Raw genomic sequence first — 57,671 nt, forward strand, 5'->3', positions numbered from 1 at the left:
GGAAATTATTGCATCTATTTCGGCGAAAAACACCTGAACATGCCCTCCAATCGATGATTTCCCTCGAAATAAGCTCAATTTTTTCCGCTATGTTACCCGGATCCCCTTTCTCCGAGGAAATAAGTGCATTTTTTTCGCTATTCCCACCGCCAATCCGAACAGAACTACAGCCGTAGCGGCCCCTTCTCCGGATTAAGCCGGTAAGAGCGGATTCGCGCCGCTCCGGAAGCGGGCAGCAAATACCCTGCCTGCACGAGCCGATGCAGAATCGTTCTCGCCGACCGTTCGGATATGCCGAGCTCCGTGGGCGCATGCGTATCCCCGTACCATCTGCCCAATAGCTGCTGCACCGTTTGCTGGCAGCGCCGAGGTTTGTCGGTCAGCTCGTCGTATGCAAAGCGCAGCACTTTCCATCCGTCCAGGACGAGGTGGTTTTGCCTCAGCAAGTTGTCGGCAAACTGCCAACGGCTCAAGTCGCGGCCGTGCGGACCGTACCCGTCTATTTCGATGCACACCTGATAGGGCGCACGGATGTAGGCGAAGTCCAAGTAACGGACACCGTCTTTGAAATCCATCACTTCGTATTCAGGGTGCAAATAGTCGAAATGACCGACGGCCGGCCACCAAACCTGCTGCAGAAACAGCTTCTCCGCATGGCCGAGTCCATCCTTTAACCGCCGACATCGCATTTCTCCGGCTTCTTCCATATGTCGCAGCATGAACCGCTCGTAGTAAGCTTCATAGGACATTAGCCCTCCCTCCCTAGACGCCGAACGCAAAAACACCGCATCGTCCGGTTCTCCGGATCGAGCGGTGTGTGCTTCACAACGTTATTTTCTTCATCATAGTCGAGTGCCACGGAAATTACAAGCTACTTGCGGAGCAGCACTTTGCGGATTTCGTGGTTCGAGCCTTTTTGCAGCAGCAGCCGGGCGCGGCCTTTGGACGGCAAAATATTCTCGCGCAAATTAACGGCGTTAATTTCGTTCCATATTTGCGTCGCCGTCTGGACCGATTCCTCCTCCGTCAACGTGGCGTAACGATGAAAGTACGACTTCGGGTCGCGAAACGCCGAATCCCGCAGCATGCGGAACCGTTCGATATACCACTGCTCAATGTCCTTCTCGTCGGCATCTAGATAGATCGAGAAATCGAAGAAGTCGCTGACGAACACTCGTGCCTCCTTGCTCACTTGAAGCACGTTGATGCCTTCCACGATCAGAATGTCCGGATTGCGGACGACCTGCTGCCGATCGGGAATAACGTCATATACCAAATGGGAGTATACCGGAGCCGATACTTCCGGCTTGCCCGCCTTCACTTCCGTTAGAAACTGCAGCAGCCGCTTAATATCGTAGCTCTCGGGGAAGCCTTTGCGCTTCATGAGTCCCCGCTCCTGCAAAATCCGGTTCGGATGCAAAAATCCGTCGGTCGTCACCAGGTCGACGTTGCGGTGGTTCGTCCACCGCGAGAGCAGCAGCTGCAGCAGCCGGGCCGCCGTGCTTTTGCCGACCGCCACGCTTCCCGCTATGCCGATGATGAACGGCGTCTTCGCCTCGCGGCTGCCGGTAAAGGAAACAGCCGATCGGTACAACTGCTGGGAAGCGGCTACATACAAGTTAATAAGCCGGGTAATCGGATGATAAATGCGCTCCGCCTCTTCGAACGGAATTTGATCGTTTAACCCCTTTAATCGTTCGAATTCTTCCTTCGTCAGCGGGAGGGGCGTATGATCTCTAAGCGCCGCCCACTCCTCGCGGCCGAACTCCATATATAAGGTATGCCGATTCATGTCAGTCTCCACCGTTCTTGTTGTAAGGAACTTAACGGAATTGCCGCCCTGGCTGACGACAGAGGCTTTGTGGACCGGCAAGTCCCGGTCGTCAGAGTACAGGTATGTTATTCCGTTAAAGTTCCTAGCTGAAAGACAGTATGAACGAGGGCGGCCTGTACGTCAAGCAAAACATTGCGGATGCGCAGACGGAAGCTGCGCTAGAAGGAGTTCCATACCGTAACGGCATCGGTCGGGAAGCGGGAGCTCGGATAAGCGGGCTTGGCCGCCCGTCCGACGGCAATGAGCATAACCGGGATGTACCGGTCCGGAACCCGGAAAACATCCGCCAGCTTCTCCGCGTCGAAGCCCCCCATCGGGCACGTATCATAGCCCATCTCCTTAGCGACCAGCATAAGCTGCATGGCGGCAAGCGAAGCGTTCAAGAACGCCTGATCGCGGGCGGTTTGCCGGTTGGCGTAAGCCGCTTCGATTTGCCCGACGAGACGCGATTTGATTTCCGCGTTCATGAAGCCTTTATCCACCGCCTCCTGGTAAATCAGCTCCGCATTCTTATCCGCTTCCAAATCGCCGAGCATCGCTACCGTAAAGGCGGCATCCACGACCTGCTGCTGTCCGTACGCGATCGGCAGCAGCTTTTCTTTGGCCCCCCGCTCGTCGAACACGAGAAACTTCCACGGCTGCAGATTCCAAGCCGATGGAGCCTTCTGGGCCATTTCCAGCAGCTCCGTAATTTGCTGTCTGGTCAATGTCGCCTGCGGGTCGTACGATTTGACCGCATGCCGTTCGACAAACGGAGATTTCACTAGCTGTTCCACAACCATGATGTTCACCCTCCGGGTTCAGTTTGGATTTTTGCTTATGCGCACCTACTTCAAGCTTTCGCAGTTATATGCCCGTCTATGCGCTTTACCGGAATCGCCGCCACGCCCGCTGATGACAAAACCCCCGGAACATTCCGAACCGGGGGATGTATCTTTAAGCTCGAGCTTCCACAATCATTCTCAACCCATTCTTCGGCCGAAGCGTAACAAGCGGCTCCAGCTCGACCGGTGGATGATCGTCCGCTAGCCGAAGCTTGAATCGCTGACCTACCGCCGCTATGATGAGCGCCGCCTCCATCAAGGCGAAATTGTTGCCGATGCAAACGCGCGGCCCGCCGCCGAACGGAAAGTAAGCGAACTGCGGGATCGTCTTCAGAAAATCCCCTTCGAATCGTTCCGGCCGGAACTGCTCGGGATTGTCGTAGTAGTTCGGATTGCGGTGCATGACGTATTGGCTCATCATAATCGTATCTCCGGGCCGGAACGTATGTCCGCCGATCTCGACCTCTTCGACGACTTCCCGGTTGATGGCCCACACCGCGGGGTAAAGGCGCATCGACTCCCACAGAAGCAGCTGCAAGTACTCCAGCTTGTCCAGGTCTTCCGGAGCCGGTCTGCGTCCTTGGAGCACCGAATCCAGCTCGGCGTGAAGCTTCCGCTCCGCGTCCGGATTCAAGGAGAGCAAATACCATGTCCACGACAGCGTATTGGCCGTCGTCTCGTGACCGGCGAGGAAAATCGTCATCACCTCGTCGCGCACCTGCTCGTCGGTCATGCTGCTCCCGTCTTCGTCTCTCGCGGCAAGCAGCATGGACAGCAAATCTTTCCGCCCCGTTGCCGCCTCCTCCGTCTGTTTGCGGCGCTTCTCGATAATGCCGTAGATGACTCCGTCCAGCAGCTTCGACGCCTCTTGAAATTCCCGGTTGCTCTTCGTCGGAATACTCGCGGGCAAATCGATGAACGAGGACGCTCGCGCGCTCACGTACTTCATGCCTACGTCGATCGCCCGGCTGATCTCCCCTACGACGTCAGGCTCCAGCTGCGAGCCGAACATCGTCTCCATAATAATGTCCAGCGTCAGCTGCATCATGTCGTCGGTAATGACGCGCGTCCGCCCTCCGCTCCAGTTCGCCATCATCCGTTCGGCATGGCGAACCATCGCTTCTCCGTAGGCCGATATCCGGTCTTTCCGGAACGACGGCTGCATCAGCCTGCGCTGGCGGAGATGCTTCTCCTTCTCGCTCGTCAGAATGCCTTCGCCTACGACCGCTTTGGCCGTCTGCAGCCCTTTCGCTTTGCGAAAATGCTGCTGCTTCGTAAGCAGCACCTCCTTGATCAGCTCAGGTTCGGTAAGCAAATACAAATGGCGGCTCGGCCCGAAGCGCAGATGGACGAGCTGTCCGTATTCGCGAAACGACTGTTCCAAATAATGAAGAGGATCTTTGCGGAACGCCAGCAAATGGCCTGTAATCGGCAGCCCTCTCGGGCCTGGTATGGTTTTGGTGCTCATCGGGTACCTCCTATGTACGATAGCATAGTGGAAACATTGGACGAAAAACGCTTGGCAAAGGCTTCGAGTCCCCGTCCCAATTTTCAGGGGGTGCCGCGTGACCTGCAGAGACGCGGATCTGCTTCTATCCAAGTTGATAGTATCCGGCGGCGCCCTCCTTTTTATGCCATTGGCAAGCCGATAAAAATATCGCAAAAAGAAAACCGCGCTTACCCGGATATTCCCGGTAAACGCGGTTCTTTGTAAACGCGGTTCAAACGCCGGCCGCCTTCTCCCGTGCATCCGCCGGATACACAAGCCCCATCTGCCGCCTCGCTTCGTCCATAATCTCCATCGTCCATAGCGAATGCTCGAGCGAATTGACGCTCGACTCCGGCTGGCCGCTCTTAATCAGGTTAATAAACTCCTTAATCTCGTAAACCATCGTGTTGTCAGCCTGATCCCGTGTCAAATTCTCCACCGTACCGTCCCTGTACCGGATTTCCACCTTCTCCGGCTGGCTGATCTTCTCGATCACCAAGTTTCCGTTCTCCCCTTGGATTTCGGAAGGCAAGGAGGAATGCGTAATTTTGGAGTACATAATAACCGCATCCATCTCCGGATAACGGAGCAGCAGGCTCCCTTCACCGTCAATCCCGGACTCGAGCAGCACCCCGTTCGCCCGAACGGCGTCCGGCTTCCCGAACAGAACGACCGCCGGATACAGGCAATAAATGCCGAGGTCCATCAGCGCCCCGTTCGAAAATACCGGATTGAACGCGTTCATCACATTCCCCTGCTTGTAAGCATCGTAACGGGACGAGTATTGGCAGTAGCTGGCGAAATAACGCCGCACTTTCCCGATGCCGTGCAGGTTGTCCCGAATCGCTTGGAAATTCGGCATCAGCGTCGATTTCATGGCCTCCATCAATACAACGTTATGGCTTCGGGCGGCCGCGATCATGTTCCGCAGCTCGGAGGCATTGGACGCGATAGGCTTCTCGCACAGCACATGCACGCCGCGCTTCATGCAAGCTATCGCATGCTCGGCGTGAAACGAGTTAGGGCTGGCGATATAGACGGCGTCGATCTCGCCGCTGTCGGCCATTGCCTCCACATCGGTATAAATGTGCGCCGCACCGTGCTTGCCGGCGTATTGCCGGGCCCGCTCCTCCGTCCGGGAATATATGGCGGTCAGCGCGAAATCGTCGCATTCGCGCGCCGCTTGCAGGAAAGCATCCGTAATCCAGTTCGTGCCGATAATGCCGAATCGTATCATAGCAGCTCCTTATGTTTGATGTAATCGTCGAATTGCATGAACCTAACAATCCCTTCTCTATTGTCGCAGAAATGCTCGTCTATCGAAAGTGCGGACAACCCTCTTTCCTAAGCGATCGGTCCGGGGTACACTATACATACCGGTTTTTTCCACGACAAACCTTACTAACGGCAAGTTATGCAGCAGATCCTAAGGCGTAATCGTTTAAGCGAGGGCGGATGACGGTGTCGATCATAAAATACGGTTTTGGTGCGCTGCTGCTTCTTACATTGCTTCTATTGCCGCTTCCCCGCCATGTCTCGGCAGACAGTCAGACAGGCGCCGTTCAAGGCAAGCTTGATTTGTCGCAAATCGATCTCGCCCGGGATACCGTGAAATTGACCGGGGAATGGGAGCTGTATTGGAGCGCGCTGCTGGAGCCCGCCGATATAGACGCATACGGAAATTCCCGAATTCCTATGCAATATGTGAAAGTTCCGCACGTCTGGGGAGCACGCGGCGCTTACCCCGCCTTGAACGAAGGAGCGGCAACGTATCGTCTTCGCATTCATCTGGGAGATGAAGTGTCTCATGCGGTCCATGCGCTCTATATTCCGGCGGTGGCTACCTCCTACAAGCTGTGGATCAACGGCGAATTGAAAGCCTCGAACGGTACGGTCGGATTGACGCGCGAGACGATGAAGCCGAAAAATTACGCCAAAGTCGTCTACTTCCACCCCGACGCAACGGACTTGGAATTGGTCGTCCAAGTATCGAATTTCGTGCAGCGCAAAGGCGGAATGTGGGCACCGCTGTCTATTGGCGAAGCTTCTTCGATCACACGGCATCGTGAGAATCGGATGGCGTCCGATATGTTCATCTCGAGCGCTCTGATTATACTCGGCTTGTACCATGTCGGCTTATGGTTTTTCCGCAAGAAGGATAAGCTCGTCGTGCTGATCGGCTGCGCCTCGTTGTTCTTCGCGCTCCGTTCCTTGCTTCTCGGCGAAACGCTGCTGGTGCGCTTTGTTCCGCAGCTGGATTGGTCCGCAGCCGTCAAGCTGGAATATTTGTCGCCGAACGCGGGCATTTTGCTGTTTGCGCTATTCGTAAGGCATCTGTATCCCCGGGAAACGAGCCGGATAGCGATTGCCGCCATTTTCGCCTGCTGCTCCGTCTTCTGCCTGCTTGCCCTGCTCTTCGAGCCGCGTATTTTTACTTATTCGATGGTACCGTTCCAGATCGTCATCATTACCGCATTCGTCTATATTTTGTTTATTTACGCGCTGGCTATCAAGCGCCGAAGAGAAGGCGCGCTCCTCAGCGGTATATCCGCATGCCTCATGTTCGCCGCCGCGATGAACGACATTTTGTTCTACAACCAGCTCGTGTCGAGCATCAATCTCGCTCCGTTCGGCGTCTTTCTGTTTCTGTTCAGCCAGACGATGATTGTCGCCAAACGATTTACCGGAGCCCATGCCAAGGTAGAGGAAATTGGAGCCGAGCTGCTTCAAGTGAACATGCAGCTGGAGAATACGATATCCGAGCGGACCGCCGAGCTGCGGCTCACCAATGAGCATCTGCTGAAGAAGAACGAGGAGCTCCGCCAGGCGGAGGAATCGCGCCGTCAGCTCGTATCGAACATTTCGCACGAGCTCGGCACGCCGATGACCGCGATTCAAGGCTACGTCAAAGCGATTATGGACGGCATCATCGAGCCGACGGAGAACAAGTACTGGAATACGATTTACGATAAAGTGCTGTATGTCAACAGGCTCGTCAAAGACTTGTTCCAGCTGTCCCGCCTGGAAGCGAAGCAGTTTAAATTCGACTTCGAAGCGATGTCCGCCGACGATCTGATCGAGCTGCATTTGCGCAAATGGGAATGGGATGTCCGGGCGCGAAACGTCCGGTTTACCGTCAAGCGTACTCCTCCGGAAGGCGGATGGGACGATGCCTATGTAATGATCGATTCGGTGCGGATCGATCAAGTCATCACCAATATCGTCTACAATGCACTTAAGTTCACGCCGGCCGGTGGCGCTATTGAGGTCGAGTGCGGGCAGACGGGAAATGAACTGCTTATTCGCGTTTCGGATACGGGGACGGGCATAGACGAGAAATCGCTGCCTTACGTGTTTGACCGGTTTTATAAAGGCAACTCCGACGGCGGCTTGCAGGAAGGAACCGGCCTCGGACTTGCCATCGCCAAAGAAATCGTGCTTGCTCACGGCGGCCGGATCTGGGCGGAGAGCAAGCGGAACGAAGGCAGCTCGTTTTATTTTACGCTCCCGCTTGTAGTCTTGCAGGAAGCTTTTCCATAGAACCGGTTACGAATGCTCGCTCCCCCATAGGCCCAACACGATAATTCCTGCCGTAATGATCAGGGACGCCATCAAGCGCCGGCCGCCTTGCGCTTCCCGCAGTATGAATATGCCGAGTATCGTACCGAATACGGTCCCGATCTCCCTCATCGGGGCCAGCTGGGCGACGGGCGCGAGAGACAAGGCGAACAAGAACAGAAGGTAACCGCCGGGGGCCAATATCCCTCCAAGCAGGATGATTTTCCAGTTAAGCCGGATTTCCTTCCCGATCGCTCCCGACCGGAGAGCCGCCCAAGACAAAGCCAGCACGTTCCCGATATTCGAAGCTTCGTTCAATACGACCGCCGGGACAACCTGCAGCGCAAGCTTATCAACGACGATATAGCCGGCGATGCATAAGCCGACCGATAGTGCCAGCAGCGGTGCCTTGAGAGAAGCTCCTTGTCCACGTTGGAGGTTGACGCCGCTGGATAGCACAATGCCGGTTACTATCAAGACAACCCCCGCCCATCCGTATTGGGAAAGCTTTTCGCCCAGAAGGAGCACGCCGGCCAGCGGAACCAGGAGCGGACTCGTCCCTCTCATAATCGGGTAAACTTGCGACAAATCGCCTACGGAATACACAGCCGCGAGCAGTACGACATACAGCCCGTGCAGGAGCATGGAGGCCGCCACGAGAGAAATTGAAGCGGAGGTGTACTCGACCGAATCCAGCTCCATGATCGTCCACGGGAGAAATACGGCTATGGCGATAAGCTGGCAGCACCAAAGGAAAACGTTTTTGTTCATGCTCCGCTTCGTATACAAATTCCAGACCGCATGTATGAAGCCCGATCCGAGTACGAGCAGCACCGCCAATCCAAGCATACGTTCCCCCCTAATGCATCCCCCGGAAGTGAAGATTCACTTCGCAGCTTATTCCTATTACTTCCGGGGGAGCCCCCAAATTTATTCCCCATCATCTAAAACAACATAAGAGCCATGCGCTTGCAATCCAAAGATTACAACCAAATGGCTCTCGTGTAAATCATATCGCGTTCCGCTCAAGTACCGAATCGCTGCCTATATCCGCACTTCCTGCACAGCTCCTCGACGGCTTCTCTTCTCGAAAACCCGTCGAACAAGTTGTTCGCTCTCTCGCCTTCGACGATATCGGAGAACGAGGCGTTGTTCACGTTGCCCAAGTTGATGACGCCTTCGCCGTCCAGACAGCACGGCACGACCGTTCCGTCCACGAGAATCGCCGCTTGGCTCCGGAGCGCGTGACAAAATCCTTTCCCCTCGTCCTCGGGCGCCTGAAGGCTCGGCCACTGGAATTCATGGTCCTGATTCAAGTAGATGCCTTCGGCGATTTTGACTCCGCTGCCCGGCACGACCTTCTCCTCGATCTTATAGTCCAGGCCGAACTCTTTCTCCAAAATCTCCAGCGTTTGCCGGTTGCGGCTTCTCTCCATATTCGTGATGTTGTCCTTCTGCAAATTCCACAGCCGAAACGAGATAAGCACCCGGTGCCGGACCGCTTCCCGGACGAAGGAAATAATATCGGCCAAATATTTCTCCCGGTTCGTCGAGCCCTCGTGCCCGTCGAAGCTGTGGAGCGAGAAGTTCATTTGGCGCACCGCCGGTTTGCCCAATATTTTCGGCCCGGCTTTCGTGATGAGCGTCCCGTTCGTCGTAATGTTGACCTTGAATCCTTTGGCGTGGCTTGCGTCCAGCAGCTCGTCGAGCTTCGGATGGAGGAGCGGCTCGCCTTTCACATGCAAGTAAATATGCTTCGTATGGGGCTTGATCTGGTCCAATATGCGGTGAAACGCCTCAAGCTTGATGAAATTGGCCTTCCGTTCCGTTTGCGGACAAAAGCTGCAAGCCAAGTTGCACACGCTCGTAATCTCGATATATATTTTCTTGAATGTTTTCAACGGCCGATCCCCCTTCCGCTTCCATATGCGCCGTTCAACCGCCGCAGCATTTCTTGAACTTCTTGCCGCTGCCGCAAGGACAAGGGTCGTTCCGCCCCACTTTCCTCCGCGTGGCGAAGTCGATAATGTCGGCGGAAGCTGCAGGCCCGGGACGGGACGGTCCGCTTCGCGCGGACGACAGCTCGTCCGGAGAATATCCTTTGAGATACCATTGTTTCGTATGATTGCTTAACGTGACGAGATGGCTCATGAATCGTTGGACCAATTCCAGGTTGTCGATCTGGAAGACGAGCTGCAAATCTTTTAGGATGGAGCCGGGAGTTTTGCCGTTCTGAACCGAATATACGCACTCTTCCACATAAGGGTCCGCCTCATCCCGCGGGAGCGAATAAGTGCTCGTTATAAAATTGACCAAAGCCAAATAGCCCGGATGCCGGTCGATAAAACCGGGTTCCCCGGCGCGCAGCAGCTGTTCTTTCGTGAAGGGGTAGAACGGCAAATCCGGTCTCGATAGGTGCTCCTGCTTCACGATGTTCGCATCCATAACCCGATGGTGGGTCAGCCCGTCTTGATCGATCCTCATTTCACGGTAGAACGATTCCGCCTCACTCAGCGCCATCAGATACCGGGTCGGCTTCTCGATCACTCCCGCATACTGCTCCAGCAGACGTTTAAGCTCGTCGAAGCTTAAAGCGCCATAGTAATGAAGCAACCCTTGCGTAAGCTTGACCCACTCCGTATTTTTCTTGACCGCTTCGCGTAACGGCTTGCTGTCATACGCCCGGAATACATCGAGAACCTCCTGCGGGATGACGAGAATCCGTTTCCCTTCGTACGTCCCCGGGAAAAGCATACCCCTGTCCTTGAAAAAGTCAATCTGATGATTGTCCAACGGCAGGAAGCCATGACCGCCCCGATCGGCGATTTTCTTCATGATTCCGTACCCGGTCTCATCCAATTGGAAGAACAGATTAGACAAAGCTGCGGACACATGCTGCTCCATGACGGCTATCAACTCTTGCTTCTTAAGCGAACTGGCTCCCCGTATATTCCAATTCGACCGGATCGTCGAAAGGTCGTATTTCGTCAGCCTTGCCAAACCATTCGCGAGAGTTAACGGCGCCTCGATATCTTCCCAGCGCTTCGCTTCCTCCTTGAGCCTCATCTGCGCTGCCTCAGCCTTAGCCTTATCCAAAGCGTTCAACAGCATCTTCTGATCCTTGCTGCTCAGGCGCTTATCCATGTGTCTCACCCTTTCCGATAGATAGGACATCCTGATCCCATTCTGCATTATAGCACAAATCGCCATGCCCGGAAGAGCGCCGCCAGAACGCATCAACAGCCCGATCCGCATCGGACCCGGCAAAAGGATTGGGCTTATTCGTTTTTTTCGCATATTCCGGCTAATAAACTAGTATGACGGGCCTTTAACGATCATAAGCTTCTCATGCGATTGTTTTTTTGATGATGCTCTACCTCCGTCAGTCCCAACTTTTCCAGCAAAGGAGGCACATACATTCCGAATCTCCATTACGCGGCGAATTTTTTGACGTCCACTGCGATTGTACAAGAAACCGGAACTGCAATACGTTCTCAACTTGAACGCGAATTAATATAGTTTAACTATAAACAAATATTTATTTCTTGTTGATAATAATTATCATCTAGTTTATAGTGAATCTATACTAAATTTGTTATGAGGTGATCGACGATGAGTACGAATCCGAACAAGCTAACGACCAGTTGGGGCGCCCCGGTCGGGGATAACCAAAACTCGATGACCGCCGGTTCCCGCGGGCCGACCTTAATCCAGGACGTCCATCTTCTCGAGAAATTGGCGCATTTCAACCGAGAGCGCGTCCCCGAGCGCGTCGTTCATGCCAAAGGCGCAGGAGCCCACGGCTATTTCGAAGTGACGAACGATTTATCGAAGTATACGAAAGCCGCCTTCTTGTCGGAGGTAGGCAAACGCACTCCCATGTTCATCCGCTTCTCGACGGTTGCCGGCGAGCTCGGCTCGGCCGATACGGTGCGCGACCCGCGCGGGTTCGCCGTCAAGTTCTATACCGAGGAAGGCAACTATGATCTGGTCGGCAACAACACCCCCGTCTTCTTTATTCGCGATGCGATCAAATTCCCGGACTTCATCCATACGCAGAAGCGCCATCCGCAAACGCATTTGAAAAATCCGAATGCCGTATGGGATTTCTGGTCGCTGTCTCCCGAATCGCTGCACCAGGTAACGATTCTCATGTCCGACCGCGGCATTCCCGCAACGCTCCGACATATGCACGGATTCGGCAGCCATACGTTCAAATGGGTGAATGCCGCTGGCGAGGGCGTATGGGTCAAATACCATTTCAAAACGGAGCAAGGCGTACAAAATCTCGACGCCGGCCTGGCTGCCAAACTCGCTGGCGAAAATCCCGATTACCATACCGAAGACTTGTTCAACGCCATTGCGAACGGCGACTTCCCCGCCTGGAAGCTGCACGTTCAAATTATGCCGCTGGCCGACGCCGATACGTATCGTTTCGATCCGTTCGACGTGACGAAAGTATGGTCTCAGAAAGATTACCCGCTGATCGAGGTAGGCCGCATGGTATTGGACCGGAACCCGGACAATTATTTCGCCGAGGTCGAACAGGCGACGTTCTCCCCGGGATCGTTCGTACCCGGCATCGAGGCCTCGCCGGACAAAATGCTGCAAGGCCGCCTGTTCGCCTACTCGGACGCCCACCGCTACCGGGTCGGCGCCAACCATAACGCGCTGCCGATCAACCGGCCCCGTGCGGAAGTGCACAACTATCAGCGCGACGGGCAGATGCGGTTCGATCAGAATGGCGGAGGCTCCGTCTATTACGAGCCGAACAGCTACGGCGGACCGGCGCAATCCGCCGAGAACAAGCCGGCCCCTTATCCGGTAACCGGTCAAGCGGACAGCACCGCTTATGACCATCACGACCACTACACGCAAGCCGGCGATTTATATCGTCTCATGAGCGAAGACGAGCGGGAGCGGCTCGTCCAGACGATCGTCGCCGCCATGAAGCCCGTGGAGAAGGACGAGATCAAGCTGCGTCAGATCGGCCATTTCTATAAAGCCGATCCGGATTACGGGCAACGCGTCGCGGCGGGACTCGGCTTGTCTATCCCGCAGGCGGATTCTGGAACAGAAAAATAACGGAACTGCATTCCGTTATCGAACGCTAAAAAAAGGATTTGGCCAAAATAGCGGAACTACATTCCGGTATTCATCGTTTTTTCCGTGAGCAAAGCAATTTATCAATGATTTAACGCACCTCAGTTCCGCTATTTACAAAAAATGCTGCGAAATGTCCTATTTAGCAGAATATAGTTCCGCTATTAAAACAAAGCCTCGACCATTACGGTCGAGGCTTCCTCTTTTACACGCCTGCTCTAATCCAGCCGCTCGCCTTCATACAAATTAACGATTGCCGCCGCTTGACCGAGCACTCGCTCCCGCAGCTCGGCGGGCGCCAACACGATCAGCTCGGGCCCGAACGCCAGGCATATTTCGCATGCGGATTCCAGCGTGTTGAACTCCGCTTCGGCTTCCGTCCACCCTTCCCGCTTCCATGGGGCCGTCGCGATAATTTTCACGTACCGTTCTTGCCTAATCCGCTGCAGCGCGGTCTGCTTCAGACCGATAGTCGCGGGATATTTCGGCAAGTCTGCCGTAAAGCGCTCCATCGATTGCTTCCAATAGGAAGCGAGATCGAACGGCTCCGGCCGCCGGAAAGCTTCATCCGTCATCGCGGCGGAATGGATCCGGGATACGCGATATGTCCGCAGGTCCCCTTCCGTCTCCGCCACGACATACCAAGTGCTTCGTTTCGCCACCAGCCCGAGAGGTTGTATGACTCTTTCTACAAGCTCCACTCCCCGCTCATACGTGATCGCAAGCTTCCGTTCCGCCCATACCGCCTCTTGAATCGTCGGCAGGCAGGTCGATGTTTCAAGAGTCTCGTGCCAGCCGGCGCCGTCGATATGAATGCGCTGCCGCGTGAATTCGGCATCATGCTTGAGGGTGTCCGGCATGGCGGCCCATATTTTCTGATAAGCCGCTTCGTAATCCGCCTGCTTGCCGAGATCTCGGAGCAGATGGATCGAGCCGGCCAGCAGCAAGGAGCTCAGCTCCTCGGACTTGAGGCCGGTCAAGTTCGTCCGGTAGCCTTCCGTAAGCCGCCACCCTCCCTGCGACCCTCTCTCCGAGTAGACCGGAATCCCGGCAGCGCTCAACGCCTCCATATCGCGATGGACCGTTCTTTCCGACACTTCCAGCTTGTCGGCGAGCTGCTTGGATGTCATTTGTTTCTGATTTTGCAGAAGCAGCAGGATGGAGATGAGGCGGTCCGCTCTCAATCGATCGACCTCCTTGATTGAAACTTCGTCTATGCTCTATTGTACCCGTTATATACGACACAAGCTGTCATATTTCAGTCGTACACTATCCATAACTACTATTCCGGGAGTGGAGCGACAATGTCCAAGCCGCACGAACCGATTCAATTCGAAGGCGTCCGGGAGCATAACCTCGCCGGCATCGATGTTTATTTCCCGAAACGCAACCTAACCGTCGTAGTCGGCGTATCCGGCTCCGGTAAGTCGTCCTTGATCTTCGACGTCCTATGCAAGGAAGCCGATCGTCAATACTTGATGACAACCGGCAAAATCGCCGACCATCTGCAGCGCCCCCACTATGAGCGCGTCCATAACCTTTCTCCCGTCGTCTCCGTCTCCCAGCAAAGCACGAATCATAATCCGAGGTCTACGGTAGGAACGTTCAGCGAGCTGTACACTTATTTGCGACTGCTGTACGTCACCGCGGGTGATCGTCCTTGTCCGAACTGCCGCGCGGTCGTAGCGGTCACGGACTACGAGCATAAGAGCCAGTGTCCGGCTTGCCGTTCCGCCATGCCTCCCTTGACGCTGGCCCATCTCTCGTACAATACGCCCCTAGGCGCCTGCGACACGTGCAAAGGTCTAGGAGACGTGCTCGTACCCGACCCGGCCAAGCTGCTGGACCCAGCCCTCTCGATCATGGAAGGCGGAATGCTCGCGTGGAAAAAAGGGGTAGGCCGCTTCTTCCAGATCGCCTTGACGCAAGCGGCCAACCATTACAAGCTGCCGTTCACGGAGGCAGACATGTCGAAGCCGATCGGGGAGCTGCCCCCGATCATCCTCGATCTGCTGCTGTACGGTACCGATGATGCCAGGCTGCTGAGGCTGCAGCCGCAGCTCGCTCCGCCCAAGACGGCGGAGGATGGCCGTTTCGAAGGGGCCGTACCGGCTGTGGCGAGACGCTTCTTCGACAATCCGGATCACATGACCAAGGAAGACTCCGAGCTGCGGTCTCTGATGAAGAAGTCGTCCTGTCCCGCCTGTAATGGCACACGTCTATCCGCACAGGCGATGTCCGTCACCGTTCACGGCTCCCGAATATCCGATATAACGCCATTATCCATGTCCGCCTTCGTGAACAAGCTGGAGGAATGGCGCGATCTGTTCGGCGGTACGGCCCGCTTCCGTTCCATTGAACCGATTATGCACGAATTGGAAGCGCGTGCCCGGAGTCTCGTCGATGTCGGCCTATCCTATTTGGGCATGGACCGGCCTTTCTATACGTTATCCGGCGGCGAAGCGCAGCGCGTCCGGCTGGCCTCCTCGCTTCATTCCGAGCTGACCGACCTTGTGTTCGTGTATGACGAGCCGTCCTCCGGGCTTCATCCCAAAGACACGAGCAGCATTTTCCAATCGTTGCGGCAGTTGAAGGACAAAGGGAATACGGTCATCGTCGTAGAGCACAATTTGTCCATATTGGACATGGCGGATCACATTATCGAGATCGGACCCGAATCGGGGGTGAACGGCGGGCGCATTGTCGTGCAAGGAACGCTGGAGCAATTGTCGAAGGCGGAACAGTCGGTTACGAGGCTCTTCTTGAATCAGCGGCAGCAGCAGCATTCCGCGGCTGCTTCGGAGCGGAAGCGGACGCGATCGATCGACAGCCCCAGTCTGCAGCTCGTACGCGCCTCCGAACGGAATTTGAAACGGTTCGACGCCGCATTCCCTCTCGGCGCCATCACGGCCATTGCCGGCGTGTCCGGCTCCGGCAAGACGACACTGCTATTCGATGTGCTGCTCCGCCGCCTCCGGGACAATCCCGACAAGGTGGAAGGGGCCCGGCATATAGAACGAATCGTCGTAATCGAGCAGGATGAGATGGGCAGAAGCTCCAGATCGAACGCGGCGACGTATACGGGCGTCTTCGACCCGATCCGCGGCCTATTCGGCGAGCAGGCGAAGCGGCTCCGTCTCCCCTTCAAAGCTTCCCACTTCTCGTTCAATGTCAAAGGGGGCCGCTGCGAGAAATGCCTCGGACACGGTAAAATCAAGCTGGATATGCACTTTATGCCGGATGCTTTCCTGGAGTGCGACCGCTGCGAGGGGAAACGTTATGACGAAGAAATATTAGCCGTGAACTATGAGGGCTTGAGCATCGCCGATGTTCTCGACCTTAGCATTCATGAAGCAGCGAAGCTGTTCGAGCCGGAGCGCGCGATAAAAGAAAAGCTCGACCTGTTGGTCAAGCTCGGTCTCGGCTACATCAAGCTCGGGCAACCCGCCAGCACTTTGTCCGGAGGCGAGGCTCATCGGGTAAAGCTGGCGGCCGAGCTCGGATTGGCGTCGAAGAAGCATACGCTCTATCTCCTTGACGAGCCCTCGAGCGGACTTCATCCGCGGGATGCGGAGCTGCTCGGCGGCGTCCTCGGGGAATTGGCCGACCGCGGCGGTACAGTCATCTTCATCGATCATAAGCCGATGCTGCTGCGCCGCGCGGATTGGATCATCGAGCTCGGTCCGTGCGGCGGCGAGCAGGGCGGATATCTACTATGCCAAGGAATGCCCGCGCAGCTAAGTACACATCCGGCATCCCAGATCGGCCCCTTTTTGCAGCAATAAGCCGCACAGCGCATTACCCCGGCTGCCGGATCGCCTCCACCGAACGCCGGAATACAAGCGCCTTATCCCGGTCCTGAAACAGCGGGGCTCCGGCGAACATCTGTATCCCCCATGATTGAACGCCCGGCGTCGCGGTTTCGAGCAAATTATCGGGGTAGTCGGCGGCATCGAGAATGAGCTGCACTTTGCGGTCCGCCGGGACGAATCCGGGCGACAGGTCAAGCCATTCCCGCCCCCATTCCGGCCCCCGGCCGCTTTTTTTGCAATAGATCAAAGGCGTAAATACGTCGATGGCGTCCGCCAGCAGCTTGTAGTCCTGGGCGAATATGCGGGTCAACGCCCCGTCGAATTGACCGGGAGTCCACGGGCACATATACGCTCCGACGATGCAATCCGGCAGGGCGTCCTTGATCAGCGCCGAATAACGAAGCGCGAATCGGGCGATTTTACCGCATTTGTACGCTTTCCACTCTTCCGCATAGCTGCCGAGGATTCGTTCGGGCGTCGTCGCGTCGACGCCTGCCGTTTGGCAGAAATCGGCGATGCAATCGGGACAGAAGCAGCTTTCCTGGAGATCGGGCTCCGGCGTCTCGAACCAGCCGGCGAAGGTCAAGTAATCGAGCCAAACGCCTCTCGGCTTGAACTTCTGCAGACCGCTTCGCAGCTGTGCCTCAATCTCCGCCAAATAATCCTTCTTCGACAAGCAAATCCCCTGCACCAGCCGTCCGTACCGGATCGGGCTGCCGTCCGCTCCGATCGGGATCAGCTCCGGGTGCTTCTGAAAATCGGCGCGAAACGTTTTGAACTCCACGCAAGCTTCCAATCCCCGTTCCGAGCAATCCGCGAACGACTGCTCGTTAAACCCGTGAAACCATACCGCATTGACTCCGTACTCCTTCACATCCCGGGGCAGCTGCGCGCTCCCGTAAGGCCCGAACAATAAAGGTATAGACATCCCGATACTCCTCGCCTGAGCTTATCGTTACGTTATCGTTGCGCTCTCTCTCAGCATAATACAACTATTTCCATTGTTCCATAGCCGATACGAACAAAATAAGCAAGCTGGAAAATCGAACAAATGTTTGGTATAGTGAATTCAAATGAACGCTATTCCGCCTTCCACAAAACGTCTTTTAGCGCTTGTCATATCGATCAGGCCAACATGTCGGGCGCCAAGCTGGAAGGGATCGATCTCAGCGACTGCGAATTCGGCGGACTGATCGTGGAGCCGGAAGATTTGAGAGGCTGTATCATTTCGGCGAGGCATGCTTCTTCGTTCGTCGGTCTACTGGGCTTGATACTGAAATAAACGATCCGGGGGTGTATTCATGTTCCAGCATATTGATCAACATTTTGAAGCAGTCGTTTTCAGCGGACGCGACTTAAAGGAAGGCGAGCTCGTACGCTGCACGTTTGCAAAGTGCCAATTCGCCTACGCTTCCATGGAGGAAATGACTACAATCGGCTGCCGGTTCGTGGAATGCGATTTCAGAGGCGCGACGATGAATGCTTCCATTCATACCGGTTCGGCTTTCGAGAACTGCAATTTTACGGAAGCCAACCTCTTCGTAGCCAAATTCGACGATTGCAAAATGATGGGCTCCGACTTTTCCAAAGCGAAGCTGGACGGCATCACGCTGGCCAAGGGCGATTGGTCCTATACGAATCTACGGCAAACGAGGCTGGCGAAGCAAGATTTAAGGGACATCCGTTTCTTCGAGGCCGATCTATACGATGTCTCTTTGGAGAAATCCGATCTGAGAGGCTGCGACCTGACGAGAGCCAATATGGCCAAAACAAAGCTGCAAGGAGCCGATCTGCGCGGCGCCATCATGGACGGCGTCGACTTCAAAGCGCTTGAAGTCAAAGGAGCCCGGATGGATACCGCTCAAGCGATCCTGTTCTTGCGCTCCTATGGAGCGAAGGTCGACTGATCGCTTCGGAACCGGTTAGCTTCGGAGCGGGTATACGACCCGGATATCGTTCTCCTTGCCGAGGGCATCATGCAGAGCGTGGTTATGGTCGGCGCCTACGATGCACAATAAGCGTTTCCCCGGGTGCTCCTTGACCGTATTCTTGATCCGCTGAATCATGATCATATGCCTGCACACCCAGCGGAATATGTGGGCTCGCGGGTTTAGCCGCTCCGACCATTCGTACTTCGCTCTTGTTATCGCGTCGTATTCCGGCGAATTGAACGGTATCGCGCCCGCATTCCAAGTCGCCAGCTGCTTCTCGAACCACCGATCCATTTCGTCTCGCAGCTCCTTTCTATGCGGCTCTTCATAAAGCAGGAATGGGTCGAAATCGTTCCACACGTCCAGTTCTCCCCAGTCGATCGGTGAGAAGTCGATGCCCTTCGCTTCACAAAGGGGAAAGATCAAATCCCAATACTCGCTGGCGGGCTCCCCCCAATATCCCCGGTCATTGCGGTCCCGCCTGTACCGCTCCCAGCTGCCGGGAAGCACTTCGCCGCAGATCACGTCCGGTTGAAAATCCAGGATCAGCTCCCCGATTACGTCCAAGCCCAAGTTGTACTTACGCCTCGTCTCATCGTCATGCATGACTCCGAGTATGCCGACAGTCGTCATTTCAGCGCCTCCATAGATTCGATAATTATCTAATTTGAACATCGTCTAAATAGATAATAATAAAGCGGTCATTCCTTGTCAATTTTTTTCTGTTGTATTCGGACTTGGCTGCTTGCCGTAACCATTTTCGCGTTGCATACCGGGCCGATTTCCTGCTTGCAGCGCCGTATCGTCCGCAATTTCGCGCCCCTCAATTTTTACTCTTCCTTTATTGATGCTGGAAACTATTGGCCCTATAATTAACTTATAATGTTAGGTTCGCGCTTCTATGCAGCCGTCATTCGCCTCCGCTCGGCCTTGAAGCAAGCAATGCCGTAACGATCAACGAATTATGGATAGGAGGCAGTTATGGCAAAAACACGGTTCGACACTTCCACTTTCGGCAGTTCTCCGAAAAGCGACAGAGCGGCGATCGAACGCGAATGGGAAAAGTTTATGTCCGGAAGCTCCTCTCCGCTTCTTATCAGATCCTTCATGCACCATTCATGGAAGCGCTGCATGGAGCAAGGGGTCAATCCGCTCCTCGTGAAAGCCTCCTATAACTTGGGATTGGATCAAATTGAACAGTACGTGACGTCCGATCCGTTGTTCCGGATGGTCGAACCGTTTCTGAAGCAGCTGAAGCAGCTTGCGTCCAATACCGGCTATCTCATCTCGTATTGCAATTCGGCCGGCGAAATGATCTATTATGACGGCGACAGGCCGCTTATGCTGAAGGCGGAAGACATCCATTTCACACCCGGCTCGGATTGGAGCGAAGGCAGCGCCGGGACGAACGCGATCGGAACGGCTCTGGTCACCGGGATGCCCCTGCAAGTATACGCAAGCGAGCACTTTTGCCAAGAAATCCACAGCTGGACATGCTCCGCCGCACCGATCCGCGACCCCAGCACGGGCAACGTGCTCGGCATTATCGACTTGACCGGCTTCTGGACGGTTAACGATCCGAAATCGCTGGATGTCGTCGTCGGCGCGGCTCACAGCATCGAGAAAATCCTTTACGGCCAATTGAAGATGGAGCGGTACCGGCTTGCTCAACATTTTGCCCAGCTTACCAAAAAAACGACGCAGCCGATTGCGGTATTGGACCGCGGAGGGCGCGTCATTAAAGCGTCGCGCACGCTCTACGACAAAGGCTGGATCTCTCCCAAACACTGGATGGAGCATACTTCGTTCATCAAACAATCTTTCCCTGCGAAAGTAAACTGGGAAATCGAGCGAGACCGTAAACGGTGGCTGTTCGAGCTATCGCCGTACTTTTACGGCGGGGTGCCGATCGGATCGATCGTAACCGTGCTTCCTCCGGACATTGCCGCCTTCGCCGATTTGCCCGATATCCGCCATACCCGGACAGCCGCAGCCGTACCTGGTAAAGAAGAAGTTGATGTCGAGCCCCAACCGGCTCCGCCGCGGGATTTGTTCTACAAATCGCTGTTCGATCATCATCCCGACGCCATCTTCTCGTACGATCTGCAAGGAGCTTTGATCGACGCCAACCCTGCGGCGGAAACGATGCTCGGCTTTAGCGCGAAAGAATTGAAAAATAAAAAAAACCTGATTCCCCCCGAATATAAGGAAAGCAGGCTGAGAGCTTTCGCCAACGCGGCAAGCGGCATTCAGCAAATGTACGAAGCCGCTTTCATGCATAAGCTGGGGCATAGCGTGTATGCCTCGTTGAAAGCTTTTCCGATCATCGCGGACAACCGAATCGTCGGCGTTTATGAGACCGTGCGGGATATTGCCCCGAATCATCAGCAAATTCAGGAAGACTTGAAAACTACGAAAGAACAGCTGGAGTTCTACTTCCGCAATACCGAAGACGCGATTCTCGTCGTAGACGCCAATTTTCATGTCGTCAAGGCGAACAAATCGTATGAACGCGTATACGGTTGGACGGAGCAGGAGCTGCTCGGCAGAGAGCTCCCGACGATTCCCGATCACCTGAAACAGGAAGCCGTTGAAATTCGCGGCACGATGCTGACCTCCCGGCATGTCATCCCTTATGAGACGGTCAGACAGCGCAAGGACGGCACCTTGATCCATGTAAGCAACTTCGCCTCCCCCCTCTTCGACAGCAAAGGCAATGCGATCGCTTACGTGCTCATTTCAAGGGATGTCACGGAGCTGAAGCGAATGGCCGAAAAGCTTATAGGGAGCGAGAAACGGCTGCGTACGCTGATTAATGCGATGCCCGACTTGGTTATATTCAAGGACGATCAAGGACGGTGGATCGAAGCGAACGAATTTGCGCGCGCTTCTTTGCAGCTGAAAGGTACGGACTACATAGGGATGACGGACTTCGAGCTGGGCGAGCGCGACGCCTTTTACCGGGACATGTATTCACAATGCGCTTTGTCCGATCAGATGGCTTGGGACAAAGGCAGTCTCATTCGCATTCAGGAGACGATTCCGAATCCCGACGGAAGCGTAGCGATTTGCGATCTGATCAAAGTCCCGATCTATCATACGGACGGCAGACGCAAAGGACTTGTCGTCATCGGCCGCGACATCACGGAACTGAAACAGACCGAGCATTTGCTGCGCAAAACGGAGAAGCTTGCGGTCGTCGGTCAGCTTGCGGCCGGCATCGCACACGAAATCCGCAACCCGCTTACGACGCTCAAAGGCTTCCTCAGCTTGATGCGGTCCCATATCAAGGATAAAGACAGATGGTACTTGGAGGTCATGCTGGCCGAGATCGAGAAGATGGAATGGAGCGCCAACCAATTTCTCGCCGTCGCCAAGCCGCAATCCGCGAAGTTCGAGAGGAGAAGCTTGGAAACCGCGATCCGGCACGTTTCATCGTTTCTGTATCCGCTCGCGAAAATGCACAACGTAAAAATCGTGATCCAGTCCGAATGCGGGGATCCGCATGTGGAATGCGATGAGAACCTGCTGAAGCAAGCGTTCATCAACATTGTGAAAAATGCCATTGAAGCTATGCCGCAAGGCGGACAAGTCGTCATCCGGATCGAACGCGCCGCAGAATCCGTCTCGGTGAGAGTCATCGATCACGGACACGGGATTCCGCAAGACCGGCTTCCCCACCTGGGCGAGCCTTTCTACAGCCTGAAGGAAAGAGGGACCGGGCTCGGACTCATGATTTGCTACAAAATCATGAAGGAGCACCGCGGAACGCTCCATTTTACGAGCGAAGTCGGCCGGGGTACGACGGTTGAAATCCGGCTGCCGCTTGGAGGATGAATCAAATCATGTTAGGATATGGATATCTCAGCCGAAGGTGGAGTTTCTTTCATGGATGCAGTCGCGAAAATTATGGGAATTCCGTTTCCTAAATTGACGATGGACCAGACGCTGCAAATGCTTAGCGACGTAGTGGAGCGGGACGGCTCCGGTCTGTTTCATGTCGTGACGGGGAACCCGGAAATCGTCATGTCCTGCCAGCAGGACACCCAATTGCGCTCCATTATTGACGAGGCCGGTCTTCTAACGGCTGACGGCATCGGTATCGTCATGGTCTCCCGGATGAAAGGCGGACATCTTCCGGAGCGGGTTACCGGATGCGATCTCCTGTTCAAGCTGCTCGAAGCCGGAAACCGCAAAAAATGGTCGTTCTACTTGCTTGGGGCGGACGAAGCGACAAGCGCAAGAGCTGCGGAAGTCATTCGACAAACGTACCCGAACGTATCGATTGTGGGCAGGCACCACGGCTTTTTCAGCCAGGAGGAGGAAGCCCGGATTGTGGAGGACATCCGCTCGAAGGCGCCCGACTTCTTAATAACGGCACTCGGGGCTCCTCGCGCCGAACGTTGGATTCATAAGTATAAATCGAGTCTTAACGCCAAAATTGCCATCGGCGTCGGGGGCAGTCTCGATATCGTTGCAGGCAAAGTGAAACGCGCGCCTCAAATATGGCAAAGACTTCATGCAGAATGGTTATTCCGATTAATCAATCAGCCGTCGAGGTGGCGCAGGCAGTTGATTTTACCCCGCTTCGCGGTAAGGGCGTTGTTGTATAGAGAGCGTTAAGAGACAAAAAGAACAGAGGGGCTGCCGCCCCTCTTGTCACGCTTTACCGGCATATTCCATATTCGCTGTATCCAGCATCGATTTCCAACTGGCAAAATCCGTCATCCTTACAACATGCCGATCAAAAAGCTCGTCAGGAATGTTATTGATCTCTTCTTGGGTCTTGACTTGAAAGTTTCCATTATCCAGAAACTCGCCAAAACTTTTAAAGCTGGAATGCTTGCTCATGAATGATTCATTAAATAACGCTTCTAATGAAACATGATTCGGATCCTCTTGAATCGTTTTCTGCCCTTTCAGTTCCTGTAGCAGTTCGTCGAATGACATTGGCTTTTGCTTTTTCAATATACCACTCCTTGATTTATATTATAAATTCATAAATTCCGTCTACCTTCCCGAGATCGAAGCCCAGGCGTTTTCGAGCCACTTGTCAAAATCAGCGCCCTTATCGCCTTCGTAGGCATCATATACGTCGAGTCTCGTCTTCTTCAGCTTTTCTTTAAACTCTTCGTAGGAATGACCCTCCGGCAAGCTTTTCTTGATTCTTACCAAAACCTTGCCGGCACCCTTAATCAAGTCGCCCTTTTTCCTAGGCGGCAGCTGCACCTCTTGGCCGAATCCTTTGAGTTTGCGGAATGCAGCCTCCTGCACTTGATGGACGGGATCGTTCTTCATTCTATGCGTCAGCACGTCGATGATCTGCTCGTGTTTCCACCGGCCCAGCTGTTCCACGGCATCCAAACGTTCCTTCCAATCGGACGTCCGATTGACCGCTTTTTTTAGCTCCTCATAATTTGGCGGCAGTTCGCCGCTGCTTTTCGTCTTGTTCAATGCACATATCCCCTTTGCTGTAATGAAAGGCATTACGATCATGCTTGTTTATTTACCCATCATACAGGACTCTGTCTGGTTAAGCAAAGGCATTAACCAGCACTAATCCGTTTCTCCGATAAACGTTGCCTGACAAATACTATGAATACGAAGGCGGATATGGTGACCGACACCGCGCAAACGATGAACACAACCTCGTATCCGGTATATTGGGAAACCCAGCCGAGCATGATCGCTCCGAGTCCGATGCCGAGATCGAACGCGGTCATATAAGAAGCGCTGGCGATCCCCCTTTTGTCCGGAGGCGCCAATCTCAGATTAGCGGCTTGAAGGGCCGGTTGCGCGGAACCAAAACCGATCCCGTAAAGAACGGCGGCGACAATAACGCCGAACAGTCCGTTCGAGAAACTCAATACCACAAGTGACAATGCGGTAACGGCCAATGCCGGCACGATCACATAAGCCTCGCCGAACCGGTCGGACAGCTTGCCTGCAACCGGCCTTGCAAGCGTTAGCGCTAAAGCGTATACCAAGAAGAACGTACCGGGGTTTACCCGGATCGATTCCCCGAACAACGGGATAAAAGTCGTAATTCCGCCGTATGCTGCGGATACGAAGAAGAGTGCCGCCGTAAGGGGCAGTACGGATTTTTCGAATAAGACGATCTTCCTCGAGGCCGTCTTTGTCTGGAAAGAAATACGTGTTGTAAAAGTTAGCAGGAACGCTGCCGCGCATAGACCCGTCGCGAGCAAAAACAAGTGATGAAACGACCCCCTCGCAAGCACCCATACCCCCAGCATCGGACCTATCGCCATAGCGACGGTCATCGCCATGCCGAACCACCCCATCCCCTCGCCACGGCGCGAGGTCGGGATAATGTCCGTAATGGTAGTGCTGACAGCGGTCGTCGACAAAGCCCAACTGGCGCCATGCAGCACGCGCAGGGCAAGTAAAATCGCGATAGAGCCGACCCAGTCGTAAAGATACATGGACAAGATAAAGAACAGAAGTCCCCAGATCATGAACGGCCTTCTGCCGTAACGATCCAGCAATCCCCCGACAATCGGACGAAAAACAACCGCGGTTAACGTAAATACCCCCGCCGCAAGTCCGACCTGCGACTCGGTGCCGCCCATTTCTTTAATAAAAAGCGGCATGGCAGGCAAAATCAAATAAAACCCCGTAAATAAGAACAACATCCCGAGCGTCATCTGGATAAAAGACTTCGTCCATATTCGTTCCATAGGATTCTCCTCATGCCAAATTGGATTATTTGCCCGATTACTCGTCTTGCTGCGTTCGGACTCGCTCGATCTCTTCCTTCATCCACTCGATTTCAACCTCGCCCAGCCGTTTGCGATGATCGAACACCCGCAGAAGCTGAATGCGCTGCTTCTCGGGCTCCGGTTGATGCAACAACATATACGACTCGAATTGCGACACGTGCCGTAAGCTCTGCTCAAGAATATGCAGGTACTGTTTCAGACAAGCCAGACGCACTTCTTTGTCCACATATTGAAAGTACACCATCTTGAAACGGAACGTACTCTGAGTTTCGGCATCCGGGATCGGGTCGAGCGGCTCCGCCATCAACATCCGAAATCGATCGCGCCCCGCTTCGGTTATCTCGTATATTTTTCTTGTTCGTCCTCCCGCCGTCTCCTCTTCCACACGCAGTTTGATCCATCCGTCATCCGTCATGCGGGAGAGAAGCGGATACAACGTACCCGAGCTGATCTTCCGTCCAAGCCCGACCGCGTTTTTAAGAACATCCTGCAGCATGTAACCATGCTTCTCGCCCGTCATCAGTTCTCCTAGGACAAACAATTCGTACAATCCCGAATCCCCTCTCCTCCATATATGTCGTTTCGATATATATTATATGTCGGATCGACATATAATTCCAGTATCGTTTTGCGTTGCATGGGCAAAAAAATAGACGGCATTTCTGCCGTTTCTGAAAACCGCCTATCCTCTACACGCTCTTTCCATCTCCGACCGTGATGATTACGCTCCCTTTCTTGTGCCCTTTCTCCACATAGCTGTGCGCCTCGCGAATTTGTTCCAGCGGATACCGTCTATCTATGACCGGTCGGATTTTCCCCGACTCGATAAGCTCTTTGAGTGTAATCAAATCTTCAAGGCGTTCTTTTGCTACTCCTTGACCATCAACCGTTACGTAGCTCCCGTTCGGCGTCAGAGCCTTCTTGCAGCGAGATTTCGAGGTTTTCCCGACCGCATCGAAGATAATATCGTAACGCTCCGCTCTCGTCGTGAAATCCTCCTTCGTGTAATCAATCACCGTGCTTGCTCCCAGAGATTTCACCAATTCCAAATTTGTCGTGCTGCATACCCCGGTAACCTCTGCTCCGAAATGCTTGGCAAGCTGCACCGCGGAAGTCCCGACCGCTCCGGAAGCTCCATAGATCAGCACCTTTTGTCCGCTCCGGATATTTCCTTTCCTCAGAAAATGCAAGGCGGTCGTCCCTCCGAAAAGAACGGCGGCGGATTCCTCGTAGGTAGCATTGGCCGGTTTGATGGCCAGCAATCCGTCCTCGGGCAAACATATATATTCGGCATATGCACCGAAACGCATTCCGGTAAAGGCAAATATCCGGTCACCTTTTTTAAACCGTTTCACACCGCTGCCCACCGCTTCGATTTCTCCGGATAATTCCACCCCAAGTATCGGTTTTCTTGGTTTTCGGAAACCTAGAACGATTCGCATGGGAATCCAGTACAAGATCGGACTATTGAAGCTTCGAACCCGGCAGTCCCCCGATGTTACGGGCGTCGCATGAATTTTTACCAATACTTCATTGTTTTTGGGGGAAGGCTTTAGTACCTCTCGAAGCTCCAGAACGTCCGGCGATCCGTACTTGGTACATATAATTGCTTTCATGGGGTTTCCTCCAAACCTCCTATTTGCAATTAGTATATCGCGGGCGCACGATCGGCATATAGATACTAAAGTATTGTTGTTCCGAGCTACAACAGGCCCAGCCTGCGGGCGCGCGCTACGGCTTCGGTTCGCCGCTTTACCTGCAGCTTGTCGAACATATTGCGGTTATACCCTTTTACCGTACTTAACGCCAGAAATAGGCGCTCGCCGATCTCATGATTCGAGAGACCTTGGGCGATGAGGCTCAATATTTCCAGCTCTCTCGCGCTCAATGGCTCGATGAGCGGCTTGGCTGCCTCGCTTGGCAGCTGATCGGATTTGACCTCGCTTCCCGGTTCCTCCCCTTCGAATGCGGCCAGCAGTTTGCCTACGTAGTCCGGCATTACCTGATGAGCGGCCGCTTCGCGCAGCAATCCGTCCATCCGAATACCTTCGTCGACAAAAATCCGGATGAAGCCGCCAGGCTCGGCCATCGTCAGAGCGTCTTTCAGCATGTTCACGGCGTGAAGCTTTGCGCCATGCTCGTACAAGGCAACCGCCAGTACAACCATTGCCTGAAGCCGTTCATCCTCCAGCCCCTTTGCCTCCGCCTGTCTTTGCAATGATTCCAACATGGCAATCGCTGCGGAAGTATCTCTATGGGCAAGATGTACCCGAGCCCGGCAGATCGGAAGCTCGTGCTTCTGCGCCAGTTGGGCTGCCGCCTCCACATTGCCTTGACGAAGCCATACAAGCACATGAGCGGCAGCCATATGGGGCATCTGATGCACAAAATGCTGCTGACGGGCGACATGATCGGCCCTGGCCAAAATAGCGGCCGCACCGCTCGCTTCTCCCGTTGCGAGCCTAAGCCTTGCGAGAAACAGCTCGCCTGCAACGACTCTGTCCGTATGTTCCAGCTGCCGCGCCAGTCGAATGCTCTGTTGTCCATGCTGCTCGGCGGCATCCAAGTCGTTCCATTCGTAGTAGATACGGGCTAAACCCAGATGCGCTTCGCAAACAGCCGGCATCGGCGAATCGCCTGCCAGCTCGAGAACGCCCCTGTACGTTTCAGCCGCCACATGCAGCTGGTTATCCGCTTCCTGCATTTTGCCTAGGCCTAGTGCAGCCATAATGGTGATGATGAAATGCCCGATCGTCCGGCTGATCGATAACGCTTCGGTATAGGCACTACTGGCTGCGGCACGATCCCCTTGGAGATGATAAGCATATCCCAGCGTCCAAGTCGTGGCCGTGCGGACAGGCAGGTTGTCAGGATGAAGGTACAGGAGGGCCCGCCGCGACTCGGTCATGATCGTTTCCGCCTGGTGCCGGCTGACAGCCAGTGTTGCGCGTATGGAGGCAATATGCCCGATCAGGTCTTTGGTTTTATCGTCCAGAAAGGCATTTTGCAGCGCTTTCTCGGCAGCTTGCAGTTTCGGTTCGACGCCGGTTATTTGGCCCGCCATCAGAAGTGCGGAGGCATACATCACCCACAACGAGGGCCTTGCATCCAGCTCCTCCTTCGGCATCGAATCCAGCCAATTCCGTATCGAAGACGACGCTCCGCGAAAGAGCAAGGGCATCCCTCCTCCCTCCATCAGGCGAGCGGCGCGCTCAATATCTTGGGCAGCTGCGGCGTGATGAAAGGCTTCAAGCTCAAGGCCATTGTCTTCGAACCATTCGCTGGCACGGATATGAAGCTCGGATGAATGGATGCTCCGGTGCAGCCGATGCCGAAGCAAATCGGCAAAAAGATGATGGTAACGGTACCAGCGCCTCTCGTTATCCAGAGGAACGATGAACAGGTTGGCACGCTCGAGGTATTCCAAAGCTTCTTGCCCGGAAGCGGCGGCGCCGCTGCGAACAACGGCATCGCAAAGCGGGCCGCACATCCGGTCGAGAATCGACGTGTGCAGCAAGAAAGTCTGAACGCTTGCCGGCTGCTGCTGCAGCACCTCTTCAACCAAATAGTCCGCAATGAAATGATGACTGCCGGTAAACGTTCGGATGAAGCCGGATACGTCCCGATGTCCCTGCATGGAAAGCGCGGCCAATTGCAGGCCGGCGATCCAGCCTTCCGTGCGGGATTCAAGCAGGGCGATGCTTTCCGATGAAAGGTTAAAGCCCATCGCTTCGTTCAGAAATGCCGCCGCTTCGGAGGTAGTAAAACGCAGGTCTTGAGCACGAAGCTCGGTCAACTGGTTCCTGACGCGCAGTCGGGCTACCGGGAAATGCGGGTCTTCGCGGGTGGCGATGACCAGATGCATCTGCGGCGGCATGTGCGCGAGCACAAAGGCGAGTGCATGATCAATCGGCTCGGACGCAACAGCATGGTAGTCATCAAGGACGAGGACGAAATGGTGCGGGACGGCAGCAAGTTCATGGAGCAGAACAGTCAAAATCGACTCGATCGGCAGCGGCTGAGGAGCTTGAAGCGCTCCTGCGACACCTGATCCGACGTTCACCCCGATCGTTTGCAAAGCGGCGCAAAAATAGGTCACAAAACGCGCGGGATCGATATCCTCTTCGTCCAGCGACAGCCAGGCGGCCGGGAGCCCGCAACCGGCGAGCCAAACGGTGACAAGCGTCGTTTTACCGAAACCGGCGGAGGCCGTGATGAGGGTCAATTTGCGGTTCAGCCCCTCATTCAACCGCTCGATCAATCGGGGACGGGGCACCGATTGGGGCCGAGGCGAGGGAATATATAGCTTAGTGGACAATAGAGGTGTGGACATCGATTATAACCGCCGCTCTACGCCGTCAACTGCAGCGTTGGATAAGTTTCTTATTAGTCAAACGCGGAGATGGTCCGCTCTCCAATGAGTAATGGATTGCTTAATCTTATCGGGCTCCATCCCCGTCTCCGCAGCCTTGACGCATAATGCGGGAAAAGACTCGTCATCCGCGAAACGAAGCGCAATGATTTGCCGCAAGCCGAGTCTGGAATCCAACGGTTTGCCGGTAAGGCGAAAGTGCCGAAAATTCTCCTCTTGGACGATGATGCGATCCTGCAATCGGGTGGCGAATTGCCGGACAAGCACGAACAGGATCGACACGCTTACGGAGCTGCCTACAAGCAAAAGGGAAGCGAAGCTATACTGCTCCTTAAACATGTGAACGATTGACGCGATTAACAGAATCAGCGCGATAGGCGCCAGGACAAAATGATACAACGGTGTGAGTTTGCGGTGATTGGCATAACTTTGCGGTTTGAGATCACTCATCTTTTTTTCCTCCCGATTACTTGTTTAATAGGCCTAAATATTGCTTCCAAGGCCCGACATCCGCCCTGTACCTCTCGGCCATTACCCGTACGATTTGGGCCATGTGCGTTAAATCGTGAACGACCCACGTAGATAGCAGCTCCCTTGCTTTCACCGTACCGAACGCAGGGTGCGAACCCGTCAACTCAAGATGCGCTTCGGATTCGACGAGAGCCTTAAGCTTGGCAATATTTCGTGCTCTAATCGTTTTCAATTCGAGCAGCTTTTGCTCGATGGATCTTTCGGAGCTTTCATTTAAATGAGCGTATCGATCGAATGGGGGAAACGGCTTGCTTTCGCCTTCTTGAAGGAGAAACTCCAATCTGGGTATCCAATTGTGCTTCTCTCCCTCGATGAGGTGGTCGATCACTTCAGCGACATTCCACGTTCCTTCGCCTTCATTGCATTGCAGCCATCCGTCGGATAACCCGGATGCAAAAAGCTCCAGCGATTGCGGCGTACGTTCCAGAACCTCGATAGCTTCTTTCAGATTGAAGTTCATATCGCCTCTCCTTTTCCAAGGTACGATTCTTACATAAACGATAATCTCTTAATTCCTTCTTCAATACACAAAACCTTCTCCTGTTGAAAAATAAAGTATGACCACATACTCTCTCCAAGTGCGGATAAATTAGCTTGACAGAGTCATTGATAGTAATTGATAATCTTCGATTATGGCAATAGGTTAGGAGGCAACACAAGCCATACGGAATTAGGAGGCGTTAAAGATGAACATAACTATCAGAAAAGAATTATTTGATGATTATAAAATTACCGAAAAAGTCGTAAAGAGTGCATTTGCTAGTATGGAGTTCAGCGATAAAAAAGAACATGAATTGGTGTCTCGGATCAGAAATTCCGACGCATTCGTCCCCGAATTATCTTTGGTAGCCATTAATAATGATAAGAAAGATATCATTGGGCATGTTCTTTTATCTAAAATACAAATTATCAATGACAATCAAAGTGCAGGATCACTTGCTCTTGCTCCGGTTTCTGTCTTACCGAATTACCAAAATAAAGGCATAGGAAAACTGTTAATTCTCGAAGCATTACAAAAAGCAAAAGAACTTGGATATGATTCTGTTGTTGTATTGGGGCATCCGGAATATTATCCGAAGTTTGGCTTCAAAAAAGCATCTTTATGGGGAATAAGAGCACCTTTTGAAATGCCAGAAGAAGCGTTTATGGCATTAGAGTTACGTGAAAGTACTCTTGATAATGTTTCAGGAGTTGTTGAATATCCAAGCGTTTTCTTTGAGTAGATTCCTAAAGTTCCTTCCTCATCATTATAAGCAATTATTTGGACAACAAGCTGTCACTCCCATCAGTCCCTGTATCTTTGACATCTGTTAACATTTCCCCCATGGAAAAACACGATTAATACACAGAAAGAAAAGCCCAAGCATTTTGTACACGCTTGAGCTTTGGCTCTAATCACTGCGTTCTCACCAGCAGCACACAACACTCCACATGACTTGAGTGTTGGTTACTAAACTCGATGGCCGGGGCAAAACCGTTGGCTTGTGGCGACCAGAAGATCATCTCGATAGCAAGGTGTCTGTAACGTCCTGAATCAGTCGCATGGATTCTTTTAAATTCGACATTTAGACCCTTAGCGAGCCACGGAACCCTCTGGCGCCGTAGTAAGAATCCGCACCATTATGATATACGAAGACATTTCCGTAGCGGAAATCAGCAAATATGGCACCGCCGAGCTTTCTAATCTCAGAAGGTGTTTTCAACCAGCTTGATGTTTTCGTATCGAAATTCCCAAGTTTCTGCAGCTCCCGATATTGTTCTTCCGTTAAAAGCTCAATGCCCATGATAGCCGCCAAATCAATAGCGCTATTTTCCGGTTTATGTGCTTTCCTAGACTCCAACGCTTCACGGTCATAACAAATACTTCTGCGACCTTTAGGACTTTCCGCTGAACAATCATAAAAAATGAATTCGCCCGTCTTAGTATCACGACCAACAACATCCGGTTCTCCACCGGTTATTTCCATTTCATGGAGTGACCACAATTTTTCAGCATTAGCTTCCAGCTTTTCTTGTACTATATCCCATTCAAGACCTTTATGGCGGTTCATGTTTTTCTCAAAACGGGCTTTCAATGCTCTGAGTAGTTGTTCCCGTTGTTCTGGTGACAACTGCCTTTTTGTATTTGTCATATGGAACCTCCAAATGAAATTTCCAAAAACTTCAAGTTATGTCCATAGCTCGATCGCCACACCTTTTCTATTCTTTTCGAACCATCCATATGACCGATTCCACATGAGCCGTCCAAGGAAACATATCCACCGGCTGCACCTCCACGGTGCGGAAACCCCCGTCCTCTAGCACGCGAAGGTCTCGAGCGAGCGTGGACGGGTTGCACGAGACGTAGACGACGCGCTGCGGGCGCATGGTGACGATCGTGTCAAGCAGGGCGGCGTCACAGCCGCTGCGCGGCGGGTCGACGACGATTACGTCGGGGCGGATCCCCTGCTCCCGCCAAGCGGGAATGACCTCTTCCGCTTTACCCGCCTCGAACTCGGCATTGGCGATGCCGTTCAGCTCGGCGTTGCGTCGGGCGTCCTGTACCGCTTCGGGTACGATCTCTACGCCGTACACCCGCTTGGCCCGCTGGGCGAGGAACAGCGAGATCGTCCCGACGCCGCAGTAGGCGTCGATGACCGTTTCGCTCCCGGTCAAGCCGGCGTATTCCAAAGCTTTGCCGTACAGCGCTTCGGTCTGCACCGGGTTCACCTGATAGAACGAGTGCGCGGAGATGGCAAAACGGACGTCGCCGATCGCATCATAGATACGGTCCCGCCCCCACAGCACCGACGTATGAGGCCCCATGACCGTTCCGGCAGGTCCGGCGTTCACGTTATGGCAAATGCTAGCAATGCCGGGCACGGCTTCGACGATCCGCTCCGCCAACCGCTGCGCTTCCGGCAGTTCCTCCTTATCGGAGACCAGCACGACCATCGTCTCTCCGGTACGAAAGCCCGATTTCACGATGACGTGACGCAGCCCGCTCCGCCGCTTCTCCTCGTCGTATGCCGGTATGCCCAGCTCGTAAGCCATCTTCTTAACGGCGCTAACGATATCGTCGGCCGCCTCGGTCCGGATCAGACAGCGGTCGGCGTCGACGATCCTGTGGCTGCCCGTCGCATAGAAGCCGCCTGCCAAGCCGCCTGCCAAGCCGCCCTCCCGCTCCCCGATCGGTACCTGCACTTTGTTGCGGTAACGCCAAGGGTCGGTCATCCCGATCGTCGGGTGAACGACAACGCCGCCCGGTTCCCCGTCGGCATCGATGTTCGCAACCCGGAGCTTGGCGATCCGCTCCAGATTGTCGACTACCATCTGCCGCTTCAGCCGAAGCTGCCCTTCGTATCCGAGATGCTGGAGCTGGCAGCCCCCGCATTCGTCATATACCGGGCAAGGCGGCTCCACGCGGTCCGGACTCGCTTCCAGCACCTTCAGCAGCCGGGCAAAGCCATACTGCTTCTTGAGGCCGGTAACCTGAGCGCTAACCTTCTCTCCCGGCAGCGCTCCATGAATAAAAAGGGTAAAGCCGTTCACACGGCCCACCCCTTCTCCAGTATGACCGATACCCACAATATCGGCGATAACTTGCTCCTGAAGCGACACCGGTTCCGCTGCCGTCCCGGCAGGACGGTCTTCCGCACGGCTGCGGCCGTTCGGTGCTCCGTTCCGTTTCGTTCGGCCGTTGCGGCCATGTCGGTTTGCCACGATCATACACTCCGTTGCCGGTACTATTACGTGTCCTAACGCTTTTACGTAATAGTTCCTTATTTATAAGTTGAAGTTCCCGACTCGTCCACGAATATTTGCAGATGATCCGGCAGTACGGAAATCGTACACGGCAGCGTGCCGCCGAACTCTCCGTCCAGATTGAGCTGCACGTAATCGGGCGAAGTCACCTGAATGCTCTGCGTCTTGAAATGAATCACATGCGGGTCGTTCATATGCTCGCCGCGCAGCGCTGCCGATACGATGCGGATAAATTCCGGCAAATTGCACTTGCGCAGTATGAATACGTCGAGCAGACCGTCGCTTAGGCTCGCATCCGGCGCAAGCTTCTCGAAGCCGCCTACCGAATTGCTGTTGCATATAAGGAACATCATGACTTCTTCTTGGACGTACATTTCCTTCGAGCGGAAGCACAGCTCGATCGGTCTGAGCCGCGGAAGCTTCTCCAGCCCTTTCATGTAATAGGCCAGCTGTCCGATCATCGTCTTCAGCTTGCTCGGCACCTCATACGTCAGCTCGGTCATCGACCCGCCTCCGGCGATATTGATGAAGTATCGCTGATTCACCTTGCCGACGTCGATGACTCGCGTATGCTGCTGCAGGATAAGATCGACCGCAAACTCCCAATGCTTCGGAATGCCGAGAGCCCTGGCAAAATCGTTCGTCGTCCCGACCGGCAAAATGCCGAGCGGAGGCCGGTTTTTCTGCTCGGCCATGCCATTGATCACTTCATATAGCGTACCGTCTCCGCCTGCCGCTATGATCACGTCGAATCCTCGCTCCACCGCCTCGGCGGCCGCAACCGTGGCGTCCCCTTCTCCGATCGTGGCATGCGTCGACGTCTCCAGCCCGCCTCGTTCCAATCGCTGCAAAATTTCCGGCAGCCTCCGCTTCATTTCCTCCCGACCGGATGTCGGGTTGTAGATCAATCGGGCACGCTTCGCCATCGACCCATTCCCCCATCTAGGAATCTTTCGTTATGTAACGATCCGCGCCAGCGCCTCCGCCACGATCCACTCCATCCATCGGGATACCGACGGGTGCGGCAAAAGCGCTTTTCCATTATATTTATAGTCGAATCCGTTCAATCTGTCCGGAATCACCGTATTCGTAAAATAACCCGAGCTTAAAAATAGCGGAGCGACGATAATGTCGCAGTCCTGCGTCCCTTCACGCCAAGCTTGCATCGCATCCCGCGTCTCGTCCGGCAGCAGCAGCGCCGTTCGGACCTCTCTATACCCACCAAGCTCCTGCAGCCTTTGCGCTACATGGCCCATGCCGGTCTTCCATCTGGCGTAAAAATCCGGCAGCTCGCTCCCATGGCCGATGACCAGCACGCGTTCCTTCTCGGGTCGTTCCGTTATACCGCTCAAATGGTCCATCACAATATCCGCCACGATTGGATCATCGTCCAACGGAGAACATACATGCACATCGGCATTACGGCGAAACGGCACCATATCCGTATCGAACGAAGGCTCCGGCAAGTCGCCGAGCGCGTACCGGATTTCATCGACATGCGTGCTTCCGTTCGATACGAACAGCGGAACGACTACGAGATCGGTAACGCCCAATGCCTCGAGCTCGTCGATTCCGTCCTGGATCAGCCGCCCTTCGACAATTTCCAGAAACGATGAAACGACGGGAACGACCCCCGCTTCGATTTCGGGCAAACGGACATCCGCAACCGCCTCATCAATGAGACGCACCCATTCCGGGCTGCGCGAGCCGTGACTGATTACAAGAACGCCTGCCTTGCTCATCCGCCAAAACACCTCTTCCGCCGACTCTCTACTCATGCTATCGAAACGTTGCGCGAAAGTCAATTCGACGGCCCGGGGTGCCCTCGCAAACGGCGAACCCCCGCTCCTGAAAGAAGCGGGGGAATGGATACGCTCGCGGACCCTTGCCGGGGCCGGACTTTCAACTATTAGCGGCCGAGCCGCTCCAGCGCCATTTTGTAGCCGTCGTTGCCGTAATTCAAACACCGCTTGACGCGGGAAATGGTCGCCGTGCTGGCCCCCGTCTCGGCTTCGATCTGATTGTACGTGCTTCCTTTGCCAAGCATGCGGGCTACCTCCAGCCGCTGCGACAGCGATTGAATCTCGTTCACCGTACAAAGGTCGTCGAAAAAAATATAGCACTCTTCCACCGTCTTCAACGTCAAAACCGCCTCGAACAACTGGTCGATCGTTTTATCATTCAGCTTCTTCAACTGCACTTTCGCTCAGCCCCTATTTCTTGTCTTACTTACCTGTTTCGACATAAACGCCGCCATTCCTTCCTTTACGATTGTGAAACGTTAAAATTTTTATACGTCACCGGACTAAAGGTAGCACGCATCGGCAAAAAAAAGGGCCTCCTCAATCGGCCATTTTGCGGCGGAAACGGGCCATCCCCCGAACTGGACGCGATAACCCGGGCATCCGTCCAATCCAACCATTCGCCTACCACATACAGTATACAAACGGAACGAATCCAAGAAGAAGGAATGTGAACCGAGTGAATCCACATCAATGGCCAGTCTGGCACGACCAACGGAACCATCGGAGCGGGCGGGATTACCGGAGCTTCGGCCCTTACCCTGGGCAGGGCGCCGGCGGATTTCCGACGGAGAGTTCTTGGCTCGCCCCCCAGCAGTTCGGACAGCAGCTGCCGGCTGCTCCGGCTGCGTCCTCCGCGGGAGGCGGAGGCGGGCTTCTCGGGAGCTTCAACCTGAAAGATATTAAAGCGGTAGTCGATCGGTTGGGCGGAATCGAAGGCATCATCTCGACCGTAGGCAAAGTGCAGAAAATCGTCAGCAACATTCAGCAGATGCAGCCGATGATCAAGCTGCTCATGAACATGCTGCCGGGCAAATCGTCGGACGCCGATGCGGACGATTCGGATTGGAAACGGCCGCGCCGCCGCAAACGCCGCCGCATAGGCCGCAAAGGCCGCAAGGGCAGGAAGAAAGCATACACGCGCTCTACGATATACGTATACAATGCCCGGCGTCAGAGTCCGTACCGTTAAGCGGCTGCGGCCTCATGGAACAGCCCGCCCTCTATCCGTCCGACGGATGAGCGGCGGGCTGCTGTCTTGCTTTTGCCCGGTCGTACTAATGATACTTTTTATTAAACCCAGCCTCTCAACCGGCTCGCTTCCGCATATTTTTGCACGCCGACCATATAAGCGGCTAGCCGCGGAGTAATGCTGCGGCTTTTGGCCAAGCTTAACACTTTTTGCACCGCTTCGATCATTTTGCTCTCGAGCTTGCGGTTGACTTCTTCTTCCGTCCAGTAATAGCCCTGATTGTTCTGCACCCATTCGAAGTACGAGACGGTAACGCCGCCGGCATTGGCCAGCACGTCCGGCACGACGAGAACTCCGCGCTCGTGCAGCCTCTCGGACGCTTCGAGCGTAGTCGGTCCGTTAGCTGCTTCCACGACCAGCTTCGCCTGGATCTGATCGACATTGTCCATCGTGATCTGGTTCTCGAGCGCGGCCGGGACGAGCACGTCGCACGGCTGGACGAGATATTCGGCCGTCGTCAACCGTTTGCTGAACAAGTTCGTTACGCTGCCGAACGAATCGCGCCGGTCGAGCAAATACGCCACGTCAAGTCCTTTCTCGTCGTAAATGCCGCCGTGTACGTCGCTTATGCCGACGATAATCGCTCCCCATTGATCGAGGATTTCCGCCAGATGGCTGCCTACGTTGCCGAAGCCTTGGATGCACACCTTCAGCCCTTTGAGCGCCAAGCCTTGCTGCGCCGCGGCTTCGCGGATCGAGATCGCCACCCCGAGCGAGGTCGCCTTCTCCCGTCCTTGCGATCCTCCAATGACAAGCGGTTTGCCGGTAATGAAGCCGGGAGAGTCGTACTCGCGGATCCGGCTGTACTCGTCGAGCATCCAAGCCATAATTTGCGCATTCGTATATACATCGGGTGCCGGTATATCTTTGTTCGGGCCGACAATTTGGCTGATGGCGCGCACATAACCGCGGGCGAGCCGTTCCACTTCGCCGAGCGACATCGTACGCGGATCGCAGATGATGCCGCCTTTGCCGCCGCCGTAAGGCAGATCGAAAATACCGCATTTGAGCGTCATCCAAAGCGAGAGCGCCGACACTTCTTCCGCCGTTACGCTCGGATGGAACCGGATACCGCCCTTGGTCGGACCTACGGCGTCGGTATGCTGGGCGCGGTAGCCTGTAAACACTTTTACTTGGCCGTCATCCATCCTTACCGGGATGCGTACCGTTAGGAGCCTAAGCGGCTCTTTCAGCAATTCGAAGTAGCTTTCGCCAAAGCCCAATCGTTCGAGCGCTTCATGTATAACCTTTTGGGTTGAGACCAGTACCCCCTCGCTAAGCGGCGGCGTACCCGCCCCCATCAAAATCCGTTTGTTTCCGCTCATCTGCTTCACCCGTTTTCCCATATATTGTATCAAGAGCTGTATTAATAATTGTTCTATTCCAGTTAACGATATGTGACACGGCATGTCAAGCAGCAAAAAAGTCCTTTAAGTTCAGGGGAGCGGTCTGTATATAGCCTTAAGAGCCTCGTCCACCGTCGGATATCGGAATTCGAATCCGTGCTCCATCGCCTTCTTCGGCAGGACTTGTTGCCCGGTCAGGAGCATGTTGGCCATCTCCCCCAGCGCAAGTCTCAGGGCGAATGTCGGCACAGGCAGCCAATGCGGCCTGCGCAGAGTCGAGGCAAGCGCCCGGCCGAAGCGGTCGTTCGTCACCGGATGCGGCGCCGTCGCATTGACCGGCCCCCGAATATTGGGACTTTCGATGCAATACCGGATCAGACGGACGATATCGTCGGCATGAATCCAGCTCAGCCATTGACGGCCGGTACCGACTCGCCCGCCGGCTCCAAGCTTGTAAGGCAGCGCCATAAGCGGCAAAGCCCCTCCTTCGTGCCCGAGCACGACGCCGGTCCGCAGCAGGATGACCCGCGGCGCCGGGATCGCCGATGCCGCCCGTTCCCATTGCTCGACTACGTCCGATAAGAAATCCACGTTACGTACCGGGCTTGACTCATCGTAAACGTCCGTCTCCGAAGTGCCGTAAATTCCAATAGCCGAACCGTTCACAAATGCGCCCGGCTTCTCTTTCAGCTGCCCGACAAGCCTGGCCAGCCTGGCGGCCGTATCCAGCCGGGATTCGATGATGCGCCGTTTCGCCTGCCCGGTCCAGCGCTGATTGATCGATTCGCCGGACAGATTGACGATGCCGTCAAGCGCCTCGAACCATTCCTTCCGTTCCATGCACTCGTCCCAAGCTACCGTCCGCAGGCTGCCGCGAATTCCTCCGGCGGCGGAACGGGAAATCAGAATCACCTCGTCGCCGCACGACTCCAAGTACCGGATCAGTCTGCCGCCGATGAAACCGGTCCCTCCGGCTACCGCGATTTTCATCGTAAACTTCACCGCCCTTTACGCTTTTCATTATTTTACCATATTGCGCGGGGCGATGAAAAAAAAGAAAGCTCCGCTAGGAGCATTCCAAAACTGTATGGGAGTCTGGCGTGCAACGCCGACAGATGTTCTAGAGCAACCACTGCAGTAGATCGATTAAGGCCGATAAGCCCCCGCCGATTGCCGCGCCGATAACGTGCTGCATAACAATACCCCTTTCCTGCCTTTCTGCTCGCTATTATGCCCCATTCGAACAAAATATACTCGCAGCGGGAAGGAAATTGCGGTCACACCCCGGACGGTTGACTCGACTTGCTCTTCGCCAGCTTCAAATAACCGTACATATTTTGCAGCTCGCTGTCCTCGACGAATCTCAGCCGAATGGAGCCGGCAGCCTCCAGCAAGTATGGCTTGAGCGCGGCAGCGCCTCCTCCTATGACATAGAAGCATTGAATATCCGGATATTTGTTCCAACGTTTCTTAATCATCTCCACGATGCGCACGGCCGCCCTGCCGAAATATTGATCGACGATCGGCTTAATGTCCGCCTGCCCTTCTCCGACCCGCTGGATCGTAAACTGGCGCTGCCGGATGCGCTGGACAAGCTTGGCCCGGCTCGGAAACCGGTATCCGTACAAATCTTCGATATCGCGCATGATCGGATCGAGGTAAGTCGCGATGCCCATTTGCTCGCCGGTGCTGAACTGGTTGTCGATGCTCATCCGCTTCACAACCGGAAAGTCTGTCGTAAGCGCGCCGATCTCGCACACGCCGATACAGCCGTAATACACTTCCTCGTCGCGGATTTGCAAGCTATCGTAGGTGGAAATGTGATAGAGCGCCGCCGCTCCTTCTATCGATACGATCGCCCGGCGGATAATGACTTTTACGCGGCGGTTGCGCAGCTGCGGAGTCGACAGAAACGTCACTTCATGCTCGCCGACGAGCCTCTCCTCGAACGTTCGGTTGAATTTCGCATAAGTCCGTACCGGCAATCCGGTGCCTACAATATACTCCACCTCGTCGGAGCTCGCGAATGTGGACGTGCTTAAAGACTCCGATTTGACTCCCGCATAGGCGAGCGCAGTAAGCGCAACCACGAGAGACTGATCCGAAAGCGCCTTGTTGTCCGTCTCCTCCAGCTCCGTATTGTCCTGATTCTCAACGGCCAGTAGACCTACGAAGTAGCGCTGGTTCCGCTTGCCGAGCTTCGGGCTCTGGATCACGACGTCAAGCGCCTTCAACGGGGAATCCTCTTCCTGTAAAATATGCCGGTCATACCCCGGCGCGACCACGTTGGGAACGAGGATAGGCTCGTTCGATCCGTCCAATGCGACTTTGACGCTGTCGTTGCCTACGTCGATGCCTGCCAGCTTGATCATGCTTCTCTTCCTTTCTTATACTGCCGGAAAATGGATAGATTCGTTAAGGGTAACAGTTCGATTCCTTCTTGCCAAACTCCTCCTTCATTCGTCAAAAGCCAACAAAAATAGTTCGAAAGTCAGGGAGGTTTTTCCACCAAAATGCCGAATTTATGTACATCGTTAGGTTAAAATTTCCCAGCATGGAGCGTGACTATGAGGTTCAAATGGTTGAAGAAGCGATTTACATTCATGGTCATTCCCGATGCCAACAGCCACGTTGTCCGATTCAGACTTACGGGATGGATGCTGTCGCTTATGACGCTCTTCATTGCCCTGTTGGCGGCGCTGGCCGTTACTTTTTACATTATCCAGTCCCGCAGCTCGGGTACGAACTTGCTGCTTACGCATAAGCTGGTCGGTGTCACGGAGCAGTTCGAGCAAACCGTCAGCGAGAAAAACACGACGATCGAGCAGTTGCAAAACGATTTGGTGCGGTTATCCCAACAAGCCGATCAAGTCAAAAATAAAATCGAAGAGCTGAAAAAGCTCGAAATCGAAATGAAGACGTTAACCGGCATTTCCGGCGGCGACAAGCCAGTCTCGATATTATCGGCTTCCCCGGCCGGCAGCGCTTCCGCGAACATGGGCGGCGACTACAATCCGGTAACGGACAATGCCATCCGTGGATTGATCGATGATACGGAACAGCAATTCGATATGCTGGGCAAAGAAATAGACGGGCTGTTCGGAACTTTGACCGAAACGAAGAAGCAGGTCGAGGAGATGCAGCACATGCTGGCGATTACGCCGAACATTTGGCCGGTCGACTCCCGCGCGGTATCTTCAGGATTCGGCGTCCGCATCGACCCGTTCAATTATAGCCCGAGCTTCCATAACGGCATGGACATCGCGGGCCGCAATAACGATCCCGTCTTCGTGACGGCTGACGGAACGGTCATCACCGCCGGTTGGGACAAGTCCGAAGGCAATCATCTCGTAGTCGACCACGGGAATGGACTTCGCACCCAGTACATGCATCTGAACGAATTTCTCGTCAAAAAAGGCGACAAGGTGAAGAAAGGCCAGCAAATCGCCAAAATGGGCTCTACCGGACGCAGCACCGGCCCCCATCTGCATTACGGCGTCATCAAAAACGGCGTCGTGATCGACCCGCGCCCTTACTTGAAAGCATCGAGAAAGGAAGAACCGTGATGTTCAAAAAGAAATCGAAAACGATGAATCCGAACACGACGGATACGCTGATCGGAGAAGGCACGTTCTTCGAAGGCCGGATCAAATCGGAAGCCGGCATCCGCATCGAAGGCCATATTACCGGCAATGTGGAGAGCGCCGGAGACGTTACCGTCGGGGAGAACGGCGAGGTCAAATCGAATATTACCGCGCGCAACGTTGTGATCGCCGGAGCGGTGCACGGCAATATCACGACAAAGGGCAGCGTACGCATCTTGTCGACCGGCAAGCTGTACGGCAATACGACGACCCAATCGCTCGTTATCGAGGAAGGCGGATTGTTTCAAGGCAACAGCCGTGTCGATACGGCGGCGGCGACTGTGCCGTCTGCCGAAGCTCCGCAGCAGCAACAGCAGCAACAGCAAGTGTACAGCCAGCCATATGCCTCGTCCGCCCCGGCTTCCGGTGCATCGCAGCAAGGATCGTCCGCTTCCCCGGCTCCGGCGCCGGCTCCCGCTTTCGGATACAGCAGCTCCACTTCTCCTCTATGAGGAGCAAAACCAAACAACCCCCTGCCCGGCACTCGAGGTGCCTTGCAAGGGGTTGTTGTTGCTTAAGCGCAGTCTTCTCTTAATCGTCGCTCGACAAGATGCCGAGCAGCCGCAGCAAGTACAAGAACAGATTGATGAAGTTCAAGTACAAGCTCAGAACGGCGAGCGGGATTTCTTCATCGGGCAAGCCGTGCTTGTATTGGGAAATGTCGTACAGGATGAAGCCGGAGAAAATGATAACGCCGAATGCCGCAATCATAAGCCCGAGTGTGCCTCCGAACCCTCCCGTAAACAGTCCGATCAGGCTGAAGCCGATCAAGACGAGAATGCCTACCGTCAAGAAGCCGCCCAAGAAGCTGAAATCTCTTTTGGAGTAATAGGCGTACGCGGTTAACCCCCCGAAAATGATGCCTGTCAGCAGAAAAGCGGTAGTTACGAGCGAAGGTCCGCCGATGGCCGTGTAATAAGAAATACTCGGAAATATCGTAATGCCGCTAATGAGACAAAACGTGTAAACGAATCCGTACCCTATGCCTTTTCCTTTGCGGCGGATGAAGAAGGCGGCTACCAGCATGACCAGCTCGACGATGATCAGCGGCAGGAACAGCGCCGGCGGGATAAACATGCCTACGAACGAGCCGATGAACGATACGAGAATCGACAGCGTAAACATCCGCAGCAGTTTGTGGAACGGCGCATTGTACGTCGACTGATGCTCTCCGGAGTACGATTGCTGTTGCTCCCAATTCATAGATTATTCCCTCCTGAATGGTTGTACCTATATTTGGTATTATTATATCATATGGAATTGTTTTCATACTGAATTTCTTGAAATGGACGGTGAGTATTCGTCAGCTGCAGGCAACGGCTAAGCATGACCGGACGGAAAAAGGGAAAGCTGTTAGTAAGCACATTACTTTCAGCCGCCTATCGTGCGGCGACCGCGAGGTGAACCGGTTGAAGTGGTTAATATCCGTACTGAGTGCGCACTGGCTGTCGCTGCTGCTGGTTGCAGGACTCATTGCCGCAGTCTGGTTTGTATACAAGCATAAGGACAAGTTTGCCAAAAACGAATTCGAATAGTTGCAGCCGTGAAGAAAACGCCTGCCCGGCGGGCAGACGTTAGCTGCATACTATGAATTTTGCTTTAACGAAGTGCTTTAAGCGCGATATCGCGGCGATATTGCATGCCCTCGAAACGGATTCGCTCCACATCGGCATAGGCCTTCGCGCGAGCTTCTTCGATGTTGGCGCCCTTCGCGGTAACTCCGAGCACACGCCCGCCGTCGGTAACGATTTGACCGTCTTTCTCCACCGTTCCGGCGTGGAATACGACCGAATGCTGCACTTCGTCCAAACCGTGGATCGGAATCCCTTTCGGGTAACCGCCCGGGTATCCGCCCGAGGCGAGAATGACGCATACGGCCGACTCGTCGCTCCAACGAATATCCATATCCTGCAGACGTCCGTTGATCGTCGCCAAGAAAATGTCGATCAGATCGGTTTCCAGAAGCGACAATACGACCTGCGTCTCCGGATCGCCGAACCGTGCATTGAATTCGATCGTCTTCGGCCCGTCCGCCGTAATCATCAATCCCGCGAACAATACGCCCCGGAACGTCCTTCCTTCCTTCACCATGGCTTCGGCCGTCGGCTTGATGATCGTCTCGATCGCTTCGTCGATAACCGATTGCGGAATATGCGGCAGCGGGCAGTATGTTCCCATTCCTCCCGTGTTCGGGCCTTTGTCTCCGTCGAATACTTGCTTATGGTCCTGGGACGGCACCATCGGCCGAACGACATTTCCGTCCACGAACGACAAGATGGACATTTCCTGCCCCTGCAGAAACTCTTCGATGACGACTTGGCTTCCGGATTTGCCGAATACTTTGTCAACCATAATTTCTTGGAGCGCCTTCTCCGCTTCTTCAAGCGTCCCGGCTACGATTACGCCTTTGCCGGCGGCGAGTCCATCCGCTTTGATGACGATCGGGGCGCCCTGCTTGCGAACGTATGCGAGCGCTGCCTCGTAATCCTCGAACGATTCGTAGGCGGCGGTCGGAATGCTGTACTTTTTCAGCAGCTCCTTCGTGAACACTTTGGAGCCTTCGATAATCGCCGCATTTTTGCGCGGGCCGAACACCGGAATGTTGCGCTCCTCAAGCACGTCGACAATTCCCTCGGCGAGCGGGTCGTCCGGACCTACGACAACGAGATCGATCGCATAATCGAGAGCGAACTGGGCGATTTGCGCGAACTCGCTTTCTTTGATCGGCACGCATTCCGCAAGTTCGGCGATGCCCGCATTTCCAGGTGCGCAATAGATTTGCGAGATGCGGGCGCTTTTGCGGAGCGCCCAAATGATCGCGTGTTCTCTTCCACCTTTGCCAATGACCAAAATACGCAAGCCGATACCCTCCCGAACCTGTAATCCTGCTTCTGATTACTTGTTTATAATTTGCATTTCCGTTTTGCCGGAAGCTTTATCGATCGTTTTCACTAACAGCGAAAGTTTGTTGTCCTGGTTAAGTCGCTCCCAGTAAAAAGAAGCGGTTTGCGCCGCGTCGTCGAACAGCGGCATGAGCACCGGCTCTCCTTGGAACGAAGGCAGCGGATTGCCGTCTCCGGCATACGTGGTGATGCAATGCCCGAAGCCCGCGATGCCTTGCTCGTAGTGGAAATAGTGGCGCATCGTCTGCGAGGCGTCGTTCTGATTCGTCTTCAGGATGGACAGCTTGTACGCGCACCCGGCGTCGGACAAATCGACAAGTCCGGAAATGCGCGGCGTATAGTTGGGAGCATCCGGCTCCCATGTACGGGTCGCGAGCGCCTGCTCGAACGTTCCGCCGTTCGCCAATGCGTCGTAAATCGTATCCGTTTGATCGCCGTTCGTCACGATATGGGCCGATCCCGTATGTTTGACCGGGTAGTAAATGATCAGGGAAGGATCGGTCAGCTTGGCCGGGTCTTTCGCCTCGGTGCGCAAAAATCCGTTCTCTTCGGCGATAAATACGCGGTTGCGGCTGTTCTCGCTGCGTCCCATAATCCAATATACTTGCATGTAGCGCGTGCCGTCCGGCGTCAGGCCGATGACGATTCCCCGTCCGGGATACGGGTTCGACTGCAGGCGGCCGGCGTTGATTTCCGCCGTTTGGCTCCAAAGTTGTGTCACGATAACGTTCTCCTTTATAAATACGGATTAGGAACTTTAACGGAATTACCGCCCTGACTGACGACCGGGGCTTTGTAGAAGGCAAGTCCCGGTCGCCAGAGAACAGGTACGTTATTCCGTTTAAGCTCCTTAATGGTGGAACAACCGTACGCCCGAGTAAGCCATAACCATGCCGTAATCGTTCGCCGCCTGTACGACTTCCTCGTCGCGCATCGAGCTGCCCGCCTGGATCACGTAGCGCACGCCGCTGCGGCTCGCTCTGTCGATATTGTCGCGGAACGGAAGGAAGGCGTCGGAGCCGTAGGATACGTTAGTGAGTCCTTTCAGCCATTCCCGCTTTTCGTCCGGCGTAAGGCGCTGCGGCACTTCCTCGAAGCAGGCTTCCCAGCTCGCCTGTTCCACTTTCGTAAGCTCATCCTCAAGCCACAGGTCGATCGCGTTGTTTTGCTCCGGACGGGACAGTCCTTGGCGGAACTTCATGTTCAGCGCGGTCGGATGCTGGCGCAAATACCAACGGTCGGCCTTGTCCCCGGCAAGACGGGTGCAATGAATGCGGGACTGCTGTCCGGCGCCGATGCCGATCGTTTGACCGTCCAGCGCGTAGCAGATCGAGTTCGATTGCGTATATTTCAGCGTAATGAGCGAGACGAGCATGTCGCGCTTCGCTTCTTCGGTCAATTCTTTGTTGTTCGTTACGATATGATCGAACACCGAGGCGTCGATAACGCCGTTATTGCGCTCCTGCTGCATCTTCAGGCCAAACAAGGTCCGGGTTTCGATCGGTGCCGGCACGTAATTCGGATCGATCTCCAGGATGAGGAACTTGCCGCCCTTCTTCGCTTTCAGGATGTCGAGCGCTTCCTCGCTGTAACCCGGGGCAACGATCAGGTCGGACACCTCGCGCTTCAGCAGCTTGGCCGTCGATTCGTCCACGATGTCGCTGAGCGCCGCGGCGTCGCCAAAGGAGGACATCCGGTCCGCTCCGCGTGCGCGGGCATAGGCGGTAGCCAGCTCGGACAGCTCCAAGCCTTCCACGAAATAAGCTTTCTTCAGCGTGTCGCTCAGTGGAGCATACACAGCGGCTCCTGCCGGGCTGACATGCTTGAACGAGGCCGCCGCAGGCAAGCCGGTCGCTTGGCGCAGCTCGCGTACGAGCTGGAACGCGTTCAGCGCGTCCAGCAGGTTGATGAAGCCGGGGTCGCCGTTCAGCACGCGGATCGGCAGCTCGCCTGCGCCATCCTGGTACAGCTTCGCTTCTTTTTGGTGCGGGTTCATTCCGTAACGCAAATGAATTTCGTTTGGCATCGTGGACCATCCTTCGATTTTTTTCGAAAAGCAAATAAGAGTCTTTTGGAACCGCAGAAATCCGTTCCGATAAGAGTCCCAAAAGACTCTTATTTGTAAACCACCCCGGCTAACCCGAGAAATAAGAGCCGCTAAGGCCTCTTATTCATACAAATTACTGTTTCCAGTTCACCCGTCGGCCATCGCCGCTGAGCGTAACTTTACCGTCCCGAATTCCCTGGATCACATACGGATATAGCTGGTGCTCCACCGGATGAATCTTCGCGGCCACCGTATCCGCTGTATCGCCTTCCGACAGCTCAACCGTGCGCTGGGCGATGATCGGCCCCGTGTCCATGCCTCCGTCGACAAAGTGGACCGTTACGCCGGTAACCTTCACTCCGTACGCCACAGCTTGACCGATGGCGTCCAAGCCTGGAAATGCCGGGAGCAGCGAAGGGTGAATATTGATGATTCGTCCTTCGAACGGCCCCAGCATCGTATCGGATACGATCCGCATGTAGCCGGCCAGCACGATCAGGTCGATCCCCTTCTCCTGCAGCCGCTTCACGATTTCGGACTCATACGCCTCCTTGGAGGCATAATCCTTCGGACGGAAGGCAAACGTCTCGACGCCGGCCGCAGCCGCACGTTCCGTCACTTTCGCGCCCGGCTTATCGCAGACAAGAAGCCCGACTTCTACATCGAGCTTCCCGGCTTGCACCGCGTCTACGATCGCCTGGAAGTTAGAACCGCTTCCCGAGGCGAACACCGCAATGCGAAATGGCGCCATCACACATCCGCTCCGTTAAACGTCACGATCTGCTCGCCTTCGGTAACGGTTCCGATCCGGTACGCCTTCTCACCATGCGACTCGGCCAATCGGAGCGCTTCTTCGGCTTGCTCCGCCGGAACGACGAGCACCATGCCGATGCCCATGTTGAACGTGCGGAACATATCGTTGTTCGTGACGGAACCGGCTTCCTGCAGCAGCTTGAAGATCGGCAATATCGGCCAAGAGCCGTAGTCGATCCGGACGTTGACACCCGCAGGCAGTACGCGCGGGATATTCTCCAGGAAACCGCCGCCCGTAATATGCGCCATTCCTTTAATATTCACTTGTTCGAGCATAGCCAGTATCGGCTTCACATAGATTTTGGTCGGCGCGAGCAGCGTATCGCCGAGCTTGCCGCCCAGCTCCGCCACTTCATCCTGCAGCTTGTAGCCTTTGTCCTGAAGCAGCAGCTTGCGAACGAGCGAGAACCCGTTCGAGTGCACTCCGCTTGATGCAAGGCCGATAACCGCATCGCCCGGAGCGATCGTCCGGCCGTCGATAATTTTCTTCTTGTCGACGATGCCTACCGTGAATCCGGCGATGTCATACTCGCCTTCGCCGTACATGCCGGGCATCTCCGCCGTCTCTCCGCCGATCAGCGAGCAGCCGGACTGCAGACAGCCGTCGGCGATCCCTTTGACGATCGCTTCGATTTTTTCCGGTACGACTTTGTCGCAAGCCAGATAGTCGAGGAAAAAGAGCGGCTCCGCTCCTTGCACGACGATATCGTTGACGCACATCGCCACCGCGTCGATGCCGATCGTATCGTGCTTGTCCATCGCGAAGGCGATCTTCAGCTTCGTGCCGACGCCGTCCGTTCCGGACACGAGCACCGGCTCCTCGTATTTGTCCTTGTTCAGGCCGAACAACGCCCCGAATCCGCCGAGCTCCGTGAGCACTTCCGGGCGGAACGTCTTCTGCACGTGCTTCTTCATCCGGACGACGGCTTCGTTGCCCGCCGCGATGTCCACTCCCGCTTGCTTATACGCTTCCGACAAACTCGTTCACTCCTTGAGATAGGTGGTAAAAGTATTTATGGTTCAGTCGCAGCCGCCGCATGCCGCAGCGGCGTTCTCTTCGTTCGGCACCTGCGTCGGATAGACGTTGTCGAAGCAAGCGGTGCAATGCCCGCCATGCTCTTCGTCGGACAGCCTTCCGATCGATTCGATCAAGCCTTCCTTCGACAGGAAATGAAGCGAGTCCGCATTGATCGCCTTGCGGATTTCCTCGATCGATTTCTGCGAGGCGATCAATTCTTTCCGGTCCGGCGTATCGATGCCGTAGAAGCACGGATTTTTGAACGGCGGCGAGCTGATGCGCACGTGCACTTCCTTCGCTCCCGCTTCCCTCAGCAGATTGACGATCCGAAGCGAGGTCGTGCCCCGTACGATCGAATCGTCGATCATGACGACACGCTTGCCTTCCACGACTTTGCGGACGGCGCTCAGCTTCATCTTGACGCCCTGCTCGCGCAGCTCCTGGCTCGGCTGGATGAAAGTCCGGCCGGTATAACGGTTCTTGATCAATCCGAGCTCATACGGAATGCCTGTCTGCTCGGCATACCCGATGGCCGCGGAAATGCTTGAATCCGGTACGCCCGTTACGATGTCGGCATCCACGAACGATTCCATCGCCAGCTGCCGTCCCATCCGTTTGCGCGCGCTGTGCACGTTGACCGCGTCGATATCGCTGTCCGGGCGGGAGAAGTAAATGTATTCCATCGCACATACGGCACGTTTCAGCGAAGGGGAGAACCGTTCTTCCTTCATCCCTGCGGCATCCAGAATAAGCAGCTCGCCCGGCTCGACATCGCGAACGTATTCCGCGCCTACCGCGTCGAAGGCGCATGTCTCCGAGGCGAATATCCAAGCGCCGCCCAGCTTTCCGAGTACGAAAGGCCGCAAGCCGTGCGGGTCTCTCGCCGCGATCAGCTTGCCGTTCGTCATGAACAGGAATGCATACGCTCCGTTCAGCTCGGCAAGTGCATCCCGTACCGCTTCCACGATATCGTCGTGCTGCGAACGGGCGATCAGATGCGCGACGACTTCCGTATCGCTCGACGTTTGGAAAATCGAGCCTTGACGCTCTAATCTTTTACGGATTTCCGGCGCGTTGACGATATTACCGTTCGTCGCTACGGCGAGGTCGCCCTCCCGGTATTTGAACACGAGCGGCTGGGCGTTCGCCAGCTTGCTCTCGCCCGCGGTGGAGTAGCGGACATGCGAAATGGCTACAGGCCCCTCGAGCGAGGCGAGCAAGTCGTTGTCGAACACTTCCTTGACGAGTCCCATGCCGCGATGGTAATGGAACCCGCTCCCGTCGGTCGTACAGATGCCTCCGCTTTCCTGGCCTCTGTGCTGGAGAGCGTGCAAGCCGTAATAGCACAAATGGGAAGCTTCGGGATGTCCGTACACCCCGAAGACGCCGCATTCTTCCTTCAATTTATCGAACAAGTTTTCGCGATTGATGCCTTCATTGTAAAAGTCCCCGGTCCATAGCGGTGCTGCGGGATACTTTATTGCATCAAGCATGGGATCGCATCCTTCCAAACCTTTTCTAGCTGAGCGACAGGCGACTGGATGGCTTGTTTCGCGTTGATTTCGATTTGCAAATCTTGGCCTTGCACATTGCCGATATTCCGGACCGGAACGCCATTGCCGGCGATCCATGCTTCGAGCTCCGCCGCTTTCTCGGGAGAAGCGCTGAGCACGATGCGGGATTGGCTTTCGCTGAACAGCTCGATGTCGGAGCGCAATTCCGTCTTCACGTTTACTTTCGCGCCGATTCGGCCGCTGATGCACGATTCCGCCAGCGCAGCCGCGAGTCCGCCTTCGGACAAGTCGTGCGCGGAAGCGACGAGACCTTTCTGGATCGCGCCGAGAACCGTATCAAGCAGCTTCTTCTCGGTGTCGAGATCGATTTGCGGCGGGCGGCCTTCCGTAACGCCGTGCACCACTTTCTGGAACTCGCTTCCGCCGAGCTCCGCTTTCGTCTCGCCGAGCAGCAGGATGACGTCGCCTTCCTTCTTGAAGCCTTGCGTCGTTATATGATCGAGATCGTGAACAAGACCGACCATGCCGATAACCGGCGTAGGATAAATCGCGCCCTTCGCGTTCTCGTTGTACAAGCTCACGTTGCCGCCGATGACCGGGGCGTTCAGCTTCCGGCAAGCTTCGGAAATGCCGTCGGCCGCTTTCTCGAGCTGCCAGAAAATTTCCGGCTTCTCCGGGCTGCCGAAGTTCAGGTTGTCCGTAATGGCGAGCGGCTCCGCACCCGAGCATACGATATTGCGCGCGGCTTCGGCTACGGCGATCGCTCCACCGACTTCCGGATCGAGGTACACGTAGCGGCCGTTGCAGTCCGTTGTCATAGCAAGCGCCTTGCGGGTTCCGGTTACGCCTACGACCGCGGCGTCGGAGCCCGGACGTACATACGTGCTCGTCCGTACCATGTAATCGTATTGGTTGTACACCCATTCCTTGCTTGCGACCGTCGGGGACGCCAGCACTTTCTTGAGCGCATCGGTCAAATCGGCGACTTCCGCATAGCGGGTCGTATCGATCGACGCTTGCTTCTCGTAGTATGCCGGTACTTTGGACGGTTTGTTGTATACCGGGCACTCGTCGACGAGCGCTTTAACCGGCAAATCGCCGACCAGCTGGCCTTTGTGGAACAGCTTCAAGCTGCCGTCGTCGGTCACTTTTCCGACCTTGGCGCAGATCAGTCCCCAACGCTCGAAAATTTCTTTCGCTTGCGCCTCATGCTCCGGCTTCACGACGAACAGCATCCGTTCCTGCGATTCCGACAGCATCATTTCGTAAGGCGTCATGCCTTCTTCACGCTGCGGCACTTCGTCCAGGTACAGCTCCATGCCGTTGCCGGCCTTGCTCGCCATCTCCGAGCTGGAGCAGGTCAAGCCAGCCGCGCCCATATCTTGAATACCTACGACGATACCGGAATTGATCAGCTCGAGCGTCGCTTCCAGCACGAGCTTCTCCATGAACGGATCTCCTACTTGAACCGCCGGACGCTTCGCTTCCGATTCCGCCGTCAGCTCCTCGGAGGCGAAAGTCGCTCCATGGATGCCGTCGCGGCCGGTAGCGGGACCGACGTAAAACACCGGGTTGCCTACGCCTTGCGCAACGCCCTTTTGAATTTTATCGTGATCGATGAGACCTACGCACATCGCATTAACCAGAGGATTGCCTTCGTAGCTTTCGTCGAACATGATCTCACCGGCTACGGTCGGAATGCCGATACAGTTGCCGTATCCGGCGATGCCCGATACGACATGCTCGAACAAGTATTTCACACGGTCGTTCTCAAGCGACCCGAAGCGAAGCGAGTTGAGCAGCGCCACCGGACGCGCGCCCATCGAGAAAATATCGCGGATAATGCCGCCTACGCCGGTTGCCGCGCCTTGGTAAGGCTCGATCGCCGAAGGGTGGTTGTGGCTTTCGATTTTGAATACGACGGCTTGATTGTCGCCGATATCGACGATGCCCGCACCTTCGCCCGGTCCCATCAGGACGCGGGGTCCGGTGATCGGGAACCGTTTCAGAATCGGCTTGGAGTTTTTGTACGAGCAGTGCTCGGACCACATGACGCTGAATACGCCGATTTCCACGTAGTTCGGCTTCCGTCCGAGGAAACCGCAAATGAGATCGTACTCGCTGTCGGTTACGCCCATTTGCTTGTAAATTTTCTGCTCCGCGATTTGTTCCGCCGTAGGTTCCTTAACGGACAACTGCTGCGCCATGTTTTTCCCTCCATGCGTTCAAAATCGACGTAAACATCCGTTTGCCGTCCTCCGAGCCGAGCAGTTGATCGACAGCCCGCTCCGGGTGAGGCATCATGCCTACTACGTTGCCTTGCTTGTTGCTGATGCCGGCGATATCGTCCACCGAGCCGTTCGGATTTTCGCCGTGGTAACGGAATACGATCTGGTTGTTCGCTTTCAGCTCTGCGAGCGTCGCATCGTCGCAGTAGTAATTGCCTTCGCCGTGCGCGATCGGAATGTCGATCAGCTCCCCAGCCGAATATTGCGTCGTGAACGGGTTCTTGTTGTTGTCCACGCGCAACGTCGCCGAATGGCAGCGGAATTTGAGCGTCTTGTTGCGCAGCATGGCGCCCGGAAGGAGACCCGACTCCAGCAAAATTTGAAAACCGTTGCAAATGCCGAGCACGAACTTTCCTTGCTCAGCCGCTTTGACGACCTCGGCCATAACCGGAGCGAAGCGGGAAATCGCGCCGCAGCGCAAGTAATCTCCGTACGAGAACCCCCCGGGAACGAGGATGGCGTCATATTTGGACAGATCGGTAGTCGTATGCCAAACGTATTCGACCGGTTGCCCGATTGTTTGCTCGACCGCCTTGAAGCAGTCGATGTCGCAGTTCGAACCGGGAAAAACGAGAACCGCAAAATTCATGGGTCGGTACCCTCCTTATACTGTGCTTGCTACTTGCGATTATAACGAAAGCTCGAAACGATAGTCTTCGATAACGGTGTTGGCAAGCAGCTTCTCGCACATCGCTTTGACGCGGGTTTCCGCTTCCGATCGATCGTTCGTGTCCAGTTCCAGTTCCATATATTTGCCGATGCGCACTTTGCCGACTTCCGCGAAGCCCATCGAGTGCAGGGCGCCTTGAACGGCGCTGCCTTGCGGGTCGAGTACGTTTTGCTTGATCGTCACGTAGACGGTTGCTTTAATCATGGGAAAGTTCCTCCTCAATATATCGATCGATAATAACTCGTGCTTACACCCCGGTCAAGCGGTTTAAAATATCTCGGTAACGGCGCGACGTCTCTTCCACGACCGAAGCCGGAAGCGGGTTGGGCTCGCTGTTTTTGTCCCAGTCGGAGTTGGATAAATACGTGCGCACCGGCTCTTTGTCCATGCTGTCGATCTCGATGTCGAGCTCGTAGTTTTCTTTCGCCCAGAAACGCGACGAGTCCGGCGTGAAAATTTCGTCGATCAGAATCACTTTGCCGTCGACGAGGCCGAATTCGAACTTCGTGTCGGCCAGCACGATGCCGCGCTCCTGACAGTAGGCGTGGGCATATTCGTACAGCTTCAGGCTCTTCTCGCGAAGCTCCGCCGCGATTTCCTTGCCGACCAGCTCTTCCATCCGCTCGAACGAAATGTCTTCGTCATGGCCGACATCGTTCTTGGCCGCGGGGGTAAAAATCGGCTGCGGGAACTTCTCGTTTTTGCGCATCCCTTCAGGGAGCTTAATGCCGTTAATTTCGCCCGTTTTCTGGTATTGTCTCCAGCCGCCGCCCGTAATATAGCCGCGGACGACGCATTCGATGTCGATGCGCTGCGCCTTCTTCGTTACCATGAAGCGGTGCTTCATGATGTCCGCGTCGCGGATCAGACCTGCCGGAAGCTTCTCCAGATCGGCATGGATCAGATGGCTCTCCATAAAATCCGCCGTCTGCGCGAACCAGAATTTGCTTACCTGGTTCAGCACGTTGCCCTTGTCCGGCACGGCTGGACTGAGCACGTAATCGAAAGCGGATATCCGGTCGGTCACGACAATGAGGAAATGCTCTCCCAAATCGTAGATTTCCCGTACTTTTCCTTTATAAAGCAGCGGTGCGTTCACATAATCCGCAGCGGTCGAAATCGCCGTCTCTTGGCTCAAGGCGAAAGCCTCCTTTACGCGTTTAGCGGAACTTGAATCCGCTATAGTCGATGTTTCCGGTTATTTCCCACAAATAAAGGAACTGGCTTCCGTTAAACAACCATCTATAGGCCGTAAAAGGACTACAGCGGCGCTATAACGAATCGTAGTTCCGTTATAGCTTCAGCCGCAGCTATTTTCAAGCGAATAACGTACTCCAGTTCCGCTATTGCACAATCACTTCCATTAGTTCAGGCCAAGACGCTCGAAGATCGTATCCACATGCTTCAAATGCCAGCTCGGATCGAAGCAATCCGCGATCTCCTCGGCCGACAGCTGCTCGCGGATGACGGAGTCGCTCTCGACGATGTCGCGGAACGAACGCTGCTCTTCCCAAGCCTGCATCGCCTTCGGCTGTACCGTGTCGTATGCTTGCTCTCTGCTGAAGCCTTTGTCGATCAGCTTCGTCATGACGCGTCCGGAGAACGGTACGTCGAACGTGCGCTTCATGTTGCGCAGCATGTTGTCCGGGAACACGGTCAAATTTTTGATAATGTTGCCGAGACGGTTCAGCATATAGTCAATCAAGATCGTCGAGTCCGGCAAAATGATCCGTTCCACGGACGAGTGGGAAATGTCGCGCTCGTGCCAGAGCGGAACGTTCTCGTAGGCAGAAATCATATGCCCGCGAATGACGCGGGACAAGCCGGAAATGCTTTCGCAGCCGATCGGATTGCGCTTGTGCGGCATCGCCGACGAGCCTTTCTGCCCTTTCGCGAACGGCTCCTCCACTTCGCGGAACTCGCTCTTCTGCAGGGCGCGGATTTCGGTGGCGAATTTGTCCAGCGACGTCGCGATCAATCCGATTGTCGCGATGTAGTGCGCATGGCGGTCGCGCTGAAGCGTCTGGGTCGAGATCGGCGCCGACTTCGTGCCGAGCTTGCCGCATACGTACTCTTCGATGAACGGGTCCGCATTCGCATAGGTGCCGACGGCGCCGGAAATTTTGCCGAACTGGACGCCGTCAGCCGCCGCCCGGAACCGCTCCAGGTTGCGTTTCATTTCTTCGAGCCACAATGCCATCTTCAGGCCGAACGTCGTGGGCTCCGCGTGAACGCCGTGAGTGCGGCCCATCATCGGGGTGTTTTTGTATTGAATCGCCTTGTCCCGCAAAATATCGATGAATTTGATCAGGTCTTTCTCGATGATCTCGTTCGCTTGACGAAGCAAATAGCCGAGCGCCGTATCGACGACGTCGGTAGAAGTCAGCCCGTAATGCACCCATTTGCGCTCCGCTCCGAGCGTCTCGGATACCGCCCGGGTGAAGGCGATAACGTCGTGACGGGTTTCCTCTTCGATTTCATAAATCCGTGCGATATCGAAGCCGGCCTTCTCGCGGAGAGCCTGAACGTCTTCCTTCGGGATAACTCCGAGCTCGGACCATGCTTCACAGGAAAGAATTTCGACTTCGAGCCAAGCTTTGAATTTGTTTTCTTCGGTCCAAATGGCGGCCATTTCCGGCCGGCTGTAACGTTGCAGCATTGCGGCTGATCCCTCCGATATGAAATCTCTTTATATGGTCAATCGTTTATTCCGTTAAGTTAGCTTCTCCAAATCGGGGATTGCTCCACCCAGCCGATCGCTTTATCCACGTCGTCCGTCAGCAGATTGACATGCCCCATCTTGCGCTTCGTCTTCGCTTCGTGCTTGCCGTACAAATGCACCTTGGCGGCTACGCCTTCCGGCAGCCCGGACTCGTCCGCCATCCATTCGAGAAGCGGAGCCACATGCTCGCCTAAAATGTTCGCCATGACTACGGGAGTAAGCAATTCGCCCGGACCAAGCGGCAAGTTGCAGATCGCCCGCACATGCTGCTCGAACTGCGACGTCCGGCACGCTTCCATCGTATAATGCCCGGAATTGTGCGGCCGCGGCGCCAATTCGTTGACGAACAATTCCCCGTCGCGTGTCAGAAACATTTCGACGGCAATCAACCCGATCACCTGCAGCGTCTCCGCGATCCGTACCGCCATCCGCTCGGCTTGCGCCAACACTTCCCCGTCCGCCCGGGCGGGCACGATCGACAAGTGCAAAATATTATCGACATGAACGTTTTCCGCTGCCGGGAACACTTTCACTTCCCCCCGCGGGCTTCGCGCCGCAATAACGGAAATCTCTTTATCGAACCGGATAAACTGCTCCAGCACGAGCTCCGTCTTCGCGCGGCTCAGCGTCTCGTAAGCTTCCTGGACCTCGTCTTCGGAGCGGATGACCCATTGGCCTTTCCCGTCGTAGCCCCCGGTAGCCGTCTTCAGCACGCAAGGGGTGCCGAATTCGCGAACCGCTTCCCGCAGCTCCGCCTCGCTGCCAATTTCCCGGTAAGGCGCCACTTTGACGCCGGCCGCCTCGATCGCCCGCTTCTCCCGCAGACGATGCTGGGTCGTATACAGCAGCTCGCTTCCTTGCGGAACGTAAGACTCGCTCATCAGCATATTCGCTACGCCGGCATCCACATTCTCGAATTCATAAGTAATGACGTCCGAGCTCTCCGCCAGCTTCTTGGCCGCCTCCGCATCGTGGTAGGGGGCTACGATCTGCTCGTCCGCTACTTGGCCCAAGGGCGAATCCGGCGTCGGATCGAGCGTCGCGAAACGGTAGCCCATCGCGCGCCCGGCAAGCGCCAGCATCCGGCCGAGCTGGCCGCCGCCCAGCACGCCGATCGTGCTACCGGGCAAAATGACCTTGCCGCTTTGCCCGTTCCTCATTGGTCAGCCCCCAGCGTCTCGCTCATCTGCAGCACATGCTGGCGGAGCCGCTCGCGCCGGGCGATGAACCGGTCCATCAGCTCCGGATCGGTTATGCCGAGAATTTGCGCGGCCAGAAGGCCCGCGTTAGTCGCCCCCGCATTGCCGATCGCCACTGTCGCTACCGGTATGCCTCCCGGCATCTGCACGATCGAAAGAAGAGAATCGAGGCCGTTCAGGCTGGACGATTTCACGGGTACGCCGATCACCGGCAGCTCCGTCTTGGAGGCGACCATGCCCGGCAAATGCGCCGCGCCGCCCGCTCCGGCAATGATCACCTGCAGCCCGCGCTCGCGCGCCGATACCGCATACTCGAACATCAGGTCCGGCGTTCTATGCGCGGATACCACCTTCTTCTCGTAAGGCACTTCCAGCTCATCGAGTATGTCGCAAGCGTGCTTCATCGTCTCCCAGTCGGAGTTGCTTCCCATAATGACGCCTACCTTCGCCGCCATGTTCAACCTTCTTTCCGTTTATAATATTGCCGGTCCGCCGGCTCGAAAGCAAAAAAAGAA

General features: G+C 55.1%; 54 protein-coding genes. 12 read left to right on the forward strand and 42 right to left on the reverse strand.

What is annotated here, in order from left to right; genetic code table 11:
• Positions 1-164 precede the first annotated feature (164 nt).
• The 5 genes from FE783_RS14275 to FE783_RS14295 all read right to left on the reverse strand — a co-directional run bounded on the left by FE783_RS14275 (position 165) and on the right by FE783_RS14295 (position 5,384).
• Complete coding sequence (locus tag FE783_RS14275) at positions 165-749, reverse strand: DNA-binding response regulator (protein ID WP_138880030.1); 585 nt, start codon at positions 747-749, stop codon at positions 165-167.
• A gap of 122 nt (positions 750-871) precedes the next feature.
• The gene (gene coaA / locus FE783_RS14280) at positions 872-1,792 is read right to left on the reverse strand and encodes a type I pantothenate kinase (RefSeq protein ID WP_138880031.1); all 921 of its coding nucleotides are present in this window, start codon (positions 1,790-1,792) and stop codon (positions 872-874) included.
• A 200-nt stretch (positions 1,793-1,992) separates the two neighbouring features.
• A complete protein-coding gene (locus FE783_RS14285) occupies positions 1,993-2,616 on the reverse strand; it encodes a nitroreductase family protein (RefSeq protein WP_138880032.1) in 624 nt (207 codons plus the stop codon).
• A gap of 154 nt (positions 2,617-2,770) precedes the next feature.
• The gene (locus FE783_RS14290) at positions 2,771-4,126 is read right to left on the reverse strand and encodes a cytochrome P450 (RefSeq protein ID WP_138880033.1); all 1,356 of its coding nucleotides are present in this window, start codon (positions 4,124-4,126) and stop codon (positions 2,771-2,773) included.
• Positions 4,127-4,379: 253 nt separating this feature from the next.
• Positions 4,380-5,384, reverse strand: coding sequence for a Gfo/Idh/MocA family protein (locus tag FE783_RS14295; RefSeq protein ID WP_138880034.1), 1,005 nt, complete (start codon positions 5,382-5,384; stop codon positions 4,380-4,382).
• A gap of 224 nt (positions 5,385-5,608) precedes the next feature.
• On the opposite strand from FE783_RS14295, the gene FE783_RS14300 reads away from it, so the two are divergent.
• Entirely contained in the window at positions 5,609-7,687 is a 2,079-nt protein-coding gene (locus tag FE783_RS14300; RefSeq protein ID WP_158301802.1) for a sensor histidine kinase, read from the forward strand.
• A gap of 6 nt (positions 7,688-7,693) precedes the next feature.
• On the opposite strand, the gene FE783_RS14305 is transcribed toward FE783_RS14300, so the two are convergent.
• The 4 genes from FE783_RS14305 to FE783_RS38830 all read right to left on the reverse strand — a co-directional run bounded on the left by FE783_RS14305 (position 7,694) and on the right by FE783_RS38830 (position 11,124).
• Positions 7,694-8,554: a DMT family transporter gene (locus FE783_RS14305; RefSeq protein WP_138880036.1), complete on the reverse strand. Its 861-nt coding sequence runs from the start codon at positions 8,552-8,554 to the stop codon at positions 7,694-7,696.
• Between the two features lie 176 nt (positions 8,555-8,730).
• The gene (locus tag FE783_RS14310; protein WP_138880037.1) at positions 8,731-9,606 is read right to left on the reverse strand and encodes a radical SAM/SPASM domain-containing protein; all 876 of its coding nucleotides are present in this window, start codon (positions 9,604-9,606) and stop codon (positions 8,731-8,733) included.
• Positions 9,607-9,640: 34 nt separating this feature from the next.
• Complete coding sequence (locus tag FE783_RS14315) at positions 9,641-10,849, reverse strand: SEC-C metal-binding domain-containing protein (protein WP_158301803.1); 1,209 nt, start codon at positions 10,847-10,849, stop codon at positions 9,641-9,643.
• 191 nt (positions 10,850-11,040) lie between these two features.
• The gene (locus tag FE783_RS38830) at positions 11,041-11,124 is read right to left on the reverse strand and encodes a DUF6855 family protein (RefSeq protein ID WP_338015852.1); all 84 of its coding nucleotides are present in this window, start codon (positions 11,122-11,124) and stop codon (positions 11,041-11,043) included.
• Positions 11,125-11,317: 193 nt separating this feature from the next.
• Between FE783_RS38830 and katA the strand changes: the two genes are divergently transcribed.
• Positions 11,318-12,790, forward strand: coding sequence for a catalase KatA (gene katA, locus FE783_RS14320; protein WP_138880039.1), 1,473 nt, complete (start codon positions 11,318-11,320; stop codon positions 12,788-12,790).
• A 236-nt stretch (positions 12,791-13,026) separates the two neighbouring features.
• Here the strand turns inward: katA and FE783_RS14325 are convergent, their stop codons facing one another.
• Positions 13,027-13,992 carry a helix-turn-helix transcriptional regulator gene (locus FE783_RS14325; protein WP_138880040.1) on the reverse strand — a complete coding sequence of 322 codons (966 nt, stop codon included), beginning with the start codon at positions 13,990-13,992 and terminating at the stop codon, positions 13,027-13,029.
• 120 nt (positions 13,993-14,112) lie between these two features.
• On the opposite strand from FE783_RS14325, the gene FE783_RS14330 reads away from it, so the two are divergent.
• A complete protein-coding gene (locus FE783_RS14330) occupies positions 14,113-16,593 on the forward strand; it encodes an ATP-binding cassette domain-containing protein (protein WP_138880041.1) in 2,481 nt (826 codons plus the stop codon).
• Positions 16,594-16,606: 13 nt separating this feature from the next.
• Here the strand turns inward: FE783_RS14330 and FE783_RS14335 are convergent, their stop codons facing one another.
• Positions 16,607-17,548: a hypothetical protein gene (locus tag FE783_RS14335; RefSeq protein ID WP_138880042.1), complete on the reverse strand. Its 942-nt coding sequence runs from the start codon at positions 17,546-17,548 to the stop codon at positions 16,607-16,609.
• A gap of 123 nt (positions 17,549-17,671) precedes the next feature.
• Between FE783_RS14335 and FE783_RS14340 the strand changes: the two genes are divergently transcribed.
• Positions 17,672-17,902 (forward strand): pentapeptide repeat-containing protein, encoded by a 231-nt coding sequence (locus FE783_RS14340; protein ID WP_138880043.1) that lies wholly within the window; start codon positions 17,672-17,674, stop codon positions 17,900-17,902.
• 19 nt (positions 17,903-17,921) lie between these two features.
• Entirely contained in the window at positions 17,922-18,527 is a 606-nt protein-coding gene (locus FE783_RS14345; RefSeq protein WP_138880044.1) for a pentapeptide repeat-containing protein, read from the forward strand.
• Between the two features lie 15 nt (positions 18,528-18,542).
• Here FE783_RS14345 and FE783_RS14350 read toward each other — a convergent pair whose 3' ends face one another.
• Positions 18,543-19,184 (reverse strand): hypothetical protein, encoded by a 642-nt coding sequence (locus FE783_RS14350; RefSeq protein WP_138880045.1) that lies wholly within the window; start codon positions 19,182-19,184, stop codon positions 18,543-18,545.
• Between the two features lie 348 nt (positions 19,185-19,532).
• On the opposite strand from FE783_RS14350, the gene FE783_RS14355 reads away from it, so the two are divergent.
• The gene (locus FE783_RS14355; protein WP_138880046.1) at positions 19,533-22,388 is read left to right on the forward strand and encodes a PAS domain S-box protein; all 2,856 of its coding nucleotides are present in this window, start codon (positions 19,533-19,535) and stop codon (positions 22,386-22,388) included.
• Between the two features lie 51 nt (positions 22,389-22,439).
• Positions 22,440-23,174, forward strand: a complete 735-nt coding sequence (locus tag FE783_RS14360; protein ID WP_138880047.1) for a WecB/TagA/CpsF family glycosyltransferase — start codon at positions 22,440-22,442, stop codon at positions 23,172-23,174.
• 36 nt (positions 23,175-23,210) lie between these two features.
• On the opposite strand, the gene FE783_RS14365 is transcribed toward FE783_RS14360, so the two are convergent.
• The 8 genes from FE783_RS14365 to FE783_RS14400 all read right to left on the reverse strand — a co-directional run bounded on the left by FE783_RS14365 (position 23,211) and on the right by FE783_RS14400 (position 30,654).
• Complete coding sequence (locus FE783_RS14365) at positions 23,211-23,501, reverse strand: hypothetical protein (RefSeq protein WP_138880103.1); 291 nt, start codon at positions 23,499-23,501, stop codon at positions 23,211-23,213.
• 60 nt (positions 23,502-23,561) lie between these two features.
• On the reverse strand, positions 23,562-24,005 hold the full coding sequence (locus tag FE783_RS14370) for a HEAT repeat domain-containing protein (protein ID WP_238403075.1): 444 nt from the start codon (positions 24,003-24,005) through the stop codon (positions 23,562-23,564).
• A gap of 92 nt (positions 24,006-24,097) precedes the next feature.
• Positions 24,098-25,249 carry an MFS transporter gene (locus FE783_RS14375; RefSeq protein WP_138880048.1) on the reverse strand — a complete coding sequence of 384 codons (1,152 nt, stop codon included), beginning with the start codon at positions 25,247-25,249 and terminating at the stop codon, positions 24,098-24,100.
• Between the two features lie 37 nt (positions 25,250-25,286).
• On the reverse strand, positions 25,287-25,841 hold the full coding sequence (locus FE783_RS14380) for a PadR family transcriptional regulator (protein WP_138880049.1): 555 nt from the start codon (positions 25,839-25,841) through the stop codon (positions 25,287-25,289).
• A gap of 139 nt (positions 25,842-25,980) precedes the next feature.
• Positions 25,981-26,907, reverse strand: a complete 927-nt coding sequence (locus FE783_RS14385) for an NAD(P)-dependent alcohol dehydrogenase (RefSeq protein ID WP_138880050.1) — start codon at positions 26,905-26,907, stop codon at positions 25,981-25,983.
• Between the two features lie 86 nt (positions 26,908-26,993).
• Positions 26,994-29,624 (reverse strand): winged helix-turn-helix domain-containing protein, encoded by a 2,631-nt coding sequence (locus tag FE783_RS14390; RefSeq protein WP_138880051.1) that lies wholly within the window; start codon positions 29,622-29,624, stop codon positions 26,994-26,996.
• A 57-nt stretch (positions 29,625-29,681) separates the two neighbouring features.
• Positions 29,682-30,113, reverse strand: a complete 432-nt coding sequence (locus tag FE783_RS14395; RefSeq protein ID WP_138880052.1) for a DUF6526 family protein — start codon at positions 30,111-30,113, stop codon at positions 29,682-29,684.
• Between the two features lie 16 nt (positions 30,114-30,129).
• Entirely contained in the window at positions 30,130-30,654 is a 525-nt protein-coding gene (locus tag FE783_RS14400; protein WP_138880053.1) for a DinB family protein, read from the reverse strand.
• A 226-nt stretch (positions 30,655-30,880) separates the two neighbouring features.
• Here FE783_RS14400 and FE783_RS14405 point away from each other — a divergent pair, with 226 nt between their 5' ends.
• Positions 30,881-31,417: a GNAT family N-acetyltransferase gene (locus tag FE783_RS14405; protein ID WP_138880054.1), complete on the forward strand. Its 537-nt coding sequence runs from the start codon at positions 30,881-30,883 to the stop codon at positions 31,415-31,417.
• 342 nt (positions 31,418-31,759) lie between these two features.
• Here the strand turns inward: FE783_RS14405 and FE783_RS14410 are convergent, their stop codons facing one another.
• The 5 genes from FE783_RS14410 to FE783_RS14430 all read right to left on the reverse strand — a co-directional run bounded on the left by FE783_RS14410 (position 31,760) and on the right by FE783_RS14430 (position 36,138).
• Positions 31,760-32,326: a DUF4256 domain-containing protein gene (locus FE783_RS14410; protein WP_138880055.1), complete on the reverse strand. Its 567-nt coding sequence runs from the start codon at positions 32,324-32,326 to the stop codon at positions 31,760-31,762.
• Between the two features lie 67 nt (positions 32,327-32,393).
• Entirely contained in the window at positions 32,394-33,902 is a 1,509-nt protein-coding gene (gene rlmD / locus FE783_RS14415; protein ID WP_138880056.1) for a 23S rRNA (uracil(1939)-C(5))-methyltransferase RlmD, read from the reverse strand.
• Positions 33,903-33,955: 53 nt separating this feature from the next.
• Positions 33,956-34,864: a diacylglycerol kinase gene (locus FE783_RS14420; RefSeq protein ID WP_138880057.1), complete on the reverse strand. Its 909-nt coding sequence runs from the start codon at positions 34,862-34,864 to the stop codon at positions 33,956-33,958.
• A 30-nt stretch (positions 34,865-34,894) separates the two neighbouring features.
• On the reverse strand, positions 34,895-35,680 hold the full coding sequence (locus FE783_RS14425) for a sirohydrochlorin chelatase (protein WP_138880058.1): 786 nt from the start codon (positions 35,678-35,680) through the stop codon (positions 34,895-34,897).
• A 167-nt stretch (positions 35,681-35,847) separates the two neighbouring features.
• Positions 35,848-36,138, reverse strand: a complete 291-nt coding sequence (locus FE783_RS14430) for a YerC/YecD family TrpR-related protein (protein ID WP_138880059.1) — start codon at positions 36,136-36,138, stop codon at positions 35,848-35,850.
• A 281-nt stretch (positions 36,139-36,419) separates the two neighbouring features.
• Between FE783_RS14430 and FE783_RS14435 the strand changes: the two genes are divergently transcribed.
• The gene (locus FE783_RS14435; protein WP_138880060.1) at positions 36,420-36,932 is read left to right on the forward strand and encodes an aminotransferase; all 513 of its coding nucleotides are present in this window, start codon (positions 36,420-36,422) and stop codon (positions 36,930-36,932) included.
• 101 nt (positions 36,933-37,033) lie between these two features.
• On the opposite strand, the gene FE783_RS14440 is transcribed toward FE783_RS14435, so the two are convergent.
• The 3 genes from FE783_RS14440 to FE783_RS14450 form a co-directional block, all read right to left on the reverse strand.
• Positions 37,034-38,317 carry a Glu/Leu/Phe/Val family dehydrogenase gene (locus tag FE783_RS14440; RefSeq protein WP_138880061.1) on the reverse strand — a complete coding sequence of 428 codons (1,284 nt, stop codon included), beginning with the start codon at positions 38,315-38,317 and terminating at the stop codon, positions 37,034-37,036.
• A gap of 111 nt (positions 38,318-38,428) precedes the next feature.
• The gene (locus tag FE783_RS14445) at positions 38,429-39,328 is read right to left on the reverse strand and encodes a TIGR01777 family oxidoreductase (protein WP_138880062.1); all 900 of its coding nucleotides are present in this window, start codon (positions 39,326-39,328) and stop codon (positions 38,429-38,431) included.
• Between the two features lie 287 nt (positions 39,329-39,615).
• Positions 39,616-40,710, reverse strand: a complete 1,095-nt coding sequence (locus FE783_RS14450) for a ParM/StbA family protein (RefSeq protein ID WP_138880063.1) — start codon at positions 40,708-40,710, stop codon at positions 39,616-39,618.
• A 195-nt stretch (positions 40,711-40,905) separates the two neighbouring features.
• Here FE783_RS14450 and FE783_RS14455 point away from each other — a divergent pair, with 195 nt between their 5' ends.
• A complete protein-coding gene (locus FE783_RS14455) occupies positions 40,906-41,904 on the forward strand; it encodes a M23 family metallopeptidase (RefSeq protein ID WP_138880064.1) in 999 nt (332 codons plus the stop codon).
• The gene (locus FE783_RS14460) at positions 41,904-42,434 is read left to right on the forward strand and encodes a bactofilin family protein (RefSeq protein ID WP_138880065.1); all 531 of its coding nucleotides are present in this window, start codon (positions 41,904-41,906) and stop codon (positions 42,432-42,434) included. Before FE783_RS14455 ends, FE783_RS14460 begins: the two co-directional genes overlap by 1 nt.
• 79 nt (positions 42,435-42,513) lie before the next feature.
• Here the strand turns inward: FE783_RS14460 and FE783_RS14465 are convergent, their stop codons facing one another.
• A complete protein-coding gene (locus FE783_RS14465) occupies positions 42,514-43,185 on the reverse strand; it encodes a Bax inhibitor-1/YccA family protein (protein ID WP_138880066.1) in 672 nt (223 codons plus the stop codon).
• 89 nt (positions 43,186-43,274) lie between these two features.
• On the opposite strand from FE783_RS14465, the gene FE783_RS14470 reads away from it, so the two are divergent.
• Entirely contained in the window at positions 43,275-43,517 is a 243-nt protein-coding gene (locus FE783_RS14470) for a hypothetical protein (RefSeq protein WP_138880067.1), read from the forward strand.
• Between the two features lie 64 nt (positions 43,518-43,581).
• On the opposite strand, the gene purD is transcribed toward FE783_RS14470, so the two are convergent.
• The 13 genes from purD to purE all read right to left on the reverse strand — a co-directional run bounded on the left by purD (position 43,582) and on the right by purE (position 57,611).
• Complete coding sequence (gene purD, locus FE783_RS14475) at positions 43,582-44,841, reverse strand: phosphoribosylamine--glycine ligase (RefSeq protein WP_138880068.1); 1,260 nt, start codon at positions 44,839-44,841, stop codon at positions 43,582-43,584.
• Positions 44,842-44,877: 36 nt separating this feature from the next.
• Complete coding sequence (locus FE783_RS14480) at positions 44,878-45,606, reverse strand: IMP cyclohydrolase (protein WP_202916187.1); 729 nt, start codon at positions 45,604-45,606, stop codon at positions 44,878-44,880.
• A gap of 129 nt (positions 45,607-45,735) precedes the next feature.
• Positions 45,736-46,911, reverse strand: a complete 1,176-nt coding sequence (locus tag FE783_RS14485; protein ID WP_138880069.1) for a phosphoribosylaminoimidazolecarboxamide formyltransferase — start codon at positions 46,909-46,911, stop codon at positions 45,736-45,738.
• A 154-nt stretch (positions 46,912-47,065) separates the two neighbouring features.
• Complete coding sequence (gene purN, locus FE783_RS14490) at positions 47,066-47,683, reverse strand: phosphoribosylglycinamide formyltransferase (protein ID WP_202916188.1); 618 nt, start codon at positions 47,681-47,683, stop codon at positions 47,066-47,068.
• Positions 47,683-48,723: a phosphoribosylformylglycinamidine cyclo-ligase gene (gene purM / locus FE783_RS14495; RefSeq protein WP_138880071.1), complete on the reverse strand. Its 1,041-nt coding sequence runs from the start codon at positions 48,721-48,723 to the stop codon at positions 47,683-47,685. The genes purN and purM overlap by 1 nt, the downstream gene beginning before the upstream one ends.
• Positions 48,724-48,765: 42 nt before the next feature.
• A complete protein-coding gene (gene purF / locus FE783_RS14500; protein ID WP_138880072.1) occupies positions 48,766-50,256 on the reverse strand; it encodes an amidophosphoribosyltransferase in 1,491 nt (496 codons plus the stop codon).
• Positions 50,241-52,484, reverse strand: a complete 2,244-nt coding sequence (purL, locus tag FE783_RS14505; protein WP_138880073.1) for a phosphoribosylformylglycinamidine synthase subunit PurL — start codon at positions 52,482-52,484, stop codon at positions 50,241-50,243. The genes purF and purL overlap by 16 nt, the downstream gene beginning before the upstream one ends.
• Positions 52,462-53,154 (reverse strand): phosphoribosylformylglycinamidine synthase subunit PurQ, encoded by a 693-nt coding sequence (gene purQ / locus FE783_RS14510; RefSeq protein WP_138880074.1) that lies wholly within the window; start codon positions 53,152-53,154, stop codon positions 52,462-52,464. Before purQ ends, purL begins: the two co-directional genes overlap by 23 nt.
• A gap of 39 nt (positions 53,155-53,193) precedes the next feature.
• Complete coding sequence (purS, locus tag FE783_RS14515) at positions 53,194-53,439, reverse strand: phosphoribosylformylglycinamidine synthase subunit PurS (RefSeq protein ID WP_138880075.1); 246 nt, start codon at positions 53,437-53,439, stop codon at positions 53,194-53,196.
• Between the two features lie 43 nt (positions 53,440-53,482).
• A complete protein-coding gene (locus FE783_RS14520) occupies positions 53,483-54,373 on the reverse strand; it encodes a phosphoribosylaminoimidazolesuccinocarboxamide synthase (RefSeq protein ID WP_138880076.1) in 891 nt (296 codons plus the stop codon).
• Between the two features lie 225 nt (positions 54,374-54,598).
• Positions 54,599-55,894: an adenylosuccinate lyase gene (purB, locus tag FE783_RS14525; protein WP_138880077.1), complete on the reverse strand. Its 1,296-nt coding sequence runs from the start codon at positions 55,892-55,894 to the stop codon at positions 54,599-54,601.
• Positions 55,895-55,953: 59 nt separating this feature from the next.
• Positions 55,954-57,117, reverse strand: coding sequence for a 5-(carboxyamino)imidazole ribonucleotide synthase (gene purK / locus FE783_RS14530; protein WP_138880078.1), 1,164 nt, complete (start codon positions 57,115-57,117; stop codon positions 55,954-55,956).
• Positions 57,114-57,611 carry a 5-(carboxyamino)imidazole ribonucleotide mutase gene (gene purE, locus FE783_RS14535; RefSeq protein WP_138880079.1) on the reverse strand — a complete coding sequence of 166 codons (498 nt, stop codon included), beginning with the start codon at positions 57,609-57,611 and terminating at the stop codon, positions 57,114-57,116. Before purE ends, purK begins: the two co-directional genes overlap by 4 nt.
• Positions 57,612-57,671 lie beyond the last annotated feature (60 nt).

The organism is Paenibacillus mesophilus, from assembly GCF_005938385.1.
Taxonomy (GTDB): domain Bacteria; phylum Bacillota; class Bacilli; order Paenibacillales; family NBRC-103111; genus Paenibacillus_AB; species Paenibacillus_AB mesophilus.

Bases quoted from the DNA above. Each gene is read 5' to 3' on its own strand.
- FE783_RS14340 (WP_138880043.1), top strand. From the start codon at position 17,672: ATGTTTGGTATAGTGAATTCAAATGAACGCTATTCCGCCTTCCACAAA.
- FE783_RS14345 (WP_138880044.1), top strand. From the start codon at position 17,922: ATGTTCCAGCATATTGATCAACATTTTGAAGCAGTCGTTTTCAGCGGA.
- FE783_RS14375 (WP_138880048.1), bottom strand. From the start codon at position 25,249: ATGGAACGAATATGGACGAAGTCTTTTATCCAGATGACGCTCGGGATG.
- FE783_RS14360 (WP_138880047.1), top strand. From the start codon at position 22,440: ATGGATGCAGTCGCGAAAATTATGGGAATTCCGTTTCCTAAATTGACG.
- FE783_RS14395 (WP_138880052.1), bottom strand. From the start codon at position 30,113: ATGAGTGATCTCAAACCGCAAAGTTATGCCAATCACCGCAAACTCACA.
- purE (WP_138880079.1), bottom strand. From the start codon at position 57,611: ATGGCGGCGAAGGTAGGCGTCATTATGGGAAGCAACTCCGACTGGGAG.
- purN (WP_202916188.1), bottom strand. From the start codon at position 47,683: ATGGCGCCATTTCGCATTGCGGTGTTCGCCTCGGGAAGCGGTTCTAAC.
- katA (WP_138880039.1), top strand. From the start codon at position 11,318: ATGAGTACGAATCCGAACAAGCTAACGACCAGTTGGGGCGCCCCGGTC.
- FE783_RS14425 (WP_138880058.1), bottom strand. From the start codon at position 35,680: ATGAGCAAGGCAGGCGTTCTTGTAATCAGTCACGGCTCGCGCAGCCCG.
- FE783_RS14450 (WP_138880063.1), bottom strand. From the start codon at position 40,710: ATGATCAAGCTGGCAGGCATCGACGTAGGCAACGACAGCGTCAAAGTC.
- FE783_RS14350 (WP_138880045.1), bottom strand. From the start codon at position 19,184: ATGACGACTGTCGGCATACTCGGAGTCATGCATGACGATGAGACGAGG.
- FE783_RS14365 (WP_138880103.1), bottom strand. From the start codon at position 23,501: ATGTCATTCGACGAACTGCTACAGGAACTGAAAGGGCAGAAAACGATT.
- FE783_RS38830 (WP_338015852.1), bottom strand. From the start codon at position 11,124: ATGTATGTGCCTCCTTTGCTGGAAAAGTTGGGACTGACGGAGGTAGAG.
- FE783_RS14445 (WP_138880062.1), bottom strand. From the start codon at position 39,328: ATGAAAATCGCGGTAGCCGGAGGGACCGGTTTCATCGGCGGCAGACTG.
- FE783_RS14295 (WP_138880034.1), bottom strand. From the start codon at position 5,384: ATGATACGATTCGGCATTATCGGCACGAACTGGATTACGGATGCTTTC.
- FE783_RS14290 (WP_138880033.1), bottom strand. From the start codon at position 4,126: ATGAGCACCAAAACCATACCAGGCCCGAGAGGGCTGCCGATTACAGGC.
- FE783_RS14385 (WP_138880050.1), bottom strand. From the start codon at position 26,907: ATGAAAGCAATTATATGTACCAAGTACGGATCGCCGGACGTTCTGGAG.
- FE783_RS14400 (WP_138880053.1), bottom strand. From the start codon at position 30,654: ATGAACTTCAATCTGAAAGAAGCTATCGAGGTTCTGGAACGTACGCCG.
- FE783_RS14305 (WP_138880036.1), bottom strand. From the start codon at position 8,554: ATGCTTGGATTGGCGGTGCTGCTCGTACTCGGATCGGGCTTCATACAT.
- FE783_RS14455 (WP_138880064.1), top strand. From the start codon at position 40,906: ATGAGGTTCAAATGGTTGAAGAAGCGATTTACATTCATGGTCATTCCC.
- FE783_RS14285 (WP_138880032.1), bottom strand. From the start codon at position 2,616: ATGGTTGTGGAACAGCTAGTGAAATCTCCGTTTGTCGAACGGCATGCG.
- purB (WP_138880077.1), bottom strand. From the start codon at position 55,894: ATGCTGCAACGTTACAGCCGGCCGGAAATGGCCGCCATTTGGACCGAA.
- rlmD (WP_138880056.1), bottom strand. From the start codon at position 33,902: ATGATCGTGGCAAACCGACATGGCCGCAACGGCCGAACGAAACGGAAC.
- FE783_RS14275 (WP_138880030.1), bottom strand. From the start codon at position 749: ATGTCCTATGAAGCTTACTACGAGCGGTTCATGCTGCGACATATGGAA.
- FE783_RS14420 (WP_138880057.1), bottom strand. From the start codon at position 34,864: ATGGCGAAGCGTGCCCGATTGATCTACAACCCGACATCCGGTCGGGAG.
- coaA (WP_138880031.1), bottom strand. From the start codon at position 1,792: ATGAATCGGCATACCTTATATATGGAGTTCGGCCGCGAGGAGTGGGCG.
- FE783_RS14485 (WP_138880069.1), bottom strand. From the start codon at position 46,911: ATGCCAAACGAAATTCATTTGCGTTACGGAATGAACCCGCACCAAAAA.
- purQ (WP_138880074.1), bottom strand. From the start codon at position 53,154: ATGAATTTTGCGGTTCTCGTTTTTCCCGGTTCGAACTGCGACATCGAC.
- FE783_RS14335 (WP_138880042.1), bottom strand. From the start codon at position 17,548: ATGTCTATACCTTTATTGTTCGGGCCTTACGGGAGCGCGCAGCTGCCC.
- FE783_RS14440 (WP_138880061.1), bottom strand. From the start codon at position 38,317: ATGAGCGGAAACAAACGGATTTTGATGGGGGCGGGTACGCCGCCGCTT.
- FE783_RS14390 (WP_138880051.1), bottom strand. From the start codon at position 29,624: ATGTCCACACCTCTATTGTCCACTAAGCTATATATTCCCTCGCCTCGG.
- FE783_RS14355 (WP_138880046.1), top strand. From the start codon at position 19,533: ATGGCAAAAACACGGTTCGACACTTCCACTTTCGGCAGTTCTCCGAAA.
- purS (WP_138880075.1), bottom strand. From the start codon at position 53,439: ATGATTAAAGCAACCGTCTACGTGACGATCAAGCAAAACGTACTCGAC.
- FE783_RS14330 (WP_138880041.1), top strand. From the start codon at position 14,113: ATGTCCAAGCCGCACGAACCGATTCAATTCGAAGGCGTCCGGGAGCAT.
- FE783_RS14410 (WP_138880055.1), bottom strand. From the start codon at position 32,326: ATGACAAATACAAAAAGGCAGTTGTCACCAGAACAACGGGAACAACTA.
- purF (WP_138880072.1), bottom strand. From the start codon at position 50,256: ATGCTTGATGCAATAAAGTATCCCGCAGCACCGCTATGGACCGGGGAC.
- purL (WP_138880073.1), bottom strand. From the start codon at position 52,484: ATGGCGCAGCAGTTGTCCGTTAAGGAACCTACGGCGGAACAAATCGCG.
- FE783_RS14460 (WP_138880065.1), top strand. From the start codon at position 41,904: ATGTTCAAAAAGAAATCGAAAACGATGAATCCGAACACGACGGATACG.
- FE783_RS14465 (WP_138880066.1), bottom strand. From the start codon at position 43,185: ATGAATTGGGAGCAACAGCAATCGTACTCCGGAGAGCATCAGTCGACG.
- FE783_RS14315 (WP_158301803.1), bottom strand. From the start codon at position 10,849: ATGGATAAGCGCCTGAGCAGCAAGGATCAGAAGATGCTGTTGAACGCT.
- purK (WP_138880078.1), bottom strand. From the start codon at position 57,117: ATGAGGAACGGGCAAAGCGGCAAGGTCATTTTGCCCGGTAGCACGATC.
- FE783_RS14405 (WP_138880054.1), top strand. From the start codon at position 30,881: ATGAACATAACTATCAGAAAAGAATTATTTGATGATTATAAAATTACC.